The 57,461-nt window shown below is 70.4% G+C and carries 49 protein-coding genes, 4 tRNA genes and 2 pseudogenes (1 of these 55 running past the window's edge); 28 read left to right on the top strand and 27 right to left on the bottom strand.

Annotated elements, in window-relative coordinates:
* Positions 1–831: 831 nt before the first annotated feature.
* Together lpdA and QM720_RS12165 are read right to left on the bottom strand one after the other, a co-directional pair.
* Positions 832–2,212: pseudogene (gene lpdA, locus QM720_RS12170) on the bottom strand (dihydrolipoyl dehydrogenase).
* Positions 2,209–3,690, bottom strand: a complete 1,482-nt coding sequence (locus tag QM720_RS12165) for a leucyl aminopeptidase (RefSeq protein ID WP_415126882.1) — start codon at positions 3,688–3,690, stop codon at positions 2,209–2,211. Before QM720_RS12165 ends, lpdA begins: the two are co-directional and overlap by 4 nt.
* A gap of 125 nt (positions 3,691–3,815) precedes the next feature.
* Here QM720_RS12165 and QM720_RS12160 point away from each other — a divergent pair, with 125 nt between their 5' ends.
* The 3 genes from QM720_RS12160 to QM720_RS12150 all read left to right on the top strand — a co-directional run bounded on the left by QM720_RS12160 (position 3,816) and on the right by QM720_RS12150 (position 7,046).
* Positions 3,816–4,754, top strand: coding sequence for a proteasome assembly chaperone family protein (locus tag QM720_RS12160; RefSeq protein ID WP_415126880.1), 939 nt, complete (start codon positions 3,816–3,818; stop codon positions 4,752–4,754).
* A gap of 214 nt (positions 4,755–4,968) precedes the next feature.
* A complete protein-coding gene (locus QM720_RS12155; RefSeq protein ID WP_415126878.1) occupies positions 4,969–6,348 on the top strand; it encodes an RNA polymerase sigma factor in 1,380 nt (459 codons plus the stop codon).
* Positions 6,345–7,046 (top strand): coenzyme F420-0:L-glutamate ligase, encoded by a 702-nt coding sequence (locus tag QM720_RS12150; RefSeq protein ID WP_415126876.1) that lies wholly within the window; start codon positions 6,345–6,347, stop codon positions 7,044–7,046. The genes QM720_RS12155 and QM720_RS12150 overlap by 4 nt, the downstream gene beginning before the upstream one ends.
* A gap of 180 nt (positions 7,047–7,226) precedes the next feature.
* Here QM720_RS12150 and QM720_RS12145 read toward each other — a convergent pair whose 3' ends face one another.
* From QM720_RS12145 to QM720_RS12115, 7 genes are all read right to left on the bottom strand, one after another.
* The gene (locus QM720_RS12145; RefSeq protein ID WP_415126874.1) at positions 7,227–8,984 is read right to left on the bottom strand and encodes an ABC transporter ATP-binding protein; all 1,758 of its coding nucleotides are present in this window, start codon (positions 8,982–8,984) and stop codon (positions 7,227–7,229) included.
* Positions 8,981–10,732, bottom strand: coding sequence for an ABC transporter transmembrane domain-containing protein (locus QM720_RS12140; RefSeq protein WP_415126872.1), 1,752 nt, complete (start codon positions 10,730–10,732; stop codon positions 8,981–8,983). The genes QM720_RS12145 and QM720_RS12140 overlap by 4 nt, the downstream gene beginning before the upstream one ends.
* A complete protein-coding gene (locus QM720_RS12135) occupies positions 10,729–12,579 on the bottom strand; it encodes an SIP domain-containing protein (RefSeq protein ID WP_415126869.1) in 1,851 nt (616 codons plus the stop codon). The genes QM720_RS12140 and QM720_RS12135 overlap by 4 nt, the downstream gene beginning before the upstream one ends.
* A 2-nt stretch (positions 12,580–12,581) precedes the next feature.
* On the bottom strand, positions 12,582–13,421 hold the full coding sequence (locus tag QM720_RS12130) for an ABC transporter ATP-binding protein (RefSeq protein WP_415126867.1): 840 nt from the start codon (positions 13,419–13,421) through the stop codon (positions 12,582–12,584).
* Positions 13,418–14,491, bottom strand: coding sequence for a FecCD family ABC transporter permease (locus QM720_RS12125; RefSeq protein ID WP_415126865.1), 1,074 nt, complete (start codon positions 14,489–14,491; stop codon positions 13,418–13,420). Before QM720_RS12125 ends, QM720_RS12130 begins: the two co-directional genes overlap by 4 nt.
* Positions 14,488–15,426, bottom strand: a complete 939-nt coding sequence (locus QM720_RS12120) for a FecCD family ABC transporter permease (protein WP_415127924.1) — start codon at positions 15,424–15,426, stop codon at positions 14,488–14,490. Before QM720_RS12120 ends, QM720_RS12125 begins: the two co-directional genes overlap by 4 nt.
* A 116-nt stretch (positions 15,427–15,542) precedes the next feature.
* The gene (locus tag QM720_RS12115; RefSeq protein ID WP_415126863.1) at positions 15,543–16,592 is read right to left on the bottom strand and encodes an ABC transporter substrate-binding protein; all 1,050 of its coding nucleotides are present in this window, start codon (positions 16,590–16,592) and stop codon (positions 15,543–15,545) included.
* Between the two features lie 137 nt (positions 16,593–16,729).
* Between QM720_RS12115 and QM720_RS12110 the strand changes: the two genes are divergently transcribed.
* From QM720_RS12110 to QM720_RS12100, 3 genes are all read left to right on the top strand, one after another.
* Entirely contained in the window at positions 16,730–17,566 is an 837-nt protein-coding gene (locus QM720_RS12110) for a helix-turn-helix domain-containing protein (RefSeq protein WP_415126861.1), read from the top strand.
* Between the two features lie 122 nt (positions 17,567–17,688).
* Entirely contained in the window at positions 17,689–18,771 is a 1,083-nt protein-coding gene (locus tag QM720_RS12105) for an ABC transporter substrate-binding protein (RefSeq protein WP_415126859.1), read from the top strand.
* A gap of 98 nt (positions 18,772–18,869) precedes the next feature.
* Positions 18,870–20,051 (top strand): alpha/beta hydrolase, encoded by a 1,182-nt coding sequence (locus QM720_RS12100; protein WP_415126857.1) that lies wholly within the window; start codon positions 18,870–18,872, stop codon positions 20,049–20,051.
* A gap of 167 nt (positions 20,052–20,218) precedes the next feature.
* Here the strand turns inward: QM720_RS12100 and QM720_RS12095 are convergent, their stop codons facing one another.
* Both QM720_RS12095 and QM720_RS12090 read right to left on the bottom strand, forming a co-directional pair.
* Complete coding sequence (locus tag QM720_RS12095; RefSeq protein ID WP_415126855.1) at positions 20,219–21,244, bottom strand: sugar-transfer associated ATP-grasp domain-containing protein; 1,026 nt, start codon at positions 21,242–21,244, stop codon at positions 20,219–20,221.
* Between the two features lie 56 nt (positions 21,245–21,300).
* Complete coding sequence (locus QM720_RS12090; RefSeq protein WP_415126853.1) at positions 21,301–21,519, bottom strand: hypothetical protein; 219 nt, start codon at positions 21,517–21,519, stop codon at positions 21,301–21,303.
* Positions 21,520–21,711: 192 nt separating this feature from the next.
* On the opposite strand from QM720_RS12090, the gene QM720_RS12085 reads away from it, so the two are divergent.
* Positions 21,712–23,781, top strand: coding sequence for a DNA gyrase/topoisomerase IV subunit B (locus QM720_RS12085; RefSeq protein ID WP_415126851.1), 2,070 nt, complete (start codon positions 21,712–21,714; stop codon positions 23,779–23,781).
* Positions 23,782–24,077: 296 nt separating this feature from the next.
* Here the strand turns inward: QM720_RS12085 and QM720_RS12080 are convergent, their stop codons facing one another.
* A complete protein-coding gene (locus tag QM720_RS12080) occupies positions 24,078–25,250 on the bottom strand; it encodes a sensor histidine kinase (protein ID WP_415126849.1) in 1,173 nt (390 codons plus the stop codon).
* A gap of 222 nt (positions 25,251–25,472) precedes the next feature.
* Between QM720_RS12080 and QM720_RS12075 the strand changes: the two genes are divergently transcribed.
* A complete protein-coding gene (locus QM720_RS12075; protein ID WP_415126847.1) occupies positions 25,473–26,135 on the top strand; it encodes a response regulator in 663 nt (220 codons plus the stop codon).
* On the opposite strand, the gene QM720_RS12070 is transcribed toward QM720_RS12075, so the two are convergent.
* A complete protein-coding gene (locus tag QM720_RS12070; protein WP_415126845.1) occupies positions 26,132–28,573 on the bottom strand; it encodes a DNA gyrase/topoisomerase IV subunit A in 2,442 nt (813 codons plus the stop codon). The genes QM720_RS12075 and QM720_RS12070 overlap by 4 nt on opposite strands.
* Positions 28,574–28,634: 61 nt before the next feature.
* Between QM720_RS12070 and QM720_RS12065 the strand changes: the two genes are divergently transcribed.
* Entirely contained in the window at positions 28,635–29,774 is a 1,140-nt protein-coding gene (locus tag QM720_RS12065; protein ID WP_415126843.1) for an alkaline phosphatase family protein, read from the top strand.
* Here QM720_RS12065 and sepH read toward each other — a convergent pair.
* Positions 29,771–30,793, bottom strand: coding sequence for a septation protein SepH (sepH, locus tag QM720_RS12060; RefSeq protein WP_415126841.1), 1,023 nt, complete (start codon positions 30,791–30,793; stop codon positions 29,771–29,773). The genes QM720_RS12065 and sepH overlap by 4 nt on opposite strands.
* Positions 30,794–31,013: 220 nt before the next feature.
* On the opposite strand from sepH, the gene QM720_RS12055 reads away from it, so the two are divergent.
* Positions 31,014–31,304: a DUF4193 domain-containing protein gene (locus QM720_RS12055; RefSeq protein WP_415126839.1), complete on the top strand. Its 291-nt coding sequence runs from the start codon at positions 31,014–31,016 to the stop codon at positions 31,302–31,304.
* Here QM720_RS12055 and QM720_RS12050 read toward each other — a convergent pair whose 3' ends face one another.
* Complete coding sequence (locus QM720_RS12050) at positions 31,305–31,790, bottom strand: DUF3093 domain-containing protein (RefSeq protein WP_415126837.1); 486 nt, start codon at positions 31,788–31,790, stop codon at positions 31,305–31,307.
* 3 nt (positions 31,791–31,793) lie between these two features.
* Between QM720_RS12050 and dut the strand changes: the two genes are divergently transcribed.
* The 5 genes from dut to dxs all read left to right on the top strand — a co-directional run bounded on the left by dut (position 31,794) and on the right by dxs (position 38,751).
* Entirely contained in the window at positions 31,794–32,243 is a 450-nt protein-coding gene (gene dut, locus QM720_RS12045; RefSeq protein ID WP_415126835.1) for a dUTP diphosphatase, read from the top strand.
* Positions 32,240–32,827, top strand: a complete 588-nt coding sequence (locus tag QM720_RS12040; protein WP_415126833.1) for a DUF3710 domain-containing protein — start codon at positions 32,240–32,242, stop codon at positions 32,825–32,827. The genes dut and QM720_RS12040 overlap by 4 nt, the downstream gene beginning before the upstream one ends.
* Positions 32,824–33,567: a DUF3159 domain-containing protein gene (locus QM720_RS12035; protein ID WP_415126831.1), complete on the top strand. Its 744-nt coding sequence runs from the start codon at positions 32,824–32,826 to the stop codon at positions 33,565–33,567. Before QM720_RS12040 ends, QM720_RS12035 begins: the two co-directional genes overlap by 4 nt.
* 150 nt (positions 33,568–33,717) lie before the next feature.
* On the top strand, positions 33,718–36,552 hold the full coding sequence (locus QM720_RS12030; RefSeq protein WP_415126829.1) for an aconitate hydratase: 2,835 nt from the start codon (positions 33,718–33,720) through the stop codon (positions 36,550–36,552).
* Between the two features lie 237 nt (positions 36,553–36,789).
* A complete protein-coding gene (gene dxs / locus QM720_RS12025) occupies positions 36,790–38,751 on the top strand; it encodes a 1-deoxy-D-xylulose-5-phosphate synthase (protein WP_415126827.1) in 1,962 nt (653 codons plus the stop codon).
* Between the two features lie 36 nt (positions 38,752–38,787).
* Here dxs and QM720_RS12020 read toward each other — a convergent pair whose 3' ends face one another.
* The 5 genes from QM720_RS12020 to QM720_RS12000 form a co-directional block, all read right to left on the bottom strand.
* Positions 38,788–39,516, bottom strand: a complete 729-nt coding sequence (locus QM720_RS12020) for a TetR/AcrR family transcriptional regulator (RefSeq protein ID WP_415126825.1) — start codon at positions 39,514–39,516, stop codon at positions 38,788–38,790.
* Positions 39,517–39,717: 201 nt separating this feature from the next.
* A complete protein-coding gene (locus QM720_RS12015; protein WP_415126823.1) occupies positions 39,718–41,871 on the bottom strand; it encodes a 3-hydroxyacyl-CoA dehydrogenase NAD-binding domain-containing protein in 2,154 nt (717 codons plus the stop codon).
* Between the two features lie 5 nt (positions 41,872–41,876).
* Positions 41,877–43,079, bottom strand: coding sequence for a thiolase family protein (locus QM720_RS12010; RefSeq protein WP_415126821.1), 1,203 nt, complete (start codon positions 43,077–43,079; stop codon positions 41,877–41,879).
* 72 nt (positions 43,080–43,151) lie between these two features.
* Positions 43,152–44,348: a ribonuclease D gene (locus QM720_RS12005; protein WP_415126819.1), complete on the bottom strand. Its 1,197-nt coding sequence runs from the start codon at positions 44,346–44,348 to the stop codon at positions 43,152–43,154.
* On the bottom strand, positions 44,341–44,934 hold the full coding sequence (locus QM720_RS12000) for a DUF3000 domain-containing protein (RefSeq protein WP_415126817.1): 594 nt from the start codon (positions 44,932–44,934) through the stop codon (positions 44,341–44,343). Before QM720_RS12000 ends, QM720_RS12005 begins: the two co-directional genes overlap by 8 nt.
* 25 nt (positions 44,935–44,959) lie before the next feature.
* On the opposite strand from QM720_RS12000, the gene QM720_RS11995 reads away from it, so the two are divergent.
* The 4 genes from QM720_RS11995 to QM720_RS11980 all read left to right on the top strand — a co-directional run bounded on the left by QM720_RS11995 (position 44,960) and on the right by QM720_RS11980 (position 49,273).
* A complete protein-coding gene (locus tag QM720_RS11995; protein WP_415126815.1) occupies positions 44,960–46,189 on the top strand; it encodes an alpha/beta hydrolase family protein in 1,230 nt (409 codons plus the stop codon).
* 47 nt (positions 46,190–46,236) lie between these two features.
* Positions 46,237–47,199: a cell division protein ZapE gene (gene zapE / locus QM720_RS11990; RefSeq protein ID WP_415127922.1), complete on the top strand. Its 963-nt coding sequence runs from the start codon at positions 46,237–46,239 to the stop codon at positions 47,197–47,199.
* A 186-nt stretch (positions 47,200–47,385) separates the two neighbouring features.
* The gene (locus QM720_RS11985) at positions 47,386–48,597 is read left to right on the top strand and encodes an ammonium transporter (RefSeq protein WP_415126813.1); all 1,212 of its coding nucleotides are present in this window, start codon (positions 47,386–47,388) and stop codon (positions 48,595–48,597) included.
* An 82-nt stretch (positions 48,598–48,679) separates the two neighbouring features.
* Entirely contained in the window at positions 48,680–49,273 is a 594-nt protein-coding gene (locus QM720_RS11980; RefSeq protein WP_415126811.1) for a type II toxin-antitoxin system PemK/MazF family toxin, read from the top strand.
* Positions 49,274–49,356: 83 nt separating this feature from the next.
* On the opposite strand, the pseudogene QM720_RS11975 reads toward QM720_RS11980, so the two are convergent.
* A pseudogene (locus QM720_RS11975) lies at positions 49,357–49,617 on the bottom strand (hypothetical protein); the annotation flags it as partial.
* A 614-nt stretch (positions 49,618–50,231) separates the two neighbouring features.
* Here QM720_RS11975 and QM720_RS11970 point away from each other — a divergent pair.
* The 8 genes from QM720_RS11970 (at position 50,232) to QM720_RS11935 (ending at position 54,686) form a co-directional block, all read left to right on the top strand.
* Entirely contained in the window at positions 50,232–50,933 is a 702-nt protein-coding gene (locus QM720_RS11970) for a hypothetical protein (RefSeq protein WP_415127920.1), read from the top strand.
* Complete coding sequence (locus QM720_RS11965) at positions 50,930–51,574, top strand: hypothetical protein (RefSeq protein ID WP_415126809.1); 645 nt, start codon at positions 50,930–50,932, stop codon at positions 51,572–51,574. The genes QM720_RS11970 and QM720_RS11965 overlap by 4 nt, the downstream gene beginning before the upstream one ends.
* 11 nt (positions 51,575–51,585) lie before the next feature.
* A complete protein-coding gene (locus QM720_RS11960) occupies positions 51,586–51,861 on the top strand; it encodes a hypothetical protein (RefSeq protein ID WP_415126805.1) in 276 nt (91 codons plus the stop codon).
* Positions 51,862–52,441: 580 nt separating this feature from the next.
* Positions 52,442–52,723, top strand: a complete 282-nt coding sequence (locus tag QM720_RS11955) for a hypothetical protein (RefSeq protein WP_415126803.1) — start codon at positions 52,442–52,444, stop codon at positions 52,721–52,723.
* A gap of 58 nt (positions 52,724–52,781) precedes the next feature.
* Positions 52,782–53,075 (top strand): hypothetical protein, encoded by a 294-nt coding sequence (locus tag QM720_RS11950; RefSeq protein ID WP_415126801.1) that lies wholly within the window; start codon positions 52,782–52,784, stop codon positions 53,073–53,075.
* Between the two features lie 268 nt (positions 53,076–53,343).
* Positions 53,344–53,970: a type VII secretion system-associated protein gene (locus QM720_RS11945; RefSeq protein WP_415126799.1), complete on the top strand. Its 627-nt coding sequence runs from the start codon at positions 53,344–53,346 to the stop codon at positions 53,968–53,970.
* Positions 53,971–54,052: 82 nt separating this feature from the next.
* Positions 54,053–54,388, top strand: coding sequence for a hypothetical protein (locus QM720_RS11940; RefSeq protein ID WP_415126797.1), 336 nt, complete (start codon positions 54,053–54,055; stop codon positions 54,386–54,388).
* 22 nt (positions 54,389–54,410) lie between these two features.
* Positions 54,411–54,686, top strand: coding sequence for a hypothetical protein (locus QM720_RS11935; RefSeq protein ID WP_415126795.1), 276 nt, complete (start codon positions 54,411–54,413; stop codon positions 54,684–54,686).
* Between the two features lie 86 nt (positions 54,687–54,772).
* On the opposite strand, the gene QM720_RS11930 is transcribed toward QM720_RS11935, so the two are convergent.
* The 3 genes from QM720_RS11930 to QM720_RS11920 all read right to left on the bottom strand — a co-directional run bounded on the left by QM720_RS11930 (position 54,773) and on the right by QM720_RS11920 (position 55,072).
* Positions 54,773–54,847, bottom strand: a tRNA-Val gene (locus QM720_RS11930).
* A gap of 28 nt (positions 54,848–54,875) precedes the next feature.
* Positions 54,876–54,946, bottom strand: a tRNA-Cys gene (locus tag QM720_RS11925).
* Between the two features lie 53 nt (positions 54,947–54,999).
* Positions 55,000–55,072, bottom strand: a tRNA-Gly gene (locus tag QM720_RS11920).
* A 350-nt stretch (positions 55,073–55,422) separates the two neighbouring features.
* On the opposite strand from QM720_RS11920, the gene QM720_RS11915 reads away from it, so the two are divergent.
* Positions 55,423–55,498, top strand: a tRNA-Val gene (locus tag QM720_RS11915).
* Positions 55,499–55,621: 123 nt separating this feature from the next.
* Here QM720_RS11915 and QM720_RS11910 read toward each other — a convergent pair.
* The 3 genes in view from QM720_RS11910 to QM720_RS11900 are tightly spaced (each overlapping or abutting the next) and all read right to left on the bottom strand, a layout consistent with a single transcriptional unit that may run on beyond the window.
* Positions 55,622–56,806: a tyrosine-type recombinase/integrase gene (locus tag QM720_RS11910; RefSeq protein ID WP_415126793.1), complete on the bottom strand. Its 1,185-nt coding sequence runs from the start codon at positions 56,804–56,806 to the stop codon at positions 55,622–55,624.
* The gene (locus QM720_RS11905; protein ID WP_415126791.1) at positions 56,787–57,038 is read right to left on the bottom strand and encodes a helix-turn-helix transcriptional regulator; all 252 of its coding nucleotides are present in this window, start codon (positions 57,036–57,038) and stop codon (positions 56,787–56,789) included. The genes QM720_RS11910 and QM720_RS11905 overlap by 20 nt, the downstream gene beginning before the upstream one ends.
* Positions 57,035–57,461, bottom strand: the 3' portion of a protein-coding gene (locus QM720_RS11900; RefSeq protein ID WP_415126789.1) for a hypothetical protein. Its footprint extends 152 nt past the window's final position; 427 of the gene's 579 nt are visible here — the last part of the coding sequence; its start codon lies beyond the right edge, outside the window — the gene reads right to left on this strand; the stop codon is at positions 57,035–57,037. Before QM720_RS11900 ends, QM720_RS11905 begins: the two co-directional genes overlap by 4 nt.

Raw genomic sequence — 57,461 nt, 5'->3', positions numbered from 1 at the left:
GCCGACCCATCATCGATCATTGCGCCGATCTGGATCCCGTTCGAAGCGACGATCCCGCTCGTCGTGGACGCGCATCCTCTCGCGTGTCGCCCCCCGACGGATCGTGTCCGACACGCTCGTGCACGTGCACGTGCACTGCGCCGCGCGCGAGAAGACCGCCGACAGCGCCCGCTCGGCGACTCCGCCCCGGCCCGCCGACTCCGCCCCGGCCCGCCGACTCGCCGACCCGTCAGCTCGCCGACCCGCCGGCCCACCGACTCGCCGGCCCACCGACTCCGCACCGGCGCGACCCACCGGCCCGCCGACTCGCCGACCCGCCGGCCCGCCGGCCCACCGGTGAGTTTCGGACGCTTGAAGCGTCCAAAACTCCCCTGAACGCTGTTTCGGACGCTTGAAGCGTCCGAAACTCGGCGAGGTGGCTGCGGTCGCGGCGCGCGCTTCGGTCGCGGTCGCGGCGCGCGAGAAGACCGCCGACAGCACCCGCTCGGCGACTCCGCCCCGGCCCGCCGACTCGCCGGCCCGTCGGCCCGCCGGCCCGTCGGCTCGTCGGTGAGTTTCGGACGCTTGAAGCGTCCAAAACTCCCCTGAACGCTGTTTCGGACGCTTGAAGCGTCCGAATCTCGGCGAGGTGGCTGCGGTCGCTTCGGGCGCGGCGTGCGCTTCGTGCGCTTCGGGCGCGGCGGGCGCTTCGGGCGCGGCGTGCGCGGCGGTCGCGGTCGCGGCGCGAGCGGCGCGCGCTGCGGTCGCGGCATGCTGCGGGTGGCGCGCACCGCCTATCGGGGGAGCTTCGGGGTTTCGCGCGTCGGCGGAAGCCGGTCATTGCGGCATCGGTCACAACGCGTGCAGCGGCTTGCCCGCGAGCGCGAGGAACGCCTCGCCGAGCGCCTCGCTCTGCGTCGGGTGGCCGTGCAGGAACGGCGCGATGTCTTCGGGATGCGCCTCCCAGCCGACCGCGAGCTGCCCCTCGGTGATGAGCTCTCCGACGCGGTCGCCGGCCAGGTGCACGCCGACGACGGGGCCGTCGGCGACCCGCACGACTTTCACGATGCCCGACGTGCCGAGGATCTCGCTGCGGCCGTTGCCGGCGAGGTTGTACTCGTAGGTCGCGACGGCATCTCCGTGCGCCTCGCGCGCCTGCGCCTCGGTCAGCCCCACCGAGGCGACCTCGGGGTGCGAGTAGGTGATGCGCGGGATCGTGTGCTCGGGGACGGCGACGGGGTTCAGCCCCGCGATCTCCTCCGCCACGAAGATGCCCTGCTGGAACCCGCGGTGCGCCAGTTGCAGCCCGGGCACGATGTCGCCGGCCGCCCACACGTGCGCCGCGGTGGTGCGCAGGCGCTCGTCGACGACGACGAACCCGCGGTCGAGCGTCACGCCGGCTTCCTCGTAGCCGAGTCCCTGCGTCGCGGGCCCGCGGCCGACGGCGACGAGCAGGTGGTCGGCCGCCAGTTCGGTGCCGTCTTCGAGCGACACCGTGACGCCGGCATCCGTCTGCGCGACCGACGCGAAGCGCACGCCGAGCCGGAACGCGATGCCGCGCTTGCGGAACGCCCGCTCGAGCGCCTTGCTGAGTGCCACGTCCTCATTGGGGACGAGGTGCTCGAAGCGCCTCGACGATCGTCACGTCGGCGCCCAGCGACCGCCACGCGCTCGCGAACTCGACGCCGATGACCCCGCCGCCGAGGACGACCACGGATGCCGGGATCTCGCCGAGCTCCAGCGCCTGCTCGCTGCCGATGACGCGGCCGCCGAGCTCCAGACCGGGCAGGGTGCGCGTGTACGACCCCGTCGCCAGGACGACGTCGGTGCCCCGGTACAGGTCGTCGCCGACCGCGACGGCGGGGCCGTCGGCATCCACCACGAGGCGTCCGGAACCCGCGACGACGGTGATCCCGCGCGCCCTGACGAGCCCTTCGAGGCCTGTGAACTTCTTGGCGACGATGCCCTCGCGAAACGACCGCAGGGCGGCGGCGTCGACCCCGTTCAACGACGCCGCGACGCCGACGGATGCCGCCTCGCGCACCTGGTCGGCGACCTCAGCCGCGTGCAGCAGTGCTTTGGTGGGGATGCAGCCGCGGTGCAGGCACGTACCGCCGAGCCGGTCCTGCTCGACGATCACGACCGAGCGGCCGAGTCCCGCCGCGCGCAGGCCCGCCGCGTAGCCGGCGGAGCCGCCGCCGAGAACAACCAGGTCGCTCGTGTGGACGGTCATCGTGCATCTCCTTCGAGGAATGCCAGCAGCGACCGGACGGTCGTCGCGGTCGGACCCTTGTCGGTCGCCCCGGCGGCGGTCTTCGCCGTGCCGCTGCCGGCGATGTCGAGGTGCACCCACGGGATGCGGGCGGCATCCGGCTCGTCCGAGACGCGTCCGACGAATCTGCGCAGGAACAGCCCCGCGAACAGCGCGCCGCCGTGCGGGTCGCCGATCTTCGCGTTCTGCAGGTCGGCGATCTGCGAGTCGAGCTCTTCCTCCATGTGCTGCGGCAGCGGCATGGGCCAGGCGAGCTCGTCGGTACGGTCGGCGGCGGCCAGGTAGGCGGCCACGGCGTCGTCGTCGCCGAACACGCCGGTGTGGCGCGTGCCGAGGGCCACCGCGATCGCGCCGGTGAGAGTCGCCACGTCGACGATCGCGTCGGGATGCAGGCGACTGGCGGCGACGAGCCCGTCGGCCAGCACCAGGCGCCCCTCCGCGTCGGTGTTGAGCACCTCGACGGTCGTGCCGTCGAGCATCCGCAGCACGTCGCCCGGGCGGGTCGCGCGACCCGACGGCATGTTGTCGGCGATGCAGAGCCAGCCCGTGACGCGCACCGGCAGGCCGAGGGTCGCTGCGGCGCGCACGACGGCGAGCACCGTCGCGGCACCGCACATGTCGTATTTCATCCCGACCATGCTCGCCGGCGGCTTCAGCGACAGGCCGCCGGTGTCGAAGGTGATCCCCTTGCCCACGAGCGCGATGTGACGCTCGGCTCCGGCGGGGGAATAGTCGAGCCGGACGAGGCGCGGCGGCCGGTCGGAGCCCTGACCGACGCCGAGGATGCCGCCGTACCCCTCCGCGGCGAGCTGCTTCTCGTCGAGCACGTCGACCTCGACGGCGAGACCCTCGACGGCGGCGACCGACGCGTCGGCGACCTCTTGCGGGCCGAGCCACTCGGCCGGCGTGTGCACGAGATCCTTCACGAGCGCGGCCGCCGCGCCGACGGCGCGCGCCCGCGCCGCGACGGCGTCGTCGACAGCGACGGGGGAGTGCACGACGACGTGCGTGGCGCGCGCGGGCGCCGGCGCCGACTTGTACCCGTCGAAGCGATAGCCGCCCAGCACGGCGCCCTCGGCGACCGGCGTCCACTGGTCGGCGCCCGCGGCGGGCGCGGCGATCGCGAGGGTGGCGAAGCCGGTGGTCGTGCGCACGGCGGCGCCGACGACGTCGCGGAGGGTCCCGGCATCCGCCGCTCGTCCCGTGCCGACGACGATCAGCGGCTTCTCGGTCGCCTCGGGGGCGTACGCGCGCACCGACGCCCCGGCCGCACCGGTGAACCCGATGGCCGTGAGGGCGGCGCGCAGCCCCGGCCAGTTTTCGAGGATGCCGTCGGCACCGGAGCCGGGATCATCCAGGGCGGGCAGTGCCAGGATCAGCGCGTCGGCCTCCGCTTCGCGCAACGGGACCGTGGAGTGCGACAGCTCGGGAAACGCCATGACCTCCATCCTAGGTTTGCCCGTGCGATCGGCGTCCCGCATCGCCGCCAGCGGCGCCTCGTGCCGCCTGTTCGCTGTGAGCGCGATGCCGCCCCGCTGTCCCGCCCGGCTCGTACAGTGGAGTCATGCCCTTCAGCGGTCCCCTCTACGAGCGCGTCGCCTCCGCGCCTCCGGTCCCGTCCGGTCTGCCGCTCGTGATCGTGCTGACCGGGTTCACCGACGCCGGGGGAGCCGTCTCGCAGATGATCGAGCTGTTCCGCGACGACCTCGATCCGGCGCCGATCGTGGCGTTCTCGTCGGACGTGCTGCTGGACTATCGCGCGCGCCGCCCGCTCATCACCTTCGACGCCGACCACCTCGCCGACTACCGGCCGGCGCGGCTCGAGCTCTCGCTGGCCCACGACGCGCTGGGGCAGCCGTTCGTGCTGCTGGCGGGGTACGAGCCCGACTTCGCCTGGGAGGCGTTCAGCGAGACGGTCGTGGGCCTGGCCGAGGGGCTGCAGGTGTCGACCGTCACGTGGGTGCACGCGATCCCCATGCCGGTGCCGCACACCCGCCCGATCGGCGCGACGGTCAGCGGCACGCGCGCCGACCTCACGAAGGCGCACTCGGTGTGGCAGCCGCACACGCAGGTGCCGTCGACGGTCGGTCACCTGCTGGAGTACCGGTTCGCCCAGAGCGGTGCGTCGGTGGCCGGCTTCGTCCTGCTGGTGCCGCACTATCTCGCCGACACCGACTTCCCGGCGGCGCTGCTGGCGGGCCTGGACAGCCTGTCGGTCGCGACCGGGCTCGTCTTCGACGGTGACGCCGTGCGCGAGGAGAACCGCGAGTACCTCGCGAAGGTCGAGGAGCAGGTCTCGGGCAACGACGAGCTCACCGCCATGCTGCGCACCCTGGAGGAGCGCTACGACTCCTACATGGCGGGATCGACCCTCGCTCAGCCGATCATCCACACGGGCGATCTGCCGAGCGCCGACGAGCTGGCCGCCGAACTGGAGCGCTTCCTCGCCGACCGTCGGCCCGGTGATGACAAACGCGGCGACGACCTGCGCGGCCGCCGCTGACGGAATGCCGGCCCGGTCTCGGCTGTTCCCTCTCCGTGCGGTCGGCGCCGAACACCGCCCAAGAGGGGGTTGCGCGTAGCCGCACCGAGCATGTATGCGACAATGGACGTCCGACCCATTGCCGAGACGGCGCGTCCACCAGGACGCTCCGGACTTGACAAGGGTCTTACTCCTGTCCGAAAACCCGGCGGCCTCCGCCGGTGAAAGGCACGACGTGACTTCAGGCACGAAGACCACCCGGACCACCGCCTCCCGCAAGGCCGCCGAGGCCGACGCCGCGGAGTCGGCGGCAGCGGCGCCGGCCGCGACGAAGAAGTCGGCCGCCAAGAGCGCGCCGGCCAAGACGCCCCCCGCGGCCAAGACGCCCGCTGCGGCCAAGGCCGCCCCGAAGACCAAGGCGACGCCCAAGAAGGCGGCGAAGCCGGCATCCGACGAAGAGAACGAGATCGACGACGACGTCGAACTCGACGAGGCCGAGCTCGAGGGCGACGTCATCGACGCCGATGACGACGACACCCCCGCCGCGAAGGACGACAAGAAGACCGAGTCCGACGACGAAGACGACGAGGACGAGGAGAGCACGAAGCCCGCGTTCAGCGAGCCGCTGCCCACGGGCGCCATCATCATCTCGTCCAACGACGAGGACGACGTCCCGGTCTACTCCACGCAGATCACCGGCGCGACCGCCGACCCCGTGAAGGACTACCTGAAGCAGATCGGCAAGGTGCCGCTGCTGAACGCGGCCGAAGAGGTCGAGCTCGCGATGCGCATCGAGGCGGGCCTGTTCGCCGAAGAGAAGCTGTCGCACATGTCGCCGGCCGAGAAGTCGAACCAGCTCGGCCTCGACCTGCAGTGGGTCGCCCGCGACGGCCAGCGCGCCAAGAGCCACCTGCTGGGCGCCAACCTGCGCCTCGTGGTCTCGCTCGCCAAGCGGTACACGGGTCGCGGCATGCAGTTCCTCGACCTCATCCAGGAGGGCAACCTCGGCCTCATCCGTGCCGTCGAGAAGTTCGACTACACGAAGGGGTTCAAGTTCTCGACCTACGCGACGTGGTGGATCCGCCAGGCGATCACCCGCGCCATGGCCGACCAGGCGCGCACGATCCGCATCCCGGTGCACATGGTCGAGGTCATCAACAAGCTCGCCCGCGTGCAGCGCCAGATGCTGCAGGATCTCGGTCGCGAGCCCACGCCCGAAGAGCTCAGCCGCGAACTCGACATGACCCCCGAGAAGGTCGTCGAGGTGCAGAAGTACGGCCGCGAGCCGATCTCGCTGCACACTCCGCTCGGCGAGGACGGCGACAGCGAGTTCGGCGACCTCATCGAAGACACCGAGGCGGTCGTGCCCGCGGATGCCGTGGGCTTCACGATGCTGCAGCGTCAGCTCGAGTCGCTGCTCGACTCGCTGAGCGAGCGCGAGGCGGGCGTCATCCGGATGCGCTTCGGTCTCGGCGACGGCCAGCCCAAGACCCTCGACCAGATCGGCGACACGTTCGGCGTCACGCGCGAGCGCATCCGCCAGATCGAGTCGAAGACGATGGCGAAGCTGCGGCATCCGTCGCGGTCGCAGTCGCTGCGGGACTACCTCGAATGAGCATCGACGTCCCCAACGATGGCAAGGCGCTGACCGTCACCGTCGATGGGGCGACGTTCGCGCGGATTCCGATCCGCACGCGCGTCGTCATGCCCGGCGACGACCTCGACGCGTTCATCAGCGAGTACGCGACCGGCCTCGTGCGCGCCGGCGACACCCTGTTCGTGACCGAGAAGATCGTCGCGATCACGCAGGGCCGCTCGTACACGCTCGACGAGATCCAGCCGCGGGCTCTCGCGCGGTTCCTGTCGAAGTACGTGACCAAGACGGCGTACGGCATCGGTCTCGGCATGCCCGAGACGATGGAGATGGCGCTGCGCGAGTGCGGCACGCCCCGCATCCTGTTCGCGGCCGCGGTCAGCGCCGTCACGAAGCTGTTCGGGCGGCGCGGCGACTTCTACCGCATCGCCGGCGACAAGGCGCGCGCGATCGACGGGCCGACCAGCGGCACCATCCCGCCGTACAACAGGGCGGTCGTCCTGGGCCCGAAGGAGCCGGCGAAGGTCGCCGCGCACCTGAAGGCGCTGATCGGCGGTCAGGCCGAGGTCGCCGTCGTCGACATCAACGACATCGGCGGCAACATCCTCGGCTCCACGCTCGACAAGGCGGGGGAGCAGCGGCTCGTCCGCATCCTCAAGGACAATCCGCTGGGCCAGGGCCACCAGTCCACGCCGCTCGGCGTCATCCGCGCCGCGTAGTCAGGCCGGCACGGCCGCTTCATCCGTCGCGAATCACGCCCGTGGCCCTCGATAGCCGCGATTTCGGCCGGATGAACGCCGACGCGCACGCGTCATCCGTCGCAAATCGCGCCCCACGCCCCGGATGGCCGCGATTTCGGCCGGATGACGCAAGACCCGACGCTCAGCCGGGGCGCGGCGTCAGCCGGTGTCGCGACCCGCACTCCACGCCGCCCACAGCCGGGCGTACGGCCCGCCGGCGGCGACGAGCGCCGCGGGGGAACCCTCCTCGATGAGGCGCCCGCCGTCGATCACGAGGATGCGGTCGCACGCGGCGGCCTGGGACAGCCGGTGCGCGACGACCAGCGCCGTACGTCCGGCGACGGCCGCGGCGGCGGCACGGTCGAGCAGGCCGGCGTCGGCGCTGTCGGCATCGGCGGTGGCCTCGTCGAGGATCGCGAGTTCCGGGTCGGCGAGCACGAGCCGGGCCAGGGCGAGCTGCTGCGCCTGCGCGGCGGTGAGCGGGTGACCGCCATGCCCGAGCGGCGTCGCGAGCCCGTCGCGCAGGGACTGCAGCAGCCCGCCGGCGTGCACCCGGCCCAGCGCCGCGGCCAGTTCGGCATCCGTGGCGTGCCGGCGGGCAAGGCGCAGGTTCTCCGCGAGGGTCCCGGCGAACACGTGCGTCTCCTGGGAGAGCAGCAGGGTGCGTGCCGGCCGGATGATCGTGCCGGTCGTGGGTTCGTGGATGCCGGCCAACAGCGCCGCGATCGTCGTCTTGCCGGCACCCGAGGCACCGACGAGGGCCACCCGTTCGCCGGGACGAAGCCGCAGTTCGATCTCGTGGAGCACGGGCCGGGCGCCGTCGTACGCGAAGCTCACCCGGTCCAGGCCGGCGATCGGCGCATCGGATGCCGCGGGCGGCACCTCGCGCGGCATCGCGGGGGAGCGGGTGATCCCGACGATGCGGGCCAGTGCGGCGGCCGCGGCCTGGGCGTCGTCCATGACGAACATGAGCTCCCCGATGGGCGCGAACACGCGCAGCAGCAGGAGCACCGCCGTCGTGGCTCCGCCGATCGTGGCGAGGTCGGCGTCGACGAGCCAGAACGCCGTCACGAGCATCGCGGCGAGGCCGACGTACTCGGCGAGGTTGAGCCGCCCGGCCAGCATGTTCTGCACCACCCGTGCGCGCAGCGCCCACCGCACGACCTCCCACGATGCGACCGCGATGCGCCCCGAGTGCTCCGCGGACAGCCGGTAGGCGAGCACGGTGTCGAGCCCCCGGAGCGAAGCGAGCACGTGGTGCGCCCGTGTGGCCGCCGCGGCGCGCTCGGCGGCGTAGACGGCGGGGGCGGTGCGCAGGTACCAGCGGATCGTCAGCGCGTAGACGGGCACGGTCACCAGGAGCGCCAGTGCGAAGCGTCCGTCGAGCAGGCCCATGCCCGCCACGGTGACCACGACGGCCAGCAGCGCCGAGGTCAGGGCCGGGACGAGCTGCGGGATCGCGTCGGAGACCTGGGCGACGTCGTCGCTCGCGCGCGAGACGAGATCGCCCGTCCCGGCCCGCTCGACCACGCCCTGGGGGAGGGTGAGGGCGCGGGCGATGAACTCTTCGCGCACCTGCGCGAGCATCGTCTCGAACAGGCGGGCGGTGAGCACGACGCCGACGCCTGACGCCGTGGCCGCCACGAGCGCGGCGGCGAGGATCGCCGCCCCGAGCCCCCAGATCTCGGCCCCGGTCGCCGCGCCGTCGCCGACGAGGTCGACCAGCACCCCCAGCGCCCACGGGGTCACGAGCCCCGTGGCCGCCCCGGCGAGCATCACGACGACGACGCCGGTGAGCTGCCATGGCCGCTGCGTGAGCAGTCGCCACGCGACGGCGAAGGTCTGCCGCCCGCTCGCGACCGGCAATGCCGTGGATGCCGTGGATGGCGAGGATAGCGAGGATGCCGAGGCGCTCACGGACGGCTCTCCGCGGTGACGACGCGGTCGCAGACTCCCAGGAGTGCGGGTGAGGCGCTGATGAGGATCGTCGTCAGCCCGGCACGGATGCCGCGCAGCCGGGAGGCGATGAGGTGTTCGGTGGCGGCGTCGACGGAGGTCGCCGGCTCGTGGAGCACCAGCACCGGCGCCCACGCCGCGTAGGCGCGGGCGAGGGCGATGCGCTGACGCTGTCCGCCCGACAGCCGTGTCCCGCCCTCGCCGACCGGCGTGTCGGCCCGGTCGGGGAGGAGGTCGAGGATGTCGCCGCAGGCGGCGGCATCGAGCGCATCCGGGATGCCGGCGGGGTCGGCGGCGGGAGTGGTGAGGTTCCACGCGATGGTGCCGTCGAACAGCTCGCAGCGGTGCGGGGCGACCAGCACCAGGCTCCGCCACGCGGTCACCCCGAGCGCGGGCAGCGCGGCGCCGCCCAGGAGGACGCTCCCCTCGTCGTCCGGTCGGGGGCGGGCCGACAGGAGCCGGACGAGGCGGTCCGCGCTGGCCTGGTCGGCGCGCACCCCGACGAGCTCACCCGGTTCCACCCGCAGCGTGAGTCCCGGCAGCGTCGCCGCGACCACGGGCACGTCGGCGGTCGCCGGGGTGCCGGGATCCGGGGTGCCGGCATCCGGCGCGTCGAGCACGGCGGGCGCGTTCAGCACGCGCAGGACGCGGCGGGCGGAGGCGACCCCGACGGCCCAGACGGCGCCGGTGTTCGCGGGCATCATCGTCTGCGGCCCGACCAGGTACTGGATCAGCCCGACGGCGGCGATCAGCCCGCCGACGCCGAGCTGGCCGCCCCCGCCCAGGTGGGCAGGCAGCGCGAGGAACCCGGCGAGCACGGTCACCGCGGCGGTGAACACCCCGGTCAGCGCGTCGGTGCCGCCGAGGAACAGACCCTGCGCGGCCTTCGCCCGCAGCGTGGCGCCCAGCGCGGCGCGGCTGACCTCCCGGTAGCGGCGCGTCGCCTCGTCCTCGGCCCGCAGCCCCTTGACGACCCGGTACCCGGCGAGCAGGTCCGCGGCCTGACCCACGGCGTCGCCGGCGCGCTCCTGTTGCGCGTGCGCACGGCGCTGCAACGGGCCGCCGGCGGTGAACAGCACCACCAGCAGCGCCGCCGCGCCCACCAGCACCGCGACGCCCAGCGCGGGGGAGAGCACGAGCAGCCACACGGCGCAGAACACGATCGCGGCGAGTTCCCCCGCCGGGTACACCCCGATCTGCATGATGGCCGCCAGCCGGGCGACATCGCTCGTAGCGATCGACAGCGCGGCGCCGTCCGACTGGCCGTGCACCGCACCGGCCGGGTGCAGGAGCCGGTCGGTGACGGTGGTGCGCAGGCGATGCTGCACCTGCTGCATCCCGTAGAGGCCGAGCCGGGAGCCGAACCGGAACGCGAGGGAGAAGACCGCGACATCCACCGCGAGGACCCCCAGCCACCACAGCAGCCGCCCGAGGTCGCCGATCGCGATGGCCTGGTCGATCGCTGCGCCGACGATGACCGGGACGAGCGCTTCGCCGACCATGCTCACCGCCAGGAGCACTCCGGCCGGCAGGGTGAACCGGCGGGCGGCGAACAGGACGCGCACGGCGAAGCGCGGCGCCGAGACCCCGTCGTAGCGGATCGGCGCCGACGCGCGCGGACGCGACGGAGCCTGGAGCAGCACCGGCAGACGGATGCCGGGCCACGTCCGGCCCCGCGCCTCGGCGGCCGCCTCCTGCGCGGACGTCATCCTGCTTCGGGCGTGAGCGCGTAGAGCGTGAGACCCCAGCCGATCGTCGTGCGCTGCGCCGTGCCGAGGCCCGCGGCGGCGAACAGCTCCTCGTGCGCACCGTGATCGCGGGCGCCGCCGCCGGTGAGGGCGAACTGGATCAGGTCGTCCTCGTAGTCGTGCTCGTCGGCGAGCTCGGCGTCCAGGATCGTGCCGAACACGAGCACCCGACCACCCGGGTGCACACTCGCCGCGGCCTCGCGCAGCACGTGCACGGCGTCGGCGTCGGGGAGCGTCGGCAGCACACCGGCGAGCAGGACGGCATCCGCCCGCTCGGCGGTGCGCACGAGCGGGCTTCCCGCCGCGTAGGCGACGCGCTCGTGCTCGCCCACCAGAGCCCGCAGCGCCGCCAGCTCGGAGGGCGCCGCGACGACGCGCACCCGCAGCGCGGCGTGCGCGTCGACCAGTGCGGCGGCGAACGTCGAGGCGGCGGTTCCGATCACGCTCACCGAGCCGATCCCGGCGAACACGGGGGCGGATGCGAGGGCGCCGGCCGCGTAGCCGGCGAACTCGGCGTCGTCTTCGACCCGCGCCGTGAGCAGCGCCGGATCGTCGACGCTCCGGGTGCCCCAGTCGGCACCGAACCAGCGTTCGTGGTCGCCGCGCCCCGTGCGCACCGCCGCGAGGAGGGCGAGCAGGCCGCCGAGCTCGCGCTGGGCGGGGAAGCCGCCGAGGTCGAGCGCCGCGGCGTGGTCGTCGTCTTCGAGCTCACGGCCGAGGCTCGTCAACTCGAACGCACCGTCGCCGGTGGTGGCGACGACACCGAGGGATGCCAGATACCTCAGCAGCCTGCCGAGACCGGCGGGGTCCGTTGCCGTGACCCGGGCCAGCTCCGTGGCCGATCTGGCCGCGCCGCCGAGCGCCGCGCCGAGCCCGATCGTCGCGGCCACGCGCAGCGCGAACCCGGGGGCCAGTTCGCTCAGTTCGTGGAAGACCCCGCTCTCGTGCTCGGTGGCCTCCACGTCCAGCGCCCCGGATTCGTCCAGGACGACCTCCTGGCGCCGCCAGTAGCCCGTGACCTCGACCTGCTCCTTCGGCAGGCCCTTCTCGTTTCGCAGCCAGCGGCGGATCGGGGTGAGCGTCAGGGTCTCGCCGGCGACCCAGGCGAACACCGTCCCCTCCCACCACGGGGCGTCGCGGATCGCGTCGAACAGCAGCGTCGTGGTGCCGGCCTCGGCGCCGTCGCGGCTGAGCCAGGTCAGTTCGACGCCGTCGGGCACCGGCAGATCGAGCTGGCGGTGCGCGGGGTCTGCGACCTCGATGAACACCTGCCCGCGTGCACCGTCCGGCCATTCCTCCAGCCAACGGCCGATCGCCGGCAGCGCCGTCTCGTCGCCGGCGACGAGCGTCCAGTCCGCTCCGGCCGGGTGCGGCGCCGACATCTTCGGTCCGGCCCACTGCACCCGCTCGCCGGGCGCGACGCGGTACGCCCACGTCGTGGCGGGGCCCACCCCGTGCCTGACGAAGTCGAGGTCGACCTCGCCGGCGACCGGATCCCAGCGGCGCACGGTGTAGGTGCGCACGAGCGGGCGCTCGTCGCCGTGCGGCCAGTTCAGCACCCCGTCCGCCTGCGTCGGCCCGGCGGCATCCGGATGATCCGGATGCGGAAGGATCAGCTTGCCTTCGTCGTCGAAGCCGTCGGAGCGGAACGCCGCCACGGGGTACCCGTTCGCGGCGGTGTGGGCCGCCAGCTCGGGCCCGCCGAGGGTCACCCGGCGCATGCCGGGGGTGACGTCGGCCACGCGCAGCACCTCCAGGGTTCGGGTGGTGATCGGGTAGACGCTGAGGGGACGCAGGCTCCGGGCCATGCTCACTCCTTCTCTGGGGCTGTTGCGGCCGGCGCGGTGCGCGGGTCGAGGGGGACGACGGTGGGGGTGCCGGTGACCGGGTCGGGCACGACGAGGGCGCGCAGGCCGAAGACGTCCCCGATCAGCTCGGCGGTGATGACCTCCTGCGGATGGCCCGCGGCGACGATGTCGCCGTCTTTCATGACGACGAGGTTGTCGGCGTAGCGGGCGGCCTGATTGAGGTCGTGCAGGACGGCGACGATCGTCGTGCCCGCGGCGTGGAAGGAGCGGAACAGCTCCATCAACTCGTACTGGTGTGCGATGTCGAGGAACGTCGTCGGCTCGTCGAGCAGCATGATCGGCGTCTCCTGCGCGAGCAGCATCGCGACCCAGACCCGCTGGCGCTGGCCGCCCGAGAGCTCGTCCACGAGGCTGCCGGCCAGGTCGGTCAGCCGGGTCGTCTCCAGCGCACGGGCGACGGCATCCTCGTCGGAGGCGCGCCACTGCTGGAAGAGCCCCTGATAGGGCGCGCGTCCGCGGGCGATGAGGTCGGCGACACGGATGCCGTCGGGAGCGAGCGAGCTCTGCGGCAGCAGTCCGAGCCGGCGGGCGACCTCCTTCGAGCGGTACGAGCCGATCGCCTTGCCGTCCAGCAGCACGCGCCCCGAGGCGGGGGTGAGCACGCGGGCGAAAGCGCGCAGCAGGGTGGACTTGCCGCATCCGTTCGGCCCGATGATCGCCGTGAACGATCCGTCGGGGATCGCCACGGACAGCCCCTGCGAGATGATGCGCTTGTCGTAGCCGATCGTGGCATTTTCGGCGACGAGGCGCGATGCGGTGTGCTCTGGCGGGGTATCGGTCATCGGGTGGCTCCGTACGAGGTGCGCGCTTCGCGGATCAGCAGCCAGATCAGGTAGAGACCGCCCAGGCACACGGTGATCAGGCCGACGGGAATCGCGCGGAAGACCTGCGCGATCAGCAGGGACAGCAGGTGAGCGAGGCACAGGACAACGGCGCCCATCGTGGCCGAGGCGAGCAGGCTCACCCCGGGAGAGCGCGTGAGCCTGCGCGCCAGCTGCGGCGCGGCAAGGGCGATGAAGCCGATCGGTCCGGCCGCCGCCGTCACCAGCGCCGTCGTCGCGACCCCCACGACCATGAGGCCGAGGCGGGCCGGGGTCGGCCTCGTGCCGAGGTTCGTCGCGGCGTCGTCGCCGAGTTCGAGCCGGCGCAGGGCGGGTGAGAGCGCCGCCGCTGCCGCCACGATCAGGGCGCCGACGAGGAGGGAGGGGCCCATCGACCCCCAGGAGACGCGGCCGATGGAACCGGCCCCCCAGAACCCGACGGTCATGGCGTCGTCGAGGTCGGCTCGGGTGATGAGGTACGAGTTGATCGAGCCGAGCATGGCAGACACACCGATGCCGATGATGATGAGCCGGAACCCCTGCACCCCGCGGCGATAGGCGAGCAGATACACGACGAAGGCGGTCGCGAGCCCCCCGATCAGCGCCGCGGAGGCGAGCGTCCAGTAGCCGCGCGCGCCGAAGACGAGGATCGCGACGACGACGGCCGTGTAGGAGCCGGCGTCGAATCCGATCACGTCGGGCGAGCCCAGCGGGTTGCGCGTCAGCGACTGGAAGATCGCACCGCCGATGCCGAGCAGGCCGCCGAAGAGGACGGCTGCGACGGCGACCGGCAGGCGCCACTCGAGGACGATCATCCGGTGGAAGTCCTCGCCGCCGCCGGTGAGGGCGCTCAACACCTGTGCGAGGGTCAGCGGATAGTCGCCCAGGGTGATCGCGACCACCGCCGCGGCGACCGCGACGGCGAGGCACGTCGCCGCGACCGCCGCCTGACGGATCGCGAACCGGGCGGAGAACCACCGGGTGCGCAGCGCGCGGCTGGCGTAGCCGAAATCGATGCTGGTGCCGGTCACAGCGCGCTCGCCTGTCGTGTGCGGACGAGGGCGATGAGCACCGGCGCACCGATCACCGCGGTCACGATGCCCACCTCGATCTCACCGGGCCGCGCGACGACCCGCCCGATGACGTCCGCGACGAGCACGAGCACGGGCGCCGCCAGCGCGGAGTAGGCGATGATCCAGCGCTGGTCGGGCCCGGTGAACCAGCGCACGATGTGCGGGATCATGAGCCCGACGAAGGCGATTCCCCCGGTCAGGGCGGTCGCCCCGCCGGCGAGGAGCGTGACGGCGACGATGCCCAGCACACGCGTGCGCATGACCTTCGTCCCGAGAGAAGCGGCCAGTTCATCGCCCAGGGCGATCGCGTTGAGCGGGCCCGACAGCGCCACCGCGATGACCAGGCCGAGCAGCAGGAACGGCACGACAGCGGCGGCATCCTCCAGCGAGGTGCGGGCGATGGAGCCGACGCCCCAATTGCGCACCGACTCGAAGAGGTACTTGTCGATGAGGGTCAGGAAGGTGGAGATCCCGATCAGCACGGCGCTGAGCGCGACTCCGGCCAGCACGAGGGTGACCGGGCTGACCGTGCCGCGCCCTGCCGTGCCGATGACGTAGACGAGGATGGTCGCGGCCGCGGCACCGAGAAAGGCGAACCAGATATAGCCGGTGATCCCGGACAGACCGAACAGCCCCACCCCGATCGTGACGGCAAAGCCCGCACCCGCGTTCACACCGAGGATGCCGGGATCGGCCAGCGGGTTCCGCGTGAGCGCCTGGATCAGCGCTCCCGCGACGCCGAACGCCGCCCCCACCACGATGCCGACGACGGTGCGGGGCAGTCGCAGCGTCCACACGATGATCGAGGCATCCGAGTCGTCCGGGTGCCAGAGCCCGTGCCACACGGCATCCACCCCCAGCGGATTCGCGCCGAACGCGAGACTGGCTGCGATGGCGAGCAGGAACGCCGCGATGATGAGGAGCAGCCCGAGCGCACGCCGACGCGGCGGGGAGGCGCTGCGTCGCCCCCGCCCGCTGTCCGCCGTCCGCGGCGCCCGTATCGTCGCGGTCAGTCGAACAGTCCCTCGAACGCGGCGGTGAACTCCGCAACAGTCCAGCGGCTGGAGAGCACATCCGGGTAGCTCAACGCCCAGGCGAGATCCAGCGACCCGGTCTGCGCGCTGGGCTCGATGTAGCTGACCTTGCCGTCCTGCACCGCCGTGAGCTTCTGGTAGAGCGGATTGCTCTCCATCCACGCGGTGGCCTCTTCGGCGGTGCCGTCGCCGCCGTGCAGCCCGATCAGCAGGGCGTCGGCGTCGACGAGTCCGATGTTCTCGGGGCTGACGTCGCCCCACTCGAAGCTGCTGAGCTCTTCGACGTTCGGGTGCTCGGCGAAGCCGAGGGCGGTCAGCAGGTCCTCGGCAGGGGAGCCGGCCACGTTGACGAACTCGATGCCGTATTCCTGGCCGCGGTTGATGAGGACCGAGACCGTGTGGCCGGCGTATTCGGGGTGGGCCGCCGCGGCATCCGTCGTGGCCTGTTCCGTCGCGGCGATCTCCTCGTCCGCGCGGGCGGCGAGGTCGGTCGCCGCGCCGACGGCGCCGATGAGCTCACGCCAGTCCCAGGCGTAGTCGGCGATCGGCGCCACCGCCAGCACGGGGGCGATCGCCGTGAGCTTCTCGTAGTCGCCCTCCAGGTTGCCGTAGGTGCTCGCGACGATCAGGTCGGGGTCGGCGGCGGCCAGCGCCTCGAAGTCGAAAGAGTCTGCCCACGGGTTCACGAACGTCTCGATGTCCGCGAAGCCGGTGTCGGCCACCCACGGGTAGGCGACTTCGTCGGAGCCGACGACAGGGGTGATTCCCAGCGCGAGCACCGACTCCTGGTCGCCGAGGCCACCGATCACCGCGATGCGCTCGGGCCGCTCGTCGAGCACCGTCTCGCCGTAGGCGGTCTCCAGCGTCAACGGGTAGGTGGTCGTCCCCTCGGCAGCCGGCAGTGCGCCGGCGGCCGAGGTCGATTCCGGCGCGGCATCGGCCGCGCAGCCCGCCAGGGCGAGGCCGGCGGCGAGCAGGACGGCAAGCCCCGCCGTCGATCTGGACGTGCGGTCGGATGCCGTCATGCTGATCTCCTCTCGGATGCGGCGCGCGCCGCTGTGGCAGCGGAGCGGGGGAGTGCGCGGGTGCGCATCCAGTATCCCTCATGGTTAGGTGAGGCTAAGCTTGTCCCGTGCGCCGTTGGTGCCAAGGTGCACGCCGAATGCGACACGTCACGTGCGAGAGCCTGCGGGACGACGAGGGGAGGCGGTCGATGGGCGGCGTCGCCACAGCGGCCACGGCGGGCATCGAAGCCGCGCCGACCGACGACTTCGCATCGTTGCGCCTGCACCTGCCGCCCGTGGAGGTCCCCGAGCGGGTGCACGACGACCACCACGTGCTCCTCTGGCAGGTGCGCGGCGGCGGCACCGACCTCCTCCTCGACGACGTCGCCGCCTTCCTCCCGGTCGGCCATGCCCTCTGGGTGCCGGCGGAGGTGCGACATGCCCTGACCGTGCGGGCGAATTCGGTCGTGATTCCCCTGTTCTTCGACTGCGATGCGACGGCGACGACGCTGCGCGCACCGACGATCGTCGCGGTCGGTCGCGAACTGCGTACGCTCCTGCTGGCGTATCTGCAGTCCACGACGAGCATCATCCGGCCGCACGCGAACATCACACGCCAGCTGTTCGCTCTGCTGGAGGGCGCACCCGCGGCGGCACTTCCACTGCCCGCCTCCGCCCCGGCGCGGCTGGTCGCCGAGACCCTCCGCGCCAACCCCGGCGACGATCGGCCCGTCGACGATCTGGCGCATGCGGCGCACACCTCGCGGCGCACGCTCGAGCGCGCCTTCCTCGCCGAGACGGGGATGAGCGTGCGCGACTGGCGCATTCGAAATCGCGTGGAGGCCGCCGCGGCGCTGTTGCGCTCTCATGCCGCAGTGCCGGCGGTCGCCCGGCGCGTCGGTTACACGAACGTCAATGCCTTCCGGCGCGTGTTCAAGAGCCGTTTCGGCATGACACCCACCGCGTACGCGACACGCTACGCGATCCAGAAGTAGGGGCCCGGCGGCCGCCTTGGTTTGCCGCCTTAGGCTAGGCTGCCCTAAGTTAGTCGATCGGATGCGGCACGCAGGCGCATCCGGACGCCCCACGACCGCCCGACGAACAACCAAGGAATCACATGCCTCAGCCCACCACCCCCCGTCGATTCGCCGGGGGCGCCCTCGTCCTTGTCGCAGCGCTCGGTCTGAGCGCGTGCACCGGGTCGGCCGAGACCGCGCAGACGACCTCTGCGACCGGCGCGGCGGAAGAGTCCGCCCTGCTGCCGGCCGCCGAGGGCCACACGACGTACCCGCTGACCCTTCAGACCCCGTGGGGATCGACCGAGCTGACCGAGCGCCCCGAGCGCATCGCGACGATCACCGGCTCGCAAGACGACGCCGAGATCGTCGTCGCCCTCGGCGGCACGCCGGCGCTCGCGAGCGAATGGACGACCGACCCCTTCATCGAGGAGAACCTCACGCAGGAGATCCCGCTGCGCTTCACCCCCGGCGACGAGGAGTTCCCCCTCGAGACGATCGCCGCCGCCGAACCCGACCTGATCATCGTCCTCGGCACCGACCTGAGCGAGGCCTACGACAAGCTCGCCGCAATCGCCCCCGTCCTCGGCGCCACCGAGACGGGCGTGAGCGAGGCAAGCGTCGCGGCGGACTGGGAGACGAACATCCGTCGCATCGGCGAGGCGCTCGACCTCCAGGACGCCGCGCAGGCCGCTCTCGACACCGAAGAGCAGTTCTTCGCCGACTTCCGCGAAGAGCACCCCGAACTGGACGGGCTGACCGCGAGCTACGTCGTGTACTACGGCCAGGAGGACGGTCTGCTGTACCACTCGTCGGCAGACAGCCCCGCGGCCTGGGTGTTCGAGCAGATGGGGTTTGCGACCAACCCGCTCGCCGCGGAGTTCGACTACCGGGAAGCGGTGAGCGACGAGCTGCTGTCGCAGATCGATGCCGACGTCATCGTGCTCTCCGACAACTCCGACGGCGACTCCGCTTCGCTGACCGACCGGGCGCTGTTCCAGAACCTCGGCGCGGTGCAGAGCGGGCGTCTCATTCTCATCGAGAACCTCGGCACCTCCTTCATCATCGACGGCGTCGAGAGCCAAGGGAACGTCTCCTGGGCGCTGGCCCGCAGCGGCCCGCTGTCGGCGACCTGGGCCGCGTCGCACCTCGCCCCGGCGCTGCAGTCCGTGGTGGCGGACTGACCACGCACTCTGCCCCTCCCGGTCCTCGCCGCTGGCGGGACCGGGAGGGGCGCGTGCACGTGGAGGGTCCGCCGGCGCGTCACCTCGACGAGCCGCGCATGCACCGCGTCACCGGCCCCGTCGAGCGGGCGCGGATCGCGCAGGGCGGGCGCCGGGGCCCGGATGCCGCGCTGCTGGCCACCGTGAACCCGCGGATCGACCCCGATCCCGACGATCCGTCCGGTGCGCTGTGGACCTGGGTGATCGATGCCCCCGAGGCGACCGCGGTCGCCCTGTGGACCAGCGCCGTCTTCGACCACCGGGACGTGACCGCGGCGGAGTTCTCCCGCCTCCCCGATTCGACGCTGTGGACGATCTGCCTGCGCCTGCCGGCGGCGCTGCGCACCGCGTATCGCATCGCCGTCTGGTGCGAACCCGGCCCGGCCCCCTGGCGCACCGCCGCAGGCCGCAGGCCCGTCATCCTCGCAGCGATGGCCGCCGGCGCGGCGGACGAGCGCTGTCCCGACGCGATGGGCGGTGCCGACGGACGCCCCGTCTCGGTGGCCGCAGGTCCCGCAGCACCGCGCGAGCCCTGGCGCGGGATGACACCGGCACGCCGCACCGGCTCGCGGGTGGATGCCGTCCCGCTCGCCCACGGCGAACGGGCCTGGGTCTACCATCCCGGTCGCGCGCCCGCTCCCACGCCGCTGCTCGTGCTCTTCGACGGGCAGATGTGGCGCGAGCTGGGCCTGCCCGGACTGCTCGACGGGCTCATCGCGTCCGGCCGCCTGCCCGCACTGCACGTCGCGATGCTCGATTCGGGCGATGCCGACGCCCGGTGGGAACGCCTCGGCGTTCCGGGTGGCCAGGTGCACACGGTGCTCGACGAGCTGCTGCCGCGGGTGCGCTCCGGCTGGCCGGTCGACGCGGCGGGTGCGGCGACCCTCGTGGCGGGGCAGAGCCTCGGCGGGCTCGCGGCGCTGTGGACCCTCGCCCTCGGCCAGGGCGAGGTACGACGCGCCATCGCGCAGTCGCCGTCGCTGTGGCGGTTCTCGATCGTCGACGCCCTGTTGGACGAGCCCCGGTGGGACGCCCTCACGCTGGAAGCGGGCACCTTCGAGCCCGACATGCTGCGGGACGTGCACGAGGCGGCGGCGACGCTGCTGGCCGACGCGCGCCGCGCCGACCGCGCCGTGCACGTGCACACCTTCGAGGCCGGTCACGACTGGGCCGCCTGGCGGGTGCACCTGCTGCGTGCCCTGGCGTCACAACTCGGCGACAGCCCCGCCGCGACCCGGTAGGTGGCCGGCCGGCACAGTCGCTTCATCCGTCGCGAATCGCGCCCATTGGCCTCGATAGCCGCGATTTCGGCCGGATGAACGCCGACGCGCACGCGTCATCCGTCGCGAATCGCGCCCCACGCCCCGGATGGCCGCGATTTCGGCCGGATGAAGCCAAGACCCGACGCTCAGAAACCCATCGCGGCGCGGTAGCGCGGCAGGTGGCCGTGGCGGATGCCGGTGGCCGACGGCTTGTTCTCGAACACGCCCGCCCCCCAGTTGCCCTCGACGAGCACCGGGCCGGTGGGAGTCACCACGACGTCCCAGCCGACGTACCGCACCTGTGGGATGACGAGGGCGACCTCGGTGATGAGCGCACGGACCTCCGCCATCATCGGCAGCTGGAAGTCGGCGATGCGCACGCCCGTGTCGGGGTGCGTCTCGAACAGGTGCCCGTCGACGGAGTAGCCCATGCCCATCGCCCGGCCGTCTTCGTGCAGGGCGGTGTAGAACCCGCCGAACGACGCCTGATCGCTGACCTGTCCGCGGCCGAACTTCTGCGCCATGTTGATGATCTCGACGGTGCCGTCGTCTTTCACGAAGGTCGTGACGCGCGTCGTGTTCGCCGTCCCCGGCGCGATCGCCTCGAGGTCCGGATGCTGGATGATCCGCTCTTCGATGAGCACCTCGCCCTTCGCGACGAGGTCGGCGTGGAACGCGGCCCAGTCGGCGACGTCGGCGGCGGCGTAGCGGCGCACCCCCAGACCCGACTTGCTCACCGGCACCTTCGCGATGAACACCGGGTGGCGCTGGGCGAAGGCCTCGAGCTCGCCGGCGCCATCCGGCGTCAGCGCGAGCCACTCCCGGCCGAGGAACCGGTCGAAGTCCCGGTTGAAGTCGATCTTGTCGTGGAAGCGGTGCACGTGCGCCGGGTCGTCGTAGCGGTTCGACAGCTCCAGCGCGAGGGGGCTCGTCACCCACGTCGCCCGTTCGGCGCGGGTCAGGATCGCGAAGTCGAACTCCATGTAGTCGTTGAACCCCACGCGGTGCCGCGCGGCCGACCACAGCATGTCGGCGAGCACGAGCGGGTAGCTCTTGCCGTGCGCCTTGGCCGTGAACTTCGCGCGCTCGGTCACCGAGGCGAGGTCGAGGCCGCGGGCGCGTTCGAGCAGGACGCGGATGCGGTGGGTGACGGGCAGGCCGCGCGATGCCATGACGGAGTGCTCCAGGAAAGACGAACGGGAAACCCCGTCAGTCTACGGGGCGGCGCTCAGCGCGCGTCGGCGAGCCGGGCGGTCTCGTCGTGCCACGTCGTGGCGACGGCGCGCAGCTTCTGTTCGTACTTGCGGCCGTGGTGTGCGCAGAACAGCAGCTCGCTGCCGTTGACCTCGGCGGCGATGTAGGCCTGCGCGCCGCACGAGTCGCACCGGTCGGTGGCCGACAGGCGGTACTCGAGGACGGCGGGCTCTGCGGTGGTCGTCATGCTCATTTCGGGTTCCTCCTCGGTGCGTCGCGTGCTGCTGGGTTCCTCACATACAACCATGCGGACGGGCACCCGATGCCGCGATCCGGTCACATTTCGCTGTACGCGTACGCTGCGGCGGGCCGGGGCATGCCGACTCGGTCACGGACGCGTGTGTCGCGGCGCCGGTGTCCGCCGCCCTGGATACGCTTAGCGATTGTGACCTCCGAGTACTCCGCCCATCACCTCCAGGTGCTCGAGGGACTCGAGGCCGTGCGCAAACGCCCCGGCATGTACATCGGGTCCACCGACTCCCGCGGCCTCATGCACTGCGTGTGGGAGATCATCGACAACTCCGTCGACGAGGCCCTCGCCGGGTTCGGCGAGAAGATCGACATCGTCTTGCACCCCGACGGCAGCGTCGAGGTGCGCGACCGCGCCCGCGGCATCCCCGTCGACGTCGAGCCCCGCACGGGGCTCACCGGCGTCGAGGTCGTCTTCACCAAGCTGCACGCGGGCGGCAAGTTCGGCGGCGGATCGTACGCGGCATCCGGCGGTCTGCACGGCGTCGGCGCCTCCGTCGTCAACGCCCTGTCGGAGCGTCTCGACGTCGAGGTCGACCGCGGGGGCAAGACGTACGCCATGTCGTTCCACCGCGGCGAGCCGGGCCTGTTCGCCGGTCCCGGCCCCGATTCGCCGTTCACGCCCTTCGAGGCCTCGTCCGAGCTGCGGATCGTGGGCAAGACGGCGCGGGGCGTCAGCGGCACCCGCATCCGATACTGGGCCGACCGGCAGATCTTCACGAAGGATGCCGCCTTCCACCTCGACGAGCTCGAGCAGCGCGCCCGGCAGACCGCTTTTCTCATCCCGGGGCTGGAGATCGCCATCTCCGACGGCAGAGGGGCGGAGCCGGGCGAGACGAGCTTCCGGTTCGACGGCGGCATCTCGGAGTTCGCCGAGTTCCTCTCCACCGACGGCGCCGTCACCGACACGTGGCGCCTGAGCGGGTCGGGCTCGTTCACCGAGACGGTCCCGGTGCTGCAGCCGAGCGGAGCGATGGTGCCCACCGAGGTGCAGCGCGAGTGCGAGGTCGACATCGCGCTGCGGTGGGGGACCGGCTACGAGACGGTGACCCGCTCGTTCGTGAACATCATCGCGACGCCCAAGGGCGGCACGCATCAGGCCGGCTTCGAGCAGGGCCTGATGAAGGTGCTGCGCGATCAGGTGACGCAGAAGGCGCGGCAGCTGAAGGTCGGCACCGACAAGCTCGAGAAGGACGACATCCTCGCCGGCCTCACCGCGGTGCTGACGGTGCGCCTGCCCGAGCCGCAGTTCGAGGGCCAGACGAAGGAGATCCTCGGCACCCCGGCCGTGCGCGCGATCGTCGCGGGCGTCGTCGCGAAGGAGCTGGGTGCCCGCTTCGCGTCGACCAAGCGCGACGACAAGGCCCAGACCGCCCTGCTGCTGGAGAAGGTCGTCTCGGAGATGAAGGCGCGCATCTCCGCGCGCACCCACAAAGAGACCCAGCGCCGCAAGAACGCGCTGGAGTCGTCGTCGCTGCCGGTCAAGCTCGCCGACTGCCGCACGAACGACGTCGGCCAGTCGGAGCTGTTCATCGTCGAGGGCGATTCCGCTCTCGGCACGGCCAAGCACGCCCGCAACAGCGAGTATCAGGCGCTCCTGCCCATCCGCGGCAAGATCCTCAACGTGCAGAAGGCCTCGATCAGCGACATGCTCGGCAACGCCGAGTGCGCCGCGATCATCCAGACCATCGGCGCCGGCTCGGGCCGCAGCTTCGACCTCGAGGGCGCCCGGTACGGCAAGATCATCCTGATGAGCGACGCCGACGTCGACGGCGCCCACATCCGTACGCTGCTGCTCACCCTCTTCTTCCGCTACATGCGCCCGCTGATCGAGGCGGGGCGCGTGTACGCCGCCGTGCCGCCGCTGCACCGCGTCATCGTCGTCAACCCGGGGTCGAAGCCGAACGAGACCGTCTACACCTATTCCGAGCAGGAATTGCACGCGCTGCTGTCGAAGCTGCAGAAGGCGGGCAAGCGCTGGCAGGAGCCGGTGCAGCGCTACAAGGGTCTCGGCGAGATGGATGCCGACCAGCTGGCGACGACCACGATGGACCGCGCGGGCCGCACGCTGCGGCGCGTGGGCGTGCGGGATGCGGAACTGGCGTCGGACGTGTTCGAGCTGCTCATGGGCAGCGACGTGGCGCCGCGGCGCGATTTCATCGTCGCCTCGAGCGATCGCCTGGACCGCGAGGCGATCGACGCGTAGGCGGGCACGGGCCGTCCGGGGGAGCACACGACGAACGCGGGGCCCGAGGTCGACCTGGGGGGATTCGACCTCGGGCATCGCCGCGCACCAGCACGCAGAATTCCCGGATGACGATGGCGCCGTCTGGCAGCCCTCGTCCCCGAAATCACGGGCATTCTGCGTCGTGCTCAAGAGAGACCGACTGGGGATCGGTCTTTCGGCTGAATTAAGACTACGTGCGCTGGTCGCAATCGAGATTCGACCTTTGGCGAGAGCAATTGCGACTTTCGTCTACATTCTGCGGGGCCGTTCGGCGATCAGGCCGCGAGCGGGAGCGATGCCTTCACCACCCAGCCCGTGCTCTGCCGACGCGCATCCAAGGTGCCCCCGAACAGCCGGAAGCGCTCTCGCAGTCTCATGATGCCGTAGCCGGACGAGGGAAGTCCCGCCGTCTGCGCAGGTGGCGAATCGTCGGAGAACGTGAGGTGCACCCAGTCGTGTGCCACGGTGAGGGCGATGCGCACGTGGCGTGTGCCGGTCGCGTGCTTGAGGACGTTGGTCGCGCTCTCGCGGATGACGCGCACGAGAGCGAGCAGCGATGCGTTCGGCAGCCGCAGTTCCGGCGGCATCTCCACAGTCACCGCGATGCCGGCGGCGCCGAGTTCCTTCGAGACGGCCTCGATCGCGCCCTCCAGGCTGTCGGCGGACGGCACGCGCTCCGGGGACAGATTCTCTTCGCCGCGCACCATGCCCAGCACGCGGCGGATGTCGGTGAGAGCCTGCACAGCGGCCTCGCGGATCGCGGTCTGCGACTGCGCGCGCGTCTGCGGATCCTGCGTGCGTTCGAGCACGGCCGCATGCAGCGCGACGATCGTGATCTCGTGAGCGACGATGTCGTGCAGTTCGTCGGCGATGAGGTCGCGCTCGTGGCGCAGCTGCTCGGCGACCTCGCGTTCACTGGCTGCGAGCTGTTCGGCCAGTCTCAGCGATCGGTCCTGGAGCTGGCGGACCGTGAAGCCGATGAGCAGGCTCACCAGGGCCAGGATGGCGATGACGAAGCCGCCCGCCAGTTGCAACGAGGCGTCGGGGGAGACAACCTCGCTGGCGGTCCAGGCGAAGACGGCCCCCAGGTAGACGAAGGTGAGGGCGGCACTGCAGGTCGTGCCGACGAGTCCGACCAGGACGGCCGCACTCAGCAGGGCGTCGCTCGCGCCGGCGGTCACCGTTCCGATCAGGGCGAAGGCGGTCAGCGCGATCGCCGCCGCGGGAGGCCGCCACGCGAACAGCGCGACCACGATGATGATCGACGTGCCGAAGATGGCACGCACCAACGAGATCTCGGTGTCGCTCGTCGCGCGAAGCAACGAGTCGACGATGAGGATGCCGGCCACCGTGACGAGCAGCAGCCGACGCACCAGCGTGTTCAGCGGCCGGAATGACCAGAACGGCGCCCGAAAGCGGGCGAGAATGGTCAGGGGTGCCGTTGCCACAAGCTGATTATTGCGCCTACGGGAGGTCGCAATTACTTCCAAAGGCCGAGCAGCTGACCGAAAGCGTAGAAGATACCCATGTGATTCACCTCCTGCAATGTCTCGAATCGATTCTTCAGACAGACGTTTCCCCGCACGAGAGACGAATGGCTAGATCACTTGCGACTTTTGGCGAGTCTCGGGCGTCGGCGCCGGTGCCGAACTCCTTCGTAAGATGGCGGTGTGACCAAGACGATTCGGGTGATCATCGTGGACGACGAGTCCCTGGTGCGTGCCGCCCTGCGGGTATTCCTCGAGTCCTCCGACGGCTTCGAGCTGGTCGGTGAGGCCTCGAACGGCGCCGATGCGGTCAACCTGGTGCGCACCGTCACGCCCGATGTCGTCCTGATGGACGTGCAGATGCCGACGATGGACGGCATCGAGGCCACGCGGCGCCTGACACGGGACTTCCCGGGGATCAAGATCGTCGCCCTGACGACCTTCTCGACCGAACGCGTCATCGTGCCGATGCTCAGCGCCGGCGCCTCCGGATTCCTCGTGAAGGACACCTCCCCGGACGGCATCCTCGACGCCGCGCGCCTGGCCTTCGAGGGCGGCTACGTGCTCTCGCCGCGGGTGGCGAAGGAACTGGTCGCGTCGGTGCAGCACAACCAGGCGTCGACGCCCCGGGCGCTCGGCCCCGACGAAGAGCTCACGGATCGCGAGCTGGAGGTCGTGACGCTGCTCGCCCAGGGCATGTCCAACGCCGAGATCGCGGCGGAGATGTTCGTGTCGGAGGGGACCGTGAAATCCCACCTGACCCGTATCACCGCGAAGTGGGCGGTGCGCGACCGCATTCAGGTGCTGATTCGCGCGACGCAGCTCGGGCTCGTCAGCATCACCTAGGACACGACGGTGCCGACGGCGGCCACGACGGCATCCAGGGTCTGTCCGGAGGCGTCGCGCTTCGCACCGGATGCCGGCAGCTGACGCACCGACCCGTCCGCGCCGACGGCGCGCGGCTCGTCGCCCACCCAGGCCAGGACGAGGGCGTCCTCGCCCTTGAGGAAGCGCTGCGCGCGCACACCGCCGGTCGCGCGCCCCTTGGGCGGAAACTCGTCGAACGCCGACACCTTGGCGCTGCCGGCGTCCGTCCCGGCCAGGGCCTGCGACGACCCGGCGATCGTCACGACCACCGTCTCGGGCCCTGGCACGAGCGCCGTGAAGGCCAGGACCTGCGCGCCCGGCGACAGCCGGATGCCGGCCATGCCGCCCGCCGCGCGGCCCTGCGGGCGGACGGCGTCGGCCTCGAACCGCAGCAGCTGCGCGTCGCTGGCCACGAACACGAGCTCGGCGTCGTCGGGTGCGATCGCGGCCCCCACGACACGGTCGCCGGGCTTGAGGGCGATGATCTCGGCGTCCTGCTTGCCGGCAGCCAGTTCGCTCGTCACGACGCGCTTGACGACGCCCTGCGCCGTGCCGAGGGCGATCGTCGTGTCGCCGAGCGGCACGATCGCGACGACGTGCTCGCCCGAGCCGAGCCCGACGTACTGATCGGCGCGCGTTCCGGCGGCGAGCTGCACGGCGTTCGCCGGCACCGACGGCAGGTCGACGGGGCAGAAGCGCACGAGCCGCCCCGCGCTCGTCACGGCGCCCAGGTCGCCGCGGGTCGTCGTGTCGACGGCGGCACGGATGCCGTCGTGCTTCGCGCGCCGCGTCGGCACCGTGACGGCGGCCTCGGCGAGATCGGCGCGGACCATCCGTCCCGTCGCGGAGAGGAAGACGCGGCACGGCCCGTCGGCGATCTGCAGATCGGCCGGTGCGGCGCTGCGCGAACGCGGCGCGACCGGGCCGCCGCTGAGCAGCAGGGTGCGCCGTGGGGTGCCGAACGCCTCGGCGGCGGCATCCAGCTCGCGGGCGACCTGCGCGCGCAGCAGCACGTCGCTTCCGAGCAGCGCCTCGAGCTCCGCGATCTCGGCGCGCAGCGTGTCGCGCTCGGTCTCCAGCTCGATGCGCGAGAACCGCGTCAGGCGCCGCAGCCGCAGCTCGAGGATGTACTCGGCCTGCGGGTGCGACAGCTCGAAGACGCTCATGAGCTTGGTGCGCGCCTGCTCGGTGTCGTCCGAGCCGCGGATCACCTGGATGACCTCGTCGATGTCGAGGATCGCGATGAGCAGACCCTCCACGAGGTGCAGGCGCTCCTGCGTGCGCGCCAGACGGAAGCGGCTGCGTCGGGTCACGACCTGCAGACGGTGGTCGAGGTAGACGCGCAGCAGCTCTTTCAGCCCGAGCGTCTGGGGCCGCCCGTCGACGAGCGCGTTGTTGTTGATGCCGAACGAGTCTTCCAGAGGCGTGAGCCGGTACAGCTGCTCCAGCACGGCGTTCGCGTCGAACCCGGTCTTGATCCCGATCACGAGCCGCAGGCCGTTGTTGCGATCGGTGAGGTCTGTGACATCGGCGATGCCGGTGAGCTTTTTCGCGCCGACGGCGTCTTTGATCTTCTCGATCACGCGCTCGACGCCGACCATGTACGGCAGCTCGGTGACCACGATGCCGGTGCGGCGCGGCCCGAGCGGCTCGACCGACACCTTCGCGCGCGTGCGGAACGTGCCGCGCCCCGTCGCGTAGGCCTCTTTGATGCCGTCGAGCCCGACGATGATGCCGCCCCCGGGCAGGTCGGGACCGGGCACGAACTCCATCAGCTCGTCGAGGGTCGCCTCCGGATGCTCGAGCAGATGCACGGCCGCCGCGACCACCTCGATGAGGTTGTGCGGCGCCATGTTCGTCGCCATGCCCACCGCGATGCCCGTCGTGCCGTTCACGAGCAGGTTCGGGAAGGCGGCGGGCAGCACCTCGGGCTGCAGGAACTGGCCGTCGTAGTTCGGGACGAAGTCGACGACATCCTCGTCGAGGTTCTCGGCGAGGGCCAGCGAGGCCGGCGTCAGCCGCGCCTCGGTGTAGCGCGCCGCGGCCGGCCCGTCATCGAGCGAGCCGAAGTTGCCGTGACCGTCGACCAGCGGCACGCGCAGCGCGAACGGCTGCGCGAGCCGCACCAGCGCGTCGTAGATCGCCGAGTCGCCGTGCGGGTGCAGCTTTCCCATGACCTCGCCGACGACGCGCGCGCTCTTGACGTGTCCGCGGTCGGGCCGCAACCCCATGTCGGCCATCTGGTACACGATGCGCCGCTGCACCGGCTTGAGCCCGTCACGGGCGTCGGGCAGGGCGCGCGAATAGATGACCGAGTAGGCGTACTCGAGGTACGAGCCCTGCATCTCCGCCGACACGTCGACGTCCTCGATGCGGCCGTGATCCTCGGGAATGGATGCGGTGCGGGGCGCTGCCATGGATCTGTCGGGTCTCCTGTGTCGAGAAGGGGGCCTCTCACCGTGTGCGAGACTGGCCCCGATGTCCCTCACCCTACCCGCGGACCCTCCGTCGGCCCGGAGCCTCACCGGTGTCGTGCCACAGCTGATCGGCTCGCTGTCGGGCACGCCCGGCTGGTTCGCGCCGGCGCGATCGGCGATCGTCGTGCTCGTCGACGGACTCGGCCGCCTCAATCTGTCGGCGCGGGCCGGCCATGCGCGCTTTCTCACCTCGCGCATGACGAAGAAGGATGCCGCGCGCACCGTCTTCCCGGCGACGACGGCGACGGCGCTCACGAGCCTGCTGACGGGGGCCGACGCGGGCACGCACGGCATCGTCGGGTACCGCACCCGCGTCCCGGGCACGATGCAGACGCCCAACCAGCTCAAGGACTGGCAGCCCGGCGGCCCCCTCGACCCGCTGACGTGGCAGCGGGCGCAGCCGCTGCTGGAGCGCGAGGCGGCGGCCGGCCGGCCGGTGTTCGTCGTGTCGAAGGCCTCCTATGCCGGCACGGGCTTCACCCGCGCGATCCAGCGCGGGGCGCGGTTCGTCCCCGCCGCGACGGCACCCGAGCGGCTGGAGGCCGCCGCCGCCCTCGCCGCCGACCATCCGGGTGCGCTCGTCTACGCCTACCTCCCCGAACTCGACACGATCGGCCACGCCCGCGGCTGGGAGTCGGGCGCCTGGCTCGCGGGGCTCGAGGCGGTGGATGCCGGCATCCGTCGCCTCCACGAGCAGCTCGACGACGGCACGGGTGTCGTCGTCACGGCGGATCACGGCATGGTCGACGTGCCGCGCCACGGCCACGTGCTGCTGCGGGGCGGCGACGCGCTGCTGGAGGCCGTCGAGCTCGTCGCGGGGGAGCCGCGGATGCTGCACCTGTACGCCGCGGACGGCGCCGCAGAAGCGGTCGCCGCGCGGTGGCGGGCCGCCGAGAGCGCGCGGGCGTGGGTGATGATCCGGGCCGAGGCGATCGGTGCGGGGCTGTTCGGCGCGCGGGTCGCCCCCGACGTCGCCCCGCGCATCGGCGACGTGCTGATCGCGGCGCGCGGCGCCGTCGCGTACTACGACGACCGGCTCGCCGACAAGAAGGCGCAGGGCATGATCGGCCAGCACGGATCGCTGACCGACCAGGAGCGGATCGTGCCGCTCATCCGCCTCGGAGCGTTCGCGCGGCCTTAGCCGTCTTCCGTGCGGGCGCCGAAGACGATCTCGTCCCACGACGGCATCGAGGTGCGTCCGGCCTTGCGTCGCGAGGCATCGCTGACGACGGTCTCCTCCAGCACCTCGTCGTCGAACTGCTCGTCGGCGACGTCGTCATAGCCGGGTTCGAGGGCGTCGAACAGGGCGACGGGCGTGTGGTGGCGCCCCTCCGCCTCTTCCGTCGGCATCGGCTCCCGCTGCCCGCGACGGCGGCGCAGCGCTTCGAGCAGGTCGGCGGTCTCGGCCGAGGTCACGGCCTGGTCGGGCGCGCGCTTGATGGCGGCCTCCTGCACGGCGGGGGCGACCACGGTGCGCATCTCCGGGCTCACGATGTCGGCATCCGGTTCGATGCGGCGCGGGCCGAAGGCTCCGGAGTCGAAGCGGGACGCGTCTTTCAACGGCGACGAGTCCAGCGCGCGCAGGCGGGGGATCAGCCCCTCCGGCAGCGAGCCCTGGCGCGACAGCTGCGTGGCGTCGGCGTTCTGCGGGGCGAGGCTGCTGCGGCGCGGGTCGAAGCTCCAGCGCGCATCGTGGTCGACGTCGTTCGCCGTGAACTCGAGCTTGACGATCCAGCTCGCCTCATCCTTCCAGCTGGTCCAGCGTTCGCCGACGGCACCGGCCTCGGCCAGCTTGGCGCGCACGGCGACGCCGAACGTCGGCTGCGAGCCGGAGTCGAACTCTCCCGCGAGCAGCACCGGCACGGCCAGCGCCTGGCCGACGATGTGCTCGCGCTCGGCGAGCACGGGCGGCTCGAATCGCTGCACGTCTTCGAGGCGCGCGCCGAGCAGCTCGGCCACCTCTTCGGCCGACAGCCCGGCGCGGATGTGCGACTGGATCTCGCGGGGGCTCGGGCGCGCCGTGCGCGGCTCGGCCTCGCGCTGCGCACGCCGCAACTGGGCCCGCAGCGTCTCGTCGACCGCGAGGGCGAAGCGTTCTCCCGATTCGGTCGCCACGACGAGGGCGCCCTCTTCGATCCCGATGACTTTGAGCTGCTCCATGCGAAACACCCCTCCAATTGCGTGTGCGGCCATGCTGACACAGGGCATCGGCGAGGCCGGGAATATCGCGGGCGCGCCGCGAGTTTCACGGGACGCACCCGCCGAAAGCGGGGGGATGCGCACCGGGCATTTGCGAAAAGCGGAGTCGTCGTGCAAACTATCGCCGCCGCTAGTGGCACACCCCGGCAGGCACCTGGAACCACCTGGAAGATTTGAGAGCATGGCGACCGACTACGACGCCCCCCGCAAGACCGACGACGACAGCGAGTCGATCGAGGCCCTCAAGGAGCGCGTCCCCGACAAACTGTCGGGTTCGGTCGACGTCGAAGACGCCGACAACCCTTCGGGCTTCGAACTGCCCGGCGCCGATCTGTCGGACCTCGAGCTCGACGTCGTCGTGCTGCCGCCGCAGGAAGACGAGTTCACGTGCATCGAGTGCTTCCTGGTGAAGCACCGCACTCAGATCGACCACGAGACCGCCGCGGGGGCCGTCTGCGTCGAGTGCGCCTGATCAGCGCGCCCCAGCCTGCGCCCGGCGGATCGCCGCCACGACGCGCTCGGGCGTGCGGGTGGAGAACACCCACTCGCTGACCGGATCGCCCTCGTCGAGCACCGCGACCCGCACGACCGGGTCGATGCCGCCGCGCAGCACGTGCCACGCCGTGCCCGACAGCTCCGGCCCGCGCGCTGCCCGCGCGTCCTCGCCGCTCAGGCCCACCGGGTCGCCCAGCAGCCCGACCGGGATGTGCGCACGCCCGACGAACAGCTCGCCATCGCGCACGGCGACGACCGGCGAGGTCGCGACGAGCAGCCCGATGAACGCCACCGCGACGGCGACGCCGGCCAGGAGCGCGACGACGGAGTTCAGCGGCACGAACACGAGCGCGACCATCGGTGCGACGACCGCGGCGCTCAGCAGCGTCCACAGCGACGGGCTGAGCCGCTCGCGGTACGCGGCGGCAGGAGCGGGTGCGGTGGCGATGTGCATTACCCTCATGGAGTGATCGAATCCGTGGACGTTCCCATTATCGCGGCGCAGCTCCCGGTCTACGCGCACCCCGGTGACGCGGGCGCCGATCTCGTCTCGACCGAGGCGCTGCGCCTCGCACCCGGGCAACGGGCGCTCGTGGGCACCGGTGTGCGCATCGCCCTGCCCGACGGCTACGTCGCCTTCGTCGTGCCGCGCAGCGGACTGGCGGCCCGGCACGGCATCACGATCGTCAACGCGCCCGGCACGGTGGACGCCGGCTACCGCGGTGAGATCAAGGTCGCGCTGCTGAACACCGATCAAACCGAGGCGTACGACATCGCGGTGGGAGATCGCATCGCACAGATGATCGTCATGCCGGTGCCCCGCGCGCGGTTCATCCCGGTGGACGAACTGCCCGCATCGCCGCGCGGCGAGGGCGGCTTCGGTTCCACCGGCTACCAGACAGGAGTCACCCCATGAGCGACGAGGCATCCGACAAGGCGGCCCCCGCCGACCGCGCCGCGGCCGGCCCGTTCGACGAGTCCGAGGCGAACCCGGTGCGCCCCTACATCGACCTCGGCGGCATCAAGGTGCTGCCGCGCGAGGGGCTGAACCTGCGGCTCGAGGTCGAGGAGCAGACCAAGCGCATCGTCGCCGTCGGCCTCGACTACGCCGACTCGACGCTGCAGGTGCAGCCGTTCGCCGCGCCGCGATCGAGCGGGCTGTGGGACGAGACGCGCGAGCAGATCCGGCAGCAGATCCGGCAGCAGGGCGGCCGCGTCGAAGAGCGCGACGGCCCCCTCGGGCCCGAGCTGCTCGCCGAGGTTCCCGTCGCCGCGGGGCCCGATGCCGTCGCCGGCAAGCGCCTGGCGCGCTTCGTCGGCGTCGACGGACCGCGCTGGTTCCTGCGCGGCGTCATCGGGGGAGCCGCGACCGGCGACGTCGAGGCCGCCGAGAAGGTGGAGGAGCTGTTCCGCTCGATCGTCGTCGTCCGCGGCGGCACGCCGATGCCGCCGCGCGACCTCATCCCGCTGAAGATGCCCGCCGCCCCGGGCACCGCGTGACCGGCGCGCCCGAGCCGCCGGCGTCGGACGAGCCGACGCAGCCGACGGCATCCGAGATCCTGGCTCAGGCGCTCGGCGGTGCGGCGCGCCGCGCCGGGTTGGACCCTGCCGCACCGTCGACCACCGGCCATGTCGTGTGGGCCGCGATGGGCGGCTGGCGCGGCGTGCTCGAATCGGTGCTGCCCGGCCTCGCCTTCGTCGTGCTGTTCACCGTGACGCGGGAGCTGGTGCTCTCACTCGTCATCTCGGTGGGGCTCGCCGCCGTGTTCACGGTGATCCGCCTCGTGCAGCGCTCGCCCGCCACCGCGGCCCTGGGCGGACTGATCGCGACGGCCGCCGCCGCCGCGCTGGCGCTGTGGACCGGGCGCGGGCAGGACAACTTCGTGCCGGGGCTGATCACCAACGCCGCGTACGGCACAGCTTTCCTCGTCTCCGCCCTCGTCGGCTGGTCGCTCATCGGCCTCGCCGCGGGGTTCCTCATGAACGAGGGCGTGGCCTGGCGCGGCGACCCGCGCAAGCGCCGGGTCTTCTTCTGGCTCGCGATCGCCTGGGCGCTGCTGTTCTTCGCCCGGCTGGCGGTGCAGCTGCCGTTCTATCTCTCCGGCGACGTCACGACGCTGGGCACCCTCAAGCTCGTCATGGGACTGCCGCTGTTCGCTCCGCTGGTCGCCGTGACGTGGCTCGCCGTGCGGGCCGTGTACCCCCGGCATCCATCGTCGGAGCAGACCCCCGCAGCGTGATAGATTTATCTTGATGTCGAGATAAATCCCTCGATCTTTCCCGGTTAGGCAGACCTCACTAGCCCGTGACGGCGTGGGCGGGGAAGATGGAGCACGCAGGCCTCGGTCCTGCATCCGCCAACGTAATCCGCCAACGCAAGGAGCGCAGACGTGTCCACTGTTGACAGCTTCGGAGCCAAGAGCACCCTGACGGTCGGCGGCACCGACTACGAGATCTACCGCATCGACAAGGTCGGCGGGTACGACAAGCTCCCGTTCAGCCTCAAGGTGCTGCTGGAGAACCTGCTGCGCACGGAAGACGGCGCGAACGTCACGAGGGCGCAGATCGAGGCGCTCGGCAACTGGGATGCCGACGCCGAGCCCGACACCGAGATCCAGTTCACGCCGGCCCGCGTCGTCATGCAGGACTTCACCGGCGTCCCCTGCATCGTCGACCTCGCCACGATGCGCGAGGCGGTCACCGCCCTCGGCGGCGACCCGGCGAAGATCAACCCGCTCTCGCCCGCCGAGATGGTCATCGACCACTCCGTCATCGCCGACCTGTTCGGCACCGAGAACGCCCTCGAGCGCAACGTCGAGATCGAGTACGAGCGCAACGGTGAGCGCTACCAGTTCCTGCGCTGGGGCCAGACCGCCTTCGACGACTTCAAGGTCGTCCCGCCGGGCACCGGCATCGTGCACCAGGTGAACATCGAGCACCTCGCGAAGGTCATCTACGACCGCGTCGGCCGCGACGGCGTGCTGCGCGCCTACCCCGACACGTGCGTCGGCACCGACTCGCACACCACGATGGTCAACGGCCTGGGCGTGCTCGGCTGGGGCGTCGGCGGCATCGAGGCCGAGGCGGCCATGCTCGGCCAGCCCGTGTCGATGCTCATCCCGCGCGTCGTCGGCTTCAAGCTCACCGGCGACATCCCCGCCGGCGTCACCGCGACCGACGTCGTGCTGACGATCACCGACATGCTGCGAAAGCACGGTGTCGTGGGCAAGTTCGTCGAGTTCTACGGTGCGGGCGTCGCCGCGGTGCCGCTGGCCAACCGCGCGACGATCGGCAACATGAGCCCCGAGTTCGGCTCGACCGCGGCCATGTTCCCGATCGACGACGTCACGCTCGACTATCTGCGCCTCACCGGCCGCGACGAGCACGCCGTGGCCCTCGTCGAGGCGTACGCCAAGGAGCAGAAGCTCTGGCACGACGCCGCGCACGAGCCGGTGTTCAGCGAGTACATGGAACTCGACCTCGGCACCGTCGTGCCCTCGATCGCCGGCCCCAAGCGCCCGCAGGACCGCATCCTGCTCTCCGAGGCCAAGGAGCAGTTCGAGAAGGACATCCTCAACTACGCGACCGCCTCGACCTCCGACTCGATCGTCGATCTCGACGCGGTGGAGTCGTTCCCGGCATCCGACCCCGGCCAGGTGCCGGGCGTGGAAGAGCCCATCACGCACGAGATCCTGATCTCGTCGGGCGCGCCGGCGGCATCCAAGCCGGTGAAGGTCTCGCCGCCCGAGGGCTCGCCGTACATCCTCGACAACGGCGCCGTGACGCTCGCCGCGATCACCTCGTGCACCAACACCTCGAACCCGTCGGTCATGCTCGCGGCCGGCCTTCTCGCCCGCAAGGCGCGCGAGAAGGGTCTGAAGCAGAAGCCCTGGGTCAAGACGACGCTCGGCCCCGGCTCGAAGGTCGTCACCGACTACTACGAGAAGTCGGGCCTCGACAAGGACCTCGAAGGCCTCGGCTTCTACACCGTCGGCTACGGCTGCACGATCTGCATCGGCAACTCCGGCCCCCTCATCGAAGAGGTCTCGACGGCGATCAACGACAACGACCTCGCCGTGACCGCGGTGCTCTCCGGCAACCGCAACTTCGAGGGCCGCATCAGCCCCGACGTGAAGATGAACTACCTGGCCTCGCCGCCGCTCGTCGTCGCGTACGCACTGGCCGGGTCGATGCACTTCGACTTCGACACCGACCCGCTCGGCACCGACACCGAGGGCAACGACGTGTTCCTCAAGGACATCTGGCCCTCGCCCGACGAGGTGCAGGAGGTCATCGACTCGTCGATCTCGCGCGAGCAGTTCATCAAGCAGTACGCCACCGTGTTCGACGGCGACGAGCGCTGGAAGAGCCTGCCCACGCCCGAAGGCCCCATCTTCGAGTGGGATGCCGACTCCACGTACGTCCGCAAGGCTCCGTACTTCGACGGCATGTCGATGGATCTGACCCCCGTCTCCGACATCCACGGCGCGCGCGTCATGGCGACCCTCGGCGACTCGGTCACGACCGACCACATCTCGCCCGCGGGCAACATCAAGGCCGGCACGCCGGCCGCGCAGTACCTGACGGCGCACGGGGTGGGGCAGAAGGACTTCAACTCCTACGGCTCGCGCCGCGGCAACCACGAGGTGATGATCCGCGGCACGTTCGCCAACATCCGCCTGAAGAACGAGCTGGTCTCGGCGGTCAACGACGGCGCGATCGTCGAGGGCGGCTTCACGCGCGACTTCACCCAGCCCGGCGGCCCGCAGTCGTTCATCTACGACGCGTGCGAGAACTACGCGGCGCAGGGCACCCCGCTCGTCGTGTTCGGCGGCAAGGAGTACGGTTCGGGCTCGTCGCGCGACTGGGCGGCGAAGGGCACGTCGCTGCTGGGCGTCAGGGCCGTCATCACCGAGAGCTTCGAGCGCATCCACCGCTCGAACCTCATCGGCATGGGCGTCGTGCCGCTGCAGTTCCCCGAGGGGCAGTCGTGGAAGACGCTGGGCCTGGACGGCACCGAGATCGTCTCGATCGAGGGGCTGGAACGGCTCAACGAGGGCGTCACGCCCAAGACCGTGCGCGTGACCGCCTCGCCGAGCGAGTTCTCGCCCGAGGGCAAGCAGACCGTCGTCTTCGATGCGAAGGTCCGCATCGACACGCCCGGTGAGGCCGACTACTACCGCAACGGCGGCATCCTGCAGTACGTGCTGCGCTCGCTCGTCTGAGCCGTGGCGCCCCGCAGGGCACCTGGCGTCGACACCGCCTCTGCTCACATCCGCAGAATCGGAAATCCGTCGCGGAATCGGAGGGATCCAGCCGCGCCGTCCGATTCTGCGAGGATTCTCCGATTCTGCGAGTTCGCCGACGCGTCGGTCGAGCGCCTTGCGCACCGACCCGAGGCCGCCGGCATCCGAGACGATGGATGCCGGGTCGCCCGGGCGCCCGGTGCGTAGAATCGAGGAATGAGCCTGCTCGCATCGATCCGCGGTCCGCGCGACCTCGACGGGCTCACTCCGCAGCAGTTGGAACAGCTCGCGGCCGAGGTACGCGCCTTCCTCATCGAGAACGTCGCACGCACGGGGGGTCACCTGGGGCCGAACCTCGGCGTCGTCGAGCTGACCATCGCGCTGCACCGCGTGTTCGACTCGCCGCAGGACCCGTTCGTCTTCGACACGGGGCACCAGTCGTACGTGCACAAGCTGCTCACCGGCCGCCAGGACTTCAGCGCCCTGCGGTCGCGCGGCGGGCTCGCCGGCTACCCGCAGCGCTCCGAGAGCGTGCACGACGTCGTCGAATCCTCACACGCCTCGAGTTCGCTCAGCTGGGCCGACGGCGTCTCGCGCGCGCTCACCCGCACCGGCCGCAGAGACCGGCACGTCGTCGCCGTCGTCGGCGACGGCGCACTGACCGGGGGCATGACGTGGGAGGCGCTCAACAACATCTCCGACGACAACGACCGCAACCTCGTCATCGTGGTCAACGACAACGGCCGCTCGTACGCGCCGACGATCGGCGGCATGGCGCGCTATCTCAACCGCATCCGCACGACCGAGCGCTACGAGAGCCTGCGCCGGGGCTCCGATTCGCTGTTCCGCACGTTCGGCCCGGTCGGACGTGCCGTCTACCGCGGCGTCCGCGGCGGCACGCACGGCTTCCTCTCCCGCTTCGCGAACAACGCCGCGCTGTACTCGAACCTCGACATCAAATACCTCGGACCGATCGACGGCCACGACCTCGTCGCCTTGGAGGAGACGCTGCGCCTCGCGAAGGCCTATCGCGCCCCCGTCATCGTCCACGTCATCACCGAGAAGGGTCGCGGCTACGAGCCGGCGCGCAACGACGAGGCCGACCAGTTCCACGCCGTCGGCAAGATCGACCCGACGACGGGCGAGCCGCTCGGCTCGACGGATGCCGTCGCCTGGACCGACGCGTTCGCCGAGGCGCTCGTGGCGGCCGGGGAGCGGCGGGACGACGTCATCGCGGTGACCGCGGCGATGCTGCGGCCCACCGGGCTGCAGCCGTTCGCGCAGCGCTTTCCCGGCCGCGTGTACGACGTCGGCATCGCCGAACAGCACGCCGTCGCGTCGGCGGCGGGCATGGCGTTCGGCGGCCTGCATCCGGTCGTCGCGATCTACGCGACCTTCATGAACCGCGCCTTCGATCAGGTGCTGATGGATGTCGCGCTGCACCGCGCCGGGGTCACGTTCGTGCTCGACCGCTCCGGCGTCACCGGTCCCGACGGCCCCAGCCACCACGGCGTGTGGGATCTCGCGATGCTGCAGCTGGTCCCCGGCATCCGCATCGCCGCGCCCCGCGACCAGGCGCGGCTGCGCGAAGAGTTCGACGAGGCCATCGCCGTCGACGACGCCCCGACCGTCATCCGCTTCCCGAAGGGCGCCGTCTCGCCCGACCAGCCGGCCCTGGAACGCCTGGACGACGGTGTCGACGTGCTGTGGCGCGACGGCGCCGAGGACGTGCTGCTGGTCGGGATCGGCCCGATGACGCAGTTGGCGGTGGAGGTCGCCGAGCGTCTGCGTGCGCAGGGGATCGGGGCGACCGTCGTCGATCCGCGCTGGGTCGTGCCGGTGCAGCCGTCGGTCGTGCGCCTCGCGGCATCCCATCGCCTGGTCATCACGATCGAAGACGGCATCCGCGTGGGCGGCGTCGGCACGCGCGTACGGCAGGTGCTGCGCGAGGCGGGCGTCGACACCGCGGTCGACGAGCTGGGTCTGCCCGACGAGTTCATCGACCACGCGACGCGCGAGCAGATCCTCGACGACGCCGGGCTGTCGGCGGCCAAGATCGCCCACGACGTCGTCGCCCAGGTGCTGGGTACCCGCATCCCCGTAGCCCGGCCCTCCGCCGACACGGGCGCGATCTGGACGGCATCCGACCACGAGGCGCCCCGCGACGCCCGCACCTGAGCACGCCCTCGCGCTGTCGAAATCAGCACGCGCGCCTCATTTTTCGGCAGCGCGAGCAGGATTCGACAGCGCGAGCGCATCGGCAGGGTGCACCCGCACCTCGGCGATGAGCGACAGGAGGTCGCGTACCAGGGGGCGCACGAGCGGCAGCCGGACGAGCGGGAGTGTGGTGCCCAGCAGCGTGAGCCCGCGATCGAGCAGGCGCCGGGTGCGCTCCTGGCCGGGGGAGCGGTCGTACACCCAGAACAGCGCGAGCAGCAGATGACCGAGGAACAGCGCCGACGGCAGCGTCGCGACGATGTCGCCGGGCAGCCTGTGACGCGCGCCGCGGACGGCGGCCGCGAAGAGCTCCTCGGTGATCTCGCGCGCCGGTGCGGACTCGGCCGACAGCGGGTTGATCTCGGAGCGCGGCGCGACCGCCGCGGCGAGGAACTCGCCCGCGTGGGCGTGATACGGCGCCAGCTGGTCGAGGCCCGTGCGATACACGACGGCGAGCCGGTCGATGAGATCGTCCACCCCGTCGAGCGCGGGCATCGCGGCAGCCCGATGCCGCTGCTGCACGTCGAGATACAGCTCCTGCACGAGCAGGCTCTTCGACGCGAAATGGTAGTTCGTCGTCCCCACCGAGACCCCGGCCTCGGCGGCGATGCGACGGATCGTCGTCGCGTCGTACCCCTCCTCGCGGAACGACCGCAGCGCGATCTCCCTCAGCAGCGCGCGCGTGCGCTCGCTCTTCGTCTGGCCCTCGACCGCTGAACTGAACATGTTCGGAACCTAGCACAGCGAGCCGGATGACCGCGGCGTCGTGCCACCGGTTCGTCGACCCCGCCCCTTACCGTCGACCCTGCCGTTTGCGAACGGTATGCAGGGGGCCGGGTCGTGCGCAACCGGCAGGCTCGACGAAGTGCAGCGCCGGCCGGGGCGCGGTCGGGGGGCGAGGCCGCGGAGGCGTGGAACGGCGGAGACCTAGATCCCGCGGATCGGCGGGTGGTGGAAGGTGTCGCCGAACACGCGCTCCGACGCGCCCTCGCGGTCGAGGTAGGGCGACGCGCCGCCGTCGATGAAGGGCCAGCCGGCGCCGAGGATGAGGCACAGGTCGATGTCCTCGACCTCGGGGACGACGCCCTCGTCGAGCATGAGCCGGATCTCCTGCGCGAGCCCGTCCTGCACGCAACGCAGGATCGTCTCGGCGGATGCCGGCTCCGACCCCACGTGTCCCTTCAACAGCTTTTCGGCGGCCTTCGTGAACCCGGTCACGCGCCCGCCCTTGTCCTTTTCGACGACGGCCGGCAGCTCCGCGAGCTCGTGGAGGTTCTCGTTCGCGTAGAACCGGTCGGGGAACGCGCGCACCATCGTGTCCTGCACGTGCGCGGCGACCTTCCAGCCGACGAGGTCGATCAGCTGGAATGGCCCCATCGGCAGCCCGAGCGGCGCAAAGGCCTTCTCCACGTCGCCGACCGAGGTGCCCTCGTAGACGGCACGGGCGGCCTCGCCCATGACCTTCGCGAGCAGGCGGTTGACGACGAACCCGGGCGCGTCCGCGGTGAGCACCGCGTTCTTGCCCAGGCCGCGCGCGACGACGAACGCGGTGGCGAGGGCGGCATCCGTCGTCACGGACGTCTTGATGATCTCGATGAGCGGCATGACCGCCACCGGGTTGAAGAAGTGGAATCCGACGAGACGCTCCGGGTGCGCGAGCTTCGCGCCGATCTCCTCGACCGACAGCGAGGAGGTGTTGGTCGCGAGGATCGCGTCGTCGGCGATGATCTGCTCGATCTCGCCGAACACCTGCTGCTTGACGCCGACCTCTTCGAACACAGCCTCGATGACGAAGTCGCAGTCGGCGTAGAGCGACTTGTCCGTCGTGCCGGTGACGAGCCCGCGCAGCCTGTTCGCCGTGTCGTCGTCGAGGCGGCCCTTCTCCTGCAGCTTGCCGATCTCGTCGTGGATGTAGGCCACGCCCCGCTCGACGCGCGCCTGGTCGAGGTCGGTGATGAGCACCGGCACCTGGAGCTTGCGCACGAACAGCAGCGCGAACTGGCTGGCCATGAGCCCCGCGCCGATGATCCCGACCTTGGTGACCTTCCGGGCGAGCTCGCGATCGGGGGCACCGACCGGCCGCTTGGCGCGCTTCTGCACGAGGTCGAAGGCATACATGGATGCCGCGAACTGATCGCCCGTGACGAGGTCGGCGAGGGCTTCGTCCTCACGCGCGAAGCCCTCGGCCTTGCTGCCGCCGCGCGCCTTGTCCAGCAGGTCGAGCGCGACGTAGGGCGAGCGGGGGACCGTGCCGATCTTCGACTCGAGCATGCCGCGGGCCATCTTGATCGCGATGGGCCACTTGGTCAGGCGCTCGATCTTGCCGGGCTCGTTCTTGCGCGAGGCCTGGACGGTGCCGCCGAGGATGCCGTCGGCCCACAGCAGAGAGCTCTCCAGGAAGGTCGCGGGCGGGAAGATCGCGTCGGCGATGCCGAGGTCGAACGCCTGCTGGGGCTTCAGCATCCGGTTCTGCTTGAGCGGGTTGCTGATCACCACCTCCAGCGCGTTCTCGATGCCGATGAGGTTCGGCAGCAGGTAGGCGCCGCCCCAGCCGGGGATGATGCCGAGGAACACCTCGGGCAGCGCGATCGCCGCGGCCGAAGAGTCGACCGTGCGGTACGTCGAGTTCAGCGCGATCTCCAGCCCCCCGCCGAGGGCGAGGCCGTTGATGAACGCGAACGACGGCACGCCCAGTTCGCCGAGCCTGCCGAGCACGGAATGCCCGAGCTGCGCGATCAGCCGTGCGTTGTCGCGCGAGCCGACCCGGGTGATGTCGGACAGGTCGGCACCGGCGGCGAGGATGTACTGCTTGCCCGTGATCGCGACGGCGGCGATCTCGCCGGCGGCGGCGCGGGTCTGCAGCGCGTCGAGCGTCGCCCCCAGCTCGGTGAGCGTCGCGGGCCCGAGCGTATTGGGCCGCGTGTGGTCGCGGCCGTTGTCGAGGGTCACGAGCGCGAGCACCCGACCGCTCGGCAGCGTGATGTCGCGGACGACCGAGTGCGTGACGACCTCGCCCTCGGAGAGGGCCTGGAGGGGCGCGAAGTCGACGCCGGCGTACTGTGCGGAAATGGTGTCGGTCATCGCGATCAGCGCTTCTTTCCATTGTAGTGCGGGTTCTCCCAGATGATCGAGCCGCCCTGCCCGAGGCCGATGCACATGGCGGTGAGGCCGTAGCGGACGTCGGGGCGCTCGGCGAACTGCGCCGCGAGCTGGATCATGAGGCGCACCCCGGACGCGGCGAGCGGGTGGCCCAGGGCGATCGCGCCGCCCCACTGGTTGACGCGCGGGTCGTCGTCGGCGATGCCGAAGTGGTCGAGCAGCGAGATCACCTGGATGGCGAACGCCTCGTTGAGCTCGAACAGCCCGATGTCGGAGATCTTCAGGCCCGCCTTGCGCAACGCCTTCTCGGTCGAGGGGATCGGGCCGATCCCCATGATCTCGGGCTGCACCCCGGCGAAGGCGAACGACACCATGCGCATCTTGGGCTTCAGGCCCAGTTCCTTCACGGCGGCGCCGCCCGCCAGCAGCGACATCGTCGCGCCGTCGGTCAGCGGCGACGACGTGCCGGCCGTGACGCGGCCGTGCGGGCGGAAGGGCGTCTTCAGCCCCGCGAGGTCGTCCATCGTGGTCTGCGGGCGGCGGCCCTCGTCTGCGGTCGCGAGACCCCACGCGCCGTCGGCGCCCTTGATCGCCACGGGCACGAGGTCGGGCTGGAACTTGCCCGCCTCGTAGGCGGCCTGCGCCTTGTGCTGGCTCAGCATGCCGAAGCGGTCGCTGCGCTCCTTCGTGAAGTGCGGGAAGCGGTCGAAGATGCGCTCCGCCGTCGCGCCCATGTTGAGGGCGTTCGGGTCGACCAGCTTCTCGGCGACGAACCGCGGGTTGGGGTCGGTGTTGCCGCCGATGGGGTAGTGGCCCATGTGCTCGACGCCGCCGGCGAGGGCGACGTCGTACATGCCCGAGCCGATCGCGCCGCCCATCAGGGCGACGCTGGTCATCGCGCCGGCGCACATGCGGTCGATCGCGAGGCCGGGCACCGATCGGGGGAGCCCGGCGAGGATCGCCACCGACCGTCCGAGGGTTAGCCCCTGCTCGCCGGTCTGGCTCGTGGCGGCGATCGCGACGTCGTCGACCCGCTCGCCGGGCACGAGCGGGTTGCGCGCCATCAGACCGATGGTCGCCTTGACCGCAAGATCGTCCGCGCGGGTGTTCCAGTACATGCCCTTCTCGCCGGCACGACCGAACGGGGTGCGCATGCCATCGACGAAGTGGACGTCCGAGAGCTCGGCCACACTGCCTCCAAGGTTTGGGATTGAGTCCAGCCTACGGTGAGACTCAGTCTCGCATAATCGCTTGGAACGATTCTACGACACGGCCTCGGACGCGTCCCCGCGCGTCTGGACGGATTCGACAAACGCCTGCGCGATCACCGGGGCCGTCAGCGCGACCTGCCAGGGCCGTGCGCCGTGCGCGACGAGCGCGTCGGCGATGGATGCCGCATCCACCTCGTCCGGAGGATGCCACGCGATCCGCCGCAGGGTGTCGGGGGTGAGCAGGTTCTCGGTCGGCATCCGCAGGTCGGCGGCGAGCTCTTCGACGAGCGGGCGCGCCGCCTTCAGCCGCAGATCGGCGGCCGGGTTGCGGTCGGCCCAGGCGCGGGGAGGCGGCATCCCGTCGCCCGGCCCCCGTTCCGTCGGCAGCGCCGGATCGGCGCGGCCGGCCTCGATCGCGGCCCACCACCGATCCAGCTGCGTGCGGCTGGCCCGGCCGGTGAACTCCCTGATGCGTGCCAGCTCCTGCTTGCTCGCGGGGTCGGCGACGACGGCGGCCACGAGCGAGCGGTCGGGCACGAGGCGGCCCGGCGCGGTGTCTTCTTCGCGCGCGTACTCCTCGCGTGCCGTCCACAGCGCCCGCGCCACCGACAGCGCGCGCCGGCCGCGTACGGTGTGCAGCCCGCTGAGCCGGCGCCAGGGCTCCTCGCGCGCGGGCTTGAGCGGGCGCGTGCGCACGGTCTCGAACTCCTGCGCGGCGATCTCGGTCTTGCCCTGCTCGGCGAGCTCGGCCACCAGGGCGTCGTACACGTCGACGAGGTACAGCACGTCGAGCGCCGCGTATTCCAGCCACGGCTGCGGCAGCGGCCGCGTCGACCAGTCGGCGGCCGAGTGCGCCTTCGCGAGCGTGATGCCGAGCGTGTCCTCCACGACGGCCCCGAGCCCGACCCGCTCGTGTCCGAGCAGTCGCGCCGCCAGCTCGGTGTCGAAGATGCTCGGCGGCTCCAGCCCGTCTTCGCGCAGCGAGGGCAGGTCCTGGCTCGCGGCGTGCAGGATCCACTCCGTGTCGCCGATGGCCTCCTGCAGCGCGGTGAGGTCGCCGATCGCCGGGGGATCGAGGAGGAACACCCCGGAACCGCGCCGGAACACCTGGATCAGATATGCGCGCTGCGAGTAGCGGAACCCCGACGCGCGTTCCACGTCGACGGCGACCGGCCCGGTGCCTGCCGCGAGGCGCCGCGCCGCGTCGGCGAGACCAGCGGCGTCGGCGATGACGTCGTATTCAGCCACGACCACCTCTGCGCTGCCCGCCGAACACGGCGATGCCCTCCGACCCGGGCGGCAGCCCCGCGAGCATGCACACCAGTTCCGCCCACGCGGCGACGTGGGCGGTGAGATCGCCTGCGGGCGACCACGACGCGCGCAACTCGATCTGCGCGCCGTCGCCCTCGGCGGCCAGCGAGCCGAATCCCTTCGACAGGGTCTTCGTCGCCGTGCCCGACGCGGAGTGGAAGTCGGCGCCGCGCGTGGCCAGGGCGTCGACGAGCCACGACCAGGCGACGTCCGCGAGCATCGGGTCGATCCCGATCTCCGGCTCCAGCGGCGCCTGCGCGAAGCACACGATGCGCCACGGCCCGTTCCAGGCGTCGGGTGCGGCGGCGTCGTGCAGCAGGATGAACCGCCCGGTGCCGTATTCGGAGTCGAGGCCGTCGGCATCCGGCCGCACATCGCCGGCGAAGGCGATCGCGTCCGGGGCGAGCGAGGTGGGCGCGGCGATCTCGCGGACCGTGAAATCGGTGCGGAACTCCATCGCGCGCAACGCATCGGCGACGTCGCCGAAGGTCGCAGAGGCGAGAGGGGGACGGGCTTCATCCACGGTCTCACACTAGAATGAACCCACGATGAAGGCATCCAGGCGCGCCGTTTCCGGCGGCTCACGATTCGAGCGCACGGCGACCCTGCATATTCTCCTGCGCACGGCCGCTCTCGTCCTGTCCACGATGCTGGCGGCGACGTCGGCGCTGCTCGCCCTGCTCGTCGTGCGCATGGCCCGCCGGGTGATCACGCCCGCCGCGCGCCCCGCCGACACGCGGATCATCGACATCGACGTCCCCGCCCAGACCATCACCCTCGCGCGCACGCCCGACACGGTGCTGCCGGGCCGGTACGGACTGATCACGGGCGGTACGGCGGGCTATGTCAAGGTCGGCTCGGTGCTCTCCAGCGACGCGGAGACCGTCAAGCGCAAGCTTCTCACCCAGGTGACGGCGGACTCGTCGATCTCGGCGGATGCCGCCTTCAGCGGCTGGTACTACGCGCGCCCGGAGGAGTTGCATCTGCCGTTCACGACCGAGTACGTGCACGCCGCGATCGGCGCCTGCCCGGCCTGGCTCTTCCCCGCGGAGGACAGCGACACCTGGGTCATCCAGATTCACGGGCGCGGCACGACGCGGACCGAGTGCCTGCGGGCCGTGCCGGTGTTCCACGCCCTCGGCATCGCCTCGCTGCTCGTCTCCTACCGCAACGACGGCGAAGCGCCGCGCACGCGCGCCGGGAGCTATGCGCTGGGGGCGACGGAGTGGCGCGACGTCGACGCCGCGATCGGCTGGGCGCGCCGTCACGGGGCGCGGCGCGTCGCGCTCATGGGCTGGTCGATGGGCGGCGCGATCGCCCTGCAGACCTCGCTCAGCTCGGCGCACCGCGAGCTCATCGCCGGCGTCATCCTCGACTCGCCGGTCATCGACTGGCGCACCGTCCTCACGTTCCAGGGCAAGGCTCTGGGCGTGCCCGCGCCCGTCACGGGTCTCGCGATCGGCGCGCTGCGCGCCGACTGGACGACGCCCGCCACCGGCGCGGAGGGGCCGATTCCGTTCGACCGGCTCGACATCGTCGCGCGCGCGGGGGAGCTCCGGCATCCGATCCTCATCCTGCACAGCGACGACGACGGCTTCGTGCCCTCCAGCGCGTCGCACCGGCTCGCCCAGACGCGGCCCGATCTCGTCGAGCTTCAGGCGTTCACGACGGCACGGCACACGAAGCTCTGGAACTACGACCAGCAGCGCTGGACCGACGCCATCGGCGACTGGTTGCGCGCGCACGACCTCGCCCCGACCGAGGGAGCGTCGCAGTGACGACCGTGCAGCTGGCCGACCGGCATCCCGAGGTCACCGGCCCCGAAATGGTGGCGGCCCTCGTCCCGCCGCCGCAGTTCGACGGCGCCACGTTCGAGACCTACCGCGCCGACCCGGCCTATCCGTCGCAGCAGGAGGCGAAGGATCTGCTCGTCGCCTTCAGCCGCCCGGGGGCGCCGGCCGAGCGCGGTGGCCTGTTCCGCCGGCCGAAGAAGGCGCCGGAGCTGAAGCCGGGCGTCTATCTCGACGGCGGCTTCGGCGTCGGCAAGACGCACCTGCTGGCCGCGATCTACCACGCCGTGCCCGCCCGCCGGAAATACTTCGGCTCGTTCATCGAGTACACGGCGCTGGTCGGCGCGCTCGGATACCAGAAGACCGTCGAGCTGTTCCGCGGCGCCGACCTGCTGTGCATCGACGAGTTCGAGCTCGACGACCCCGGCGACACGATGGTCATGACGCGGCTGCTGGGCGAGCTCGTCCCGACCGGCACCCGGCTCGCGGCGACCTCGAACACGCCGCCGAACGCGCTCGGCGAGGGCCGCTTCGCCGCGCAGGACTTCCTGCGCGAGATCCACGCGATGGCCGCGAGCTTCGAGACCATCCGCATCGACGGCACCGACTATCGCCAGCGCGCCCTCGACGGACACGCGATCGCGCTCGACGCTGCGGCGTACCGGGCCGCGATCGCGGATGCCGCGACCGACGGCGTCACCTCGGACGACGCCTTCGGCGACCTCGTGCGGCACCTTGCCACCGTGCATCCGTCACGCTACCTCCGGCTCATCGCGGGGGTCGACACGATCGGACTGCGCGACGTCGTGACGCTGGACGACCAGTCGGCCGCCCTGCGGTTCGTCGCGTTCGTCGACCGCGCCTACGACGCGCAGGTGCCAGTGCGGGCCACGGGGGAGGTCATCGACCGGGTGTTCAGCGCCGACATGCTGGCCGGCGGCTACCGCAAGAAGTACCTGCGCGCGATCTCGCGCCTGGTCGCTCTGACGCATTCGTGATGCCCTTCGCGGGGGATTCCACCCTTCGCGAAACGTGATCGTAACGGTGCAGGCCGGGACGTAACCTGCCGGACATGTCTGTCGTACCCGGATGGAAACCAAGTCTCGCGATGCTGGCAGGGCAGCCTCCCGACCCGAAATCCGGAAGCTGTGTCCCATCACTCGAAACACGTGAGGTTACACCCAATGGACACAGGAGCATTCGCCTGGGCGATCACGGCCACCGCACTGGTGCTGTTCATGACCCCCGGACTCGCCTTCTTCTACGGCGGCCTGGTCAAAGCCAAGAGCGTCGTCAGCATGATGATGATGAGCTTCGGCGCGCTCGGACTGATCGCCGTGCTGTGGATTCTGTACGGCGCCAACATGTCAGTCGTCGACGGCGTCTGGAGCTTCTCCGGCAACCCGTTCTCCGACTTCGGCCTGGCCGGCATCGCCGGTGACAGCGAAGCCCTCGTCGGCACCGCCTTCGGCGCCACCTTCGCCATCATCACCGTCGCCCTGATCTCCGGCGCGATCGCCGACCGCGCCAAGTTCGGCGCGTGGCTGATCTTCGCCGGCATCTGGGCGACCGTCGTCTACTTCCCGGTCGCGGCCTGGGTCTGGGGCGGCGGCTGGATCCTCAACCTCGGCACCTCGATGGGGCTGTCGGCGGAGGTCATCGATTACGCCGGCGGTACCGCGGTGCACATCAACGCCGGTGCCGCGGCCCTGGCGCTCGCACTCGTGCTCGGCAAGCGCGTCGGCTTCCAGAAGGGCATCCAGAAGCCGCACAACGTGCCGCTGGTCATGCTCGGTGCCGCGATCCTGTGGTTCGGCTGGTTCGGCTTCAACGCCGGCGCCGAGTTCCTCGGTGACTTCAGCGGCGCGGGTCTGATCGTCCTCAACACGCTCGGTGCGACCGCCGCCGCAATTCTCGGCTGGATTCTCGTCGAGAAGCTCAAGGACGGCAAGGCGACCTCGGTCGGTGCCGCCTCGGGCGCCGTGGCCGGTCTCGTCGCCATCACCCCCTCGTGCGCCAACCTCGCACCGGGGTGGGCACTGCTGCTCGGTGCCATCACGGGCGCCGTCTGCGCGCTCGCGATCGAGATCAAGTGGAAGCTCGGCTTCGACGACTCGCTCGACGTGGTCGGCATCCACCTCGTCGGCGGCCTCATCGGCACGCTGTACCTGGGCTTCTTCGCCACCGACACGGGCCTGTTCCTGGGCGGCAACGCCGACCAGCTGATCGTTCAGACGATCGCCGCGTTCTCGGTGCTCGCCTACTCGTTCATCGTCGCCTACATCATCGGCATCGCGATCGAGAAGACGATCGGTTTCCGCGTGAAGAACGAGGACGAGATCGCCGGCATCGACACCGTGGTGCACGGTGAAGAGGGCTACGCGCTCGTCGACTGAATCCGCAGGACACGCATCGCGAGGGCGTCGGGCTTCGGCCCGGCGCCCTTCGTGCGTGGCGCGGGATTGCTACGGTCGTTGCATGGCCGCGCGCGACAAGAACAGCAACCTCACCGGTCTTCCCGGGTTTCTCAACGGCATCGCCGGCCTGTTCGGCGTGGGCGCGACCGCCCAGTCCCGTACGGCTCAGCCCCGCGCGGGGCGCGCGGAGGCCGGGGCGGCTGCCGCGGCATCCCTCGCGGTCAGCCCGGGGCAGGGCGGTTCGTCCGCCACGCGCGAGGTCGATCCGCCCGGTCGCGACGGGCTGCGCATCACGTACGCCCCGCAGCGCGACGGCGATCCGGATGCCGGAGAGGTCGTCTGGACGTGGGTGCCCTATCAGGAGAACGACGGGCGCGGGAAGGACCGCCCCGTGCTCGTGATCGGGCGGCAGGATGCCGATCGCGTCTACGCCGTGCGCCTCACCAGCAAAGCCCACGACGGCGACCGCGACTTCCTGCCGATCGGGCCGGGGTCGTGGGACTCGCAGGGCCGGCCGTCGTGGGTCGACATCGACCAGCTGTACAGCGTGCACGCCGACGGCATGCGCCGCGAGGCGTCGGCGCTCGATCTCGACCGTTTCGCGGTCGTCGCCCAGGCGTTGCACGCGCGGTACGGCTGGGCCGCGGGGGAGTGACCCGCGCTCAACGCCTTCGCGAACACCTGAGAAGGCTGAATCACCTGCAGAGCGCCAGGCCAGAATCCACCGTCACAGAGCGCCTATGCCTCGCCGGCCGTCTCTTTGCGGGCTTGCGCCCGTTGTGAGAGTCTCCAGAGAACGCCGCAGACCGCCAGAACGCCGAGAATGACCAGCACCTGCACCTGATTCTGGACCCAGATCAGCTGTTGAGGCCCAGCGACCGCATCGGCAACGAGTATCGCTGCGATGACCAGGTTGCGGATGATGAGGGGAGCGCCGACCCTTTGCCGCACGACGCTGCCGAAGCATCCGCAGTCCGCCACGACGCCCCGACGGATAGCCGAGAACGCGACGTCCGCAAACCGGTAGCAACGACGAAGAGTTCACGTCGGGATGCGGATCGACGGATGACCGGGAGCGGGTTCGTGACCTGTTGGCCGAGACGGTGGAGATCCCGATTGATATGTCCCCTCGCCGAGCGCCTGCCCGCTGTGTTCGATGCGATTCTGGATGCTCAGGTGGTGCAGCTCAGGGTCATCCTCCGGCAAGCGTGGGGTTGCTTAATTGCGGGTGTAGCGACCCCCGTCGCCGGAGATCCGCCCGAGTGATGCGCCACCTACCGGCGGAACCGCTCAGTGCGCTTGGCTCGGTGCGGGAGGTCGGCTGATGGACATTGCGGAACTCAGGCAGATCGTGCGTGCGGAGGATCTTGACGAGCCTCTGCTCTACGGCGTCGGTCCCCGTCAGCCGGAAGGGGTCGTGCTCGACAGAGAGGGCGCCGCACTGGACAGTGATGCCCGGTCGGCATCCGCTGTCTCTCGACGCCCTCAGCGCGTTGCGGCGGATGTTCACCGACAACTGGCGCTGAGCTCTTCAGACGACGATGGGGAGTTCTCCCCATCGTGGCTGAGTCGCCGCGCCCCGTAGGGTGGGAGCAGGAGGTAACGCCGTGGGGATGATGCTGCCCAATGAGCTCGTGTGGGTATTGGAGAAGCTCGGCTTCGAGTGGCCCGACATCGATGAGGACGAGGTGTCCAAGGGCGCCACGCTGGTGCGCAACCTGGGTCAGGATCTCGAGCAGGTGATCCAGGCTGTCGATCGGCAGGTCAACAACGACCTGGGTGCGGCGCTGCAGGGAAAGACCGGTCCGGCGGCGCTCGCGGCGTGGAACACGAACCGATCGCAGAACCTGCAGAAACTGGTCGACATCATGTCGCCCGCCGCTATGGCGATGGAGGTCGGTGCAGGGGCGATCACCGCGTTGAAGATCAAGGTGATCGTCGATGTGACCACCACCCTGGCCACCCTGATCGCGATGCTCACCAACCCGATCACCGCTGCCGGGGCCGGGCCGATGCTGCTGATCAAGAAGAAGCTGCTCAACGCGGCCGTCGATATCGCCGTCGAGCAGTTGATCGGGCAGGTCGCGCCGATGGCGATCGAACCCCTCGCCGAGCACCTTCCTGCGGTGATCGATGCGATCCTCGACGCCCCGCTGGTGGAAGGCGCCGTGGGAGACTCGGACGAGTTCCACGCGGACCTGGCCGCACTGGAGGACGCGCAGGCGACGATGAAGCTGCACTCCGCCGACATCCAAAGCGTGACCTCGACGTTCTTCGCGGAGTTCTCCGCCCTCGACTTCGGAGGAGACTCGTGAGCGCCCTGAAATCCGTCTTCCGCGAGCTCAAGCAGGCAGGACTGACCGGCTTCGCTTCACTCACACACAAGCTCCACCAGTTGTTCGACGCGATGGACAACCAACTCGACGACATCGTGAAGAAGCTCCGCGCACAGGACCACTTCGATGCGCTCGATACGCCAAAAACGCCCGATCACCCGCGGATCTCACCGCCACGGCCAGATGGCACCTACGAGCCGGGCACCCTTCCTTCGCTGGATGAGCTTCGCATTCTTACAAAGACTGACCCGGATACGGCCTACTACTGGTCCGGGCGTGACCTCAACGGTAACGGCGTCGGTCCGGAGGGATCGGGAATAGCCGAGCAGATGGCGACAGCGCGCGGTGGGCAGACCCTGGAGCAGACGCTTGCGGCGAACGGGGTCGATCCGCTCCCGGTCTGGAACGAAGCGGATAGCGAGTCCGTGCGTTTCTGGACCGACGCCTCTGCAGCGTTCGCCGAGAATGCCAACGGCACGGTTCACGCCGTTGTTGGCAGCGATCTGCGTCCCGGGAATATCTGGCAGACTGTTGAGGTTCCGCGGCTACTCGACAATCAGAACGTCACCAGCGTCATCGAAATAAACGTGGATACTGGGCTGTCGAGTCGGGTCAAGTGAGAGGGGGGACTATGACCGAGAACTTGAGCGACGCCATCGTCATGTACCTGAAGCAGTACCCGGGTAGCAACGACGAAGAATTCACGTCGAGATATGGATCGACGGATGCGCGTGAGCGGGTTCGTGCCCTGTTGACCGAGACCATGAAGCTCCCGATTGATATGTCCGGAAAGACGCTCGTCGAGATCGGGGCTGACGTGCGGTTCGCAATGCAGGAGCGCCATCCGGAGTTGTCCGACGCGGCACTCAAGAAGTTGGGCAACTACTTCACCTATCTCGTCCGGTGACGCGACCGGCACCTCAACAACGACCCGGGGGCGGCGCTGCAGGGAAAGATCGGTCCGGCGGCGGTCGATATCGCGATGGGGCACCTGCCCGCCGTGATCGATGCGATGCTGGATGCCCCGGTGGTGCAGCTCAGGATCATCCTCCGGTAAGTGTGGAGTTGCTCAGTACGCTTGGATTGGTGCGGGAGGTCGGCTGATGGATATTACGGAACTCAGGCAGATCGTGCGTGCGGAGGATCTTGACGAGCCTCTGCTCTACGGCGTCGGTCCCCGTCAGCCGGAAGGGGTCGTGCTCGACAGAGAGGGCGCCTCATGGCTGGTCTACGTTTCGAATGAGCGCGGTGGACGGTTGGATTCGACCGTACGCACTTTCGACAATGAGCCGGAAGCCATCGAACACGTGCTCGCGAAGGTACGTCAAGGGACCAGGTACCACCGTGGACTGCGGGGTCTGCCCCCGGGGCGCCGCACTGGACAGTGATGACCGCTCGGCATCCGCTCTCTCTCGACGCGCTCAGCGCGTTGCGGCGGATGTTCACGTAGAGCAGGCGGTGATGTTCTCCTGAATCTTGCCGAACTGATGCAGATCGTCGAGGACGAGCACCTCGATGTGCCGGTGTTGAACGGCGTGGGGCGGCTTCAGCTCGACGCGGTTGTGCTGGAACGACGTGGCGATGGCTGGACGGCGTACCTCGTCGACGAACGTGCGCAGCCGTTCGAGACCACGGTCAAGACCTTTGTCGACGAGTCTGACGCTCTCGACTACGTGCTACTGAAGCTTCGCCAGGTTGCCCGCGCTCGTCGGTCTCAGGCAGCGCTTCATGCAAAGCGTGCGGCAGCCGCGGACTCCGATGACTTCTGACTGACGCGCGCGTCAGGCGTCGGAGGTCGTCGGGTCGTGAACCGAGTCGAGTGGGGTTATGGACGAACTCTTGAGCCGAGCGCTCATTCAGCATGTGGGAAAGGGGCGTTCCCCGTTTCCGCTCAGTGATGACGATGCGGTCCGAGAGCTCGCGGATGCCGATGGTGACACGCTGCTTGCATGGGTGCGGGCTGTGGAGACAGAGATGATGTCGATCGAAATCGATTGGTCATCGCGCACGCTCTCCGACGGCGGCGACGAAGCGGAGCATATCCTCGCTCGGCGCCACCCCGAGTTATCTGCCGATGCACTGAACGCGCTGCGGTGGATGTTCACCTACAACTGGCGCTGAGCTCTTCAGACGACGATGGCGAGTTCTCCCCATCATCGTCTGAGTCGCCGCGCACCGTAGCCGCCGCGGGGCGATCACCGCCTTGAAGATCAAGGTGATCGTCGATGTGAACTTCCGCCTACCGATACACCGTCGACGCGACCATGCCCAACGGTCCGTTCAACCCCTCGTCGTATGCGCCCGAGCATGAAATCGCCTTTCAGGGCGGCATCGATGCGAAGGATGTCGTGGGCGCGCACCCGGTACTGCCGGGAGGTAACCTCGGCACATGGATTCCCAACCCGAACCATGGGGGTGCGAGGTGACCGATATCGATACCGAACCGGCCGACACGGATGCGACCCCGCCGCGTCCGGCGCCTCCCATCACTGCGGCGCTGCGCGAGGAAGCCAAAGCCCACCCCGGATCGTGGGTCTACGCGCTGGATCCGGGCTTCGCGGGCTCCGAGAATGTTCCCCCGGAGGGGATCGTCGGGGCCTGGCAATCGGACGAGGCTGGCGAGATCGGCAGTGAGTTCATGCCAAATCCACGGTACCGTCCCACGCCTCAGGCGCGGGGATGGGTCGAGCCCACGACCGCGCTGGAGCGCACTCTGCAACTCGTTCTGACAGGGTATCTGCCGTCCGAGCGCCTGTACCGGGAGTTCGCCGGGGCGGAGGTGATCGTCTTCGACCGAGATGGCGGCGGATTCTTCGTCGCCCCAGCGCTCGATGGCGGCGAAGTGGTGTACTCGTACAGCGACGCCGCTCGGGCCCGGGCCTCGGGCCACCCGGACAACCGCGTCGTCAAGGGAGGCGAGTTGGCGCGCGCGCTTCCCGATGGCGTGCGCATCGTGCTGAACCCCGGCGAGCCGGCGTCCGCCGTGCTTGAGCCGTCGGAAGTGCTCTCATCATGATTCAGAGCCCGCAGTTCGTGGAAGCCACGCGCGAGGGCGTGGTCGCGTCGGCATCCGTGTCGTGGAGTCTTGAAGGCGACACTTGGACGGTGTCGATCGTGTCGACGGCATTCGCACGGTGGAGGCTGACGGCGGGGATGCCTTCGAAGCGCTCTGCGTGGTGCGCGAGGTGCTCGACGAGCAGGGCTGGCACGTCGGGGTGGCCGGTGCGCAGCCCGATGTGTGGCCGAGCGGCATGGCGCGCGATCAGGGTGGCGGCTTGACCGCGTATCGGTGGGGCATTGAGGGTGTCGTCGGCGTCGTGGACACCTTTGCAGCGGTGCCGGCGCAGTCCACCGTGACCGTCGCCGACCAGAAACGCGAGACCGAGCGGCTCTTCGCAGAGATTGAGCGCGCCAACGCGGGCTCGGCGAACTGAGCGCCGCGCACGGCGGGGGATTGTGATCGAGGATCTGAGCGACGCCATCGTCATCTACCTGAAGCACTACCCGGGTAGCAACGACGAGGAATTCACGGTGCGATATGGGTCGACGGATGCGCGGCAGCGGGTTCGTGCCCTGTTGACCGAGACCATGAAGCTCCCGATTGATATGTCCGGAAAGACGCTCGTCGAGATCGGGGCTGACGTGCGGTTCGCGGTGCAGGAGCGCCATCCGGAGTTGTCCGACGCGGCACTCGAGAAGTTGGGCAACTACTTCACCTATCTCGTTCGGTGACGAGAGCGCCGACGAACTCTTGAGCCGGGCGCTCAGCCGTTGGGTGAGAAACGAAAGCCCCCGGGGTGACCCCGGGGGCTTTTTGGTGGTGCGCGATACTGGGATCGAACCAGTGACCTCTTCCGTGTCAGGGAAGCGCGCTACCGCTGCGCCAATCGCGCCCGTTCAGGGCTGTTCAGTTGTCATACGAGGTGGCGACGGGATTCGAACCCGTGTAAACGGCTTTGCAGGCCGGTGCCTAGCCGCTCGGCCACGCCACCGTGTGTGGTTCGAACCCCACGGCGTGATCTCTTGGAAGAGACCCCCGCACTCGAGCGGATGACGAGACTCGAACTCGCGACCCTCACCTTGGCAAGGTGATGCGCTACCAACTGCGCTACATCCGCGTGCTCCCTGGTTGCCCCGGGCGCTTGATCGACTTTAGTCCACTAATCGTGAAGTGCAAAACCGAACGGGCTCCGCGCGTGTCACATTCCGTGGTGTCGTGGAAGCCATCACTGCCGGCCGCTCCGCCGTCGCAGACGGCCCGGTTGCCCTCGGCATGAGAGCCACCCGCGTCAGGGGAGTGGATGCTGGCAGCTATTCCGCCAGTTCCACTGTCGCACGTGGCCCCTTGCAGCCCCGAGATGTGGGCCACATGCGCCTGGGAAATGTGTGCGCCTGCCGGGCGCACGACCAACGATTCGTCTGGAGGCCCGGCATCCGGTAGCATCGAGTCTCGGCCGCAAGCGGCCACGGGCGATTGGCGCAGTTGGTAGCGCGCTTCCTTCACACGGAAGAGGTCATCGGTTCGAGTCCGGTATCGCCCACCACAGAGAACCCCTGGTCATGCCAGGGGTTCTCTTGTTCTCAGGTGGTGCGGCTCGGCGGAGAGTGCCCGCAGAATCACCCCAAAACCACCCCGAGCCGTCGCGCCTCTCGATCGGAAAAGCGGTCTACCGGCTGAGGCCGCGCGAATGACTCGCAGCATGGCCGCTGGCGGCGCCCGCGCCGAAGCTGCTGAGGTCGGGCAGCTTGCGTGCCCGCTTCGTGAGCGCCTTCGGTGCGGTCTTGTTGAGCACGTCGAGCGCAGCACGGTCGGCGTAGTCGCCAAGATGGTGCAGATAGCGGGCCGTGATCTGGATGGAGCCGTGTCCGAGCCACGCCTGAACGGTGGTCAGCGGCACACCTAGGATGAGCCATTCACAGGCGGCAGTGTGCCGCAGGTCGTGGAGGGTACGCCCGCGACCCGTGACCTCCCAGTTCGTCGCGCGAACGAACGAGGTGCGGTAGAGCATCGCGCCCCGCGCGCTGGTGAACAGCAGTTCGTTGGGCTGCTTTCCGGCGGCGAAGCGGCGCATCACCGGCACGAGGTAGTCAGGGATCGGAAGCTTGCGAGTCTTGCCCGACTTCGGCGCTTTGAGCGCAGACCCTTCGGGCTGGTTGCGAATGACGTGCAGCATCGGCATCGGAGTCTCGGTGAAGTCGCGCACTTGCATTGCTCGGAGCTCACCCCAGCGCAGTCCGGTGCGACCGAGGACGAGCACCAGGTCTCCGCAGACCGGACTCAGTGCGGTGGCCTCGTCCACGACGTTTGTGAACTCGGGCGCAGGTAGTGGCCGCATGTCCTCACGGGCACGGCGATCTTTCGGCGGCGGTGTGGATGCGACCGGGTTTCTCGGGATGAATCCCTCGGCGACACACCAACTGAAGAACGACGACAGTGACGTGCGGTAGCGGCCGACGGTCGTCGCGACGAGGCCACGCTTGCCAAGATCGTCCTGCCACTTTTGGATCGAGTTGGCGTTCACCTTCCCTACTTGCAACTTGCGGAACCACAGTGGCAGTACGGGCTCGCTGCGGCTGGTGCCGGCGAGCTGACCTTCCGTTGGCAGGAGGAAGCGGTCTGTTTTCAGCGTCGTCTCGCTGACACGACCTTCCCGCTGCTCTAGCCACTCGGCAAGGAGCGTTTCGACGGCGATCTTTCTGGTGCTCGGGTCGTAGTTGTGCTCATCAACCGTTGTGCGCTGTCGGCGTTCCCACTCCACGGCGGCCCGCTTTGTGTCGAAACGTCGAGTGCCAACAACACGACCACCGACCTTTAGCCGCCCTTCCCACTTGTCACCGCGACGTGCGGGCATGAGCGCTTCCCCTTCGCGGCGCCCGGGTGCTCGCTGCTGTTCTCGCAGCAAGCCAGACCTCAACATCAGCGGCGCGGTAGCGTGGCACCCCCTCTGCAAGCCAGTAGACCGCAGGGCCTTCCCCGGCTTGCCGCCAGCGCACCAAGGTGGACTTCGACACCGACAGCCACGCCGCGACCTCATCAGTGCGCAGCAGTCGATCGCCCGGCGCCGATGAGGTCGATTCCTTCATCGAAACTCCCCCGTTTCTGGATCGAAGCCGGCGTAGAACGCCTCCTCGGCCTGGCGGCGGGCCTCCACGTCATCGAGGACGAACTGCACGAAGTCCTGATCGCGGTTCTCGATGATTCGGTCCTCGACGGGCTCGGTCGGGTCTTCTCCAGGCCATGCGGTCTGACGGGTGGGCCGGTCCCGGTCCAGACGTGTGCCGCAGGCCGCGACCCAATCGCGGAGCCGCTGTCGGGCGTCCGCGAAGTCACGATGCCAGCCCAGCGGGGCCGAGGCGTTCTGCTCGGGGTCGTAGGCCGCGAGCCAGTGCAGATGCAGGGCGCTGAGCTCCCACACGAGCTCGGGGTGCCGGTGCCAGAAGGGCGGCAGCACGGAGGCGGGCAGGCCGTAGGTGCGGCGGAGCCAGTCGGTCCACTTGTTGAGTTCC

The organism is Microbacterium sp., assembly GCF_047602155.1.
Classification (GTDB): Bacteria; Actinomycetota; Actinomycetes; order Actinomycetales; family Microbacteriaceae; genus Microbacterium.
The sequence above is the reverse complement of the archived record's forward strand: the minus strand, read 5'-3'. Positions and strand labels throughout refer to the sequence as shown.

Coding starts and splice junctions, on each gene's coding strand:
- QM720_RS12165 (WP_415126882.1), bottom strand. CDS start 3,690: ATGGCGTTTCCCGAGCTGTCGCACTCCACGGTCCCGTTGCGCGAAGCG.
- QM720_RS12160 (WP_415126880.1), top strand. CDS start 3,816: ATGCCCTTCAGCGGTCCCCTCTACGAGCGCGTCGCCTCCGCGCCTCCG.
- QM720_RS12150 (WP_415126876.1), top strand. CDS start 6,345: ATGAGCATCGACGTCCCCAACGATGGCAAGGCGCTGACCGTCACCGTC.
- QM720_RS12140 (WP_415126872.1), bottom strand. CDS start 10,732: ATGACGTCCGCGCAGGAGGCGGCCGCCGAGGCGCGGGGCCGGACGTGG.
- QM720_RS12135 (WP_415126869.1), bottom strand. CDS start 12,579: ATGGCCCGGAGCCTGCGTCCCCTCAGCGTCTACCCGATCACCACCCGA.
- QM720_RS12130 (WP_415126867.1), bottom strand. CDS start 13,421: ATGACCGATACCCCGCCAGAGCACACCGCATCGCGCCTCGTCGCCGAA.
- QM720_RS12115 (WP_415126863.1), bottom strand. CDS start 16,592: ATGACGGCATCCGACCGCACGTCCAGATCGACGGCGGGGCTTGCCGTC.
- QM720_RS12110 (WP_415126861.1), top strand. CDS start 16,730: ATGCGACACGTCACGTGCGAGAGCCTGCGGGACGACGAGGGGAGGCGG.
- QM720_RS12105 (WP_415126859.1), top strand. CDS start 17,689: ATGCCTCAGCCCACCACCCCCCGTCGATTCGCCGGGGGCGCCCTCGTC.
- QM720_RS12100 (WP_415126857.1), top strand. CDS start 18,870: ATGCACCGCGTCACCGGCCCCGTCGAGCGGGCGCGGATCGCGCAGGGC.
- QM720_RS12095 (WP_415126855.1), bottom strand. CDS start 21,244: ATGGCATCGCGCGGCCTGCCCGTCACCCACCGCATCCGCGTCCTGCTC.
- QM720_RS12090 (WP_415126853.1), bottom strand. CDS start 21,519: ATGAGCATGACGACCACCGCAGAGCCCGCCGTCCTCGAGTACCGCCTG.
- QM720_RS12070 (WP_415126845.1), bottom strand. CDS start 28,573: ATGGCAGCGCCCCGCACCGCATCCATTCCCGAGGATCACGGCCGCATC.
- QM720_RS12065 (WP_415126843.1), top strand. CDS start 28,635: ATGTCCCTCACCCTACCCGCGGACCCTCCGTCGGCCCGGAGCCTCACC.
- sepH (WP_415126841.1), bottom strand. CDS start 30,793: ATGGAGCAGCTCAAAGTCATCGGGATCGAAGAGGGCGCCCTCGTCGTG.
- QM720_RS12055 (WP_415126839.1), top strand. CDS start 31,014: ATGGCGACCGACTACGACGCCCCCCGCAAGACCGACGACGACAGCGAG.
- QM720_RS12050 (WP_415126837.1), bottom strand. CDS start 31,790: ATGAGGGTAATGCACATCGCCACCGCACCCGCTCCTGCCGCCGCGTAC.
- QM720_RS12040 (WP_415126833.1), top strand. CDS start 32,240: ATGAGCGACGAGGCATCCGACAAGGCGGCCCCCGCCGACCGCGCCGCG.
- dxs (WP_415126827.1), top strand. CDS start 36,790: ATGAGCCTGCTCGCATCGATCCGCGGTCCGCGCGACCTCGACGGGCTC.
- QM720_RS12020 (WP_415126825.1), bottom strand. CDS start 39,516: ATGTTCAGTTCAGCGGTCGAGGGCCAGACGAAGAGCGAGCGCACGCGC.
- QM720_RS12015 (WP_415126823.1), bottom strand. CDS start 41,871: ATGACCGACACCATTTCCGCACAGTACGCCGGCGTCGACTTCGCGCCC.
- QM720_RS11995 (WP_415126815.1), top strand. CDS start 44,960: ATGAAGGCATCCAGGCGCGCCGTTTCCGGCGGCTCACGATTCGAGCGC.
- zapE (WP_415127922.1), top strand. CDS start 46,237: ATGGTGGCGGCCCTCGTCCCGCCGCCGCAGTTCGACGGCGCCACGTTC.
- QM720_RS11985 (WP_415126813.1), top strand. CDS start 47,386: ATGGACACAGGAGCATTCGCCTGGGCGATCACGGCCACCGCACTGGTG.
- QM720_RS11980 (WP_415126811.1), top strand. CDS start 48,680: ATGGCCGCGCGCGACAAGAACAGCAACCTCACCGGTCTTCCCGGGTTT.
- QM720_RS11970 (WP_415127920.1), top strand. CDS start 50,232: ATGATGCTGCCCAATGAGCTCGTGTGGGTATTGGAGAAGCTCGGCTTC.
- QM720_RS11960 (WP_415126805.1), top strand. CDS start 51,586: ATGACCGAGAACTTGAGCGACGCCATCGTCATGTACCTGAAGCAGTAC.
- QM720_RS11955 (WP_415126803.1), top strand. CDS start 52,442: ATGCAGATCGTCGAGGACGAGCACCTCGATGTGCCGGTGTTGAACGGC.
- QM720_RS11950 (WP_415126801.1), top strand. CDS start 52,782: ATGGACGAACTCTTGAGCCGAGCGCTCATTCAGCATGTGGGAAAGGGG.
- QM720_RS11945 (WP_415126799.1), top strand. CDS start 53,344: ATGGATTCCCAACCCGAACCATGGGGGTGCGAGGTGACCGATATCGAT.
- QM720_RS11910 (WP_415126793.1), bottom strand. CDS start 56,806: ATGCCCGCACGTCGCGGTGACAAGTGGGAAGGGCGGCTAAAGGTCGGT.
- QM720_RS11905 (WP_415126791.1), bottom strand. CDS start 57,038: ATGAAGGAATCGACCTCATCGGCGCCGGGCGATCGACTGCTGCGCACT.